The organism is Archangium lipolyticum, from assembly GCF_024623785.1.
Lineage (GTDB): Bacteria > Myxococcota > Myxococcia > Myxococcales > Myxococcaceae > Archangium > Archangium lipolyticum.
This window is the reverse complement of the sequence record NZ_JANKBZ010000054.1, coordinates 1-42,849: the sequence shown is the minus strand read 5'-3', so window position 1 is coordinate 42,849 and position 42,849 is coordinate 1. Positions and strand designations below refer to the sequence as shown.

Here is a 42,849-nt window from a genome sequence, read left to right as displayed (position 1 = left end):
GTCTCGGGGGTCCACCTCGGCCATGCTTCTGCTACACCACGTCTGCCGTCCCCTTGTCCAGCACCACTTCTCCGGTCACCTCCCCTCTGCCTCCTCATCAACCGAGCCTGGGCGGTGAACGGTTACCGCTCAAGAACTCACACGGTGCGAGACACAAGCAGGAAGCCATACGAAAAGAAGAGAAGTTCGCATCCATTGCGAAGGACGAGTACCTCACCCTCAAGGCGCGTCTGGACACGCTCCCCAGCGCGGATGGTTCGTTCCTGGACTACTTGAAGATCTACGACGCCCAGCTCCTGGAGGACGCTCGCGCCATCCAGAGCCTCGCGAAGTACCTGGGGAGGCACAAGCTGCGCCCGCACTACAAGGCGCTGCTCGAGGCGTACGAGGCCGAGAAGCGCGGGCAGGGCTTGCGTGACATGGGTATCATCCAGTTCTTCGATACCTACGTTCACGACTCCCTGGCCGCATTCGTCAAGGACTCGACCCTGCCTTCGGATCCCCGGGTCATCTACATCGGTGGTGACGACAAGCTGCGCTACGCCGTGAACCAGCCTCTGGGTCAGGGGTTCCCCACCTCCGCCGTCGGTTGAGCGCCCCTGTCCCAGTCACCTCAGCCCGCGATGCCGGGCTTGATGACGCGCTGCCAGGTGAGGCTCGTCTGCTTGCGCGCGAGCCGGTCCTGACGCCGCTGCTCGGCCTCGCGGAAGGCCTCCTGCTCCTGCTCCGTCTCCAGCTTCAGCGGCGGCACCGGAACCTTCTTGCCGTCCGCCGTGAGCGCCACGAAGGTGAGCAGGGCGCTCGTGGTGAGGTGCTTGTCCCCGGTCATCGGGTTCTCCGCCGTCACCGTCACGCCCACCTCCATCGACGTGCGGAACGTGGCGATCACTCGCGCGTGCAGCGTCACGTTCCAGCCCACCTTGATGGGGGCGTGGAAGTGCAAATCATCCATGGACGCGGTGACCACTACCTGCCGGCAGTGGCGCTGGGCGGCGATGGCGCCGCACACGTCGATCCACTCCATCACCTTGCCGCCGAACGCCGCGTTCACCGGGTTGGCGTCCGAGGGAAGGATCATCTGCGTCATCACCACTTCGGAGTCGCGGGGGCTCTTGGGGGCGAGCTCGGACACGTGCAACCTCAGGCGAGGAAGGTGGAGACCCGGTCCAGGAACTCCTCGCGTCCCCGGCCGATGCGGATGTCCTGGTTGGTCACGTCCAACACCAGGCAGTCCACTCCGTATTTGTTCTGCAACACCATGGGGAAGGTCGCGTAGTAGCCGTTGAGCCCTCGCAGGAATCCCTTCTCGATTCCCTTCTCCTCCTCGCGGCCCCGCTCCCGGATGCGCCCCAGCAGCACGTCCAGGTTGGGCACGTCGAAGTAGATGACCTTGTCCGGTCTCCCCAGGTTGCGCGTCAGGCGTTGGAAGTACTCGAAGTACAGGTCCAACTCCTTGTTCGTCATGTGCCCCAGGCCGTGCAGGTACTTGGCGAAGATCTCCGGATCCTCGTACAGCGTCCGGTCCTGCACGCAGCTCTTCTTCACCGAGTGGATGAGCTCATGGTGCTCGACGCGCCGGATGAGGAACTCGAGCTGGAGCGTGAAGGACCACCGCCCCATGTTGGCGTAGTAGTCCTTGAGGAAGCGGTTGTCGATGACGGGCTCGTCGAAGAGCTCGAAGCCGAAGGTCTGGCTGATGATCTTCGCTGCTGTCGTCTTGCCCGCGCCGATGTTGCCCGCCAGTGCCACGAAGCGCTTGGAGCGCGGGGCGCGCAGGCGCCGCACCGTGTTGCGCGCGGGAGCCTCGGGGGCAGGCGGCACGGGCGGCTCGGAGGCCAGGGCCGGCTCGGGCACGACGAGGTTCTGCGCGGCTTCGGGAGTCGCCGGGGCCTTCGGAGCACGCTTGCGCGGAGGAGTGCGGGGCATACGGGCCATGGGCTTAGCGCGGGTTTTGCCGCTCGTCCAAGACCTGGCGCAGCAGATCCGGTCTGTCGGTCATGATGCCACCGACCCCCTCGGCCACCAGCTGCCGCATCTCGTCGGGCTCGTCCACCGTCCACACGTTGAGCCACTTGCCGTGGGCGTCCACCGCGCGCAGGAGCGCCTCGTCCACCAGTCGCATGTCGCCAAAGTACAGGGGCATGTCCAGGACGGTGTAGCGCCGGTCGTCCGGCGGTTGCTCGCCCGCCCGCACCGCCAGCACGAAGGCCGCCAGCGCGTCGCGCGGGTAGAAATGGCACGCGTCCGGCATCACCCGGGCCATCCGCTCGCCCACCTCGTCCAGCTCGCTGCCCACGCACACCCGCTCCAGGGCGCCCTCCTCGCGCAGCACCTGGAAGAAGGCATCCTCGATGCCCGGCACGTCCGGCTTCACCTCGATGTTGAAGTGCAGGTCCGGGAAGGCCCGCAGCGCCTCGCGCAGGGAGGGCATGCGGATTCCCTGGTCCCGGAAGGGGAAGGTGCGGCCCCCGTCCCGGGTGAAGCAGTAGCCGGCGTCCAGGCTCTGGAGCTCGGCCAGCGTGTGGTCCGCGATGGCTCCCTGTCCGTTCGTGCATCGCTCCAGGGTGGCGTCGTGGGCCACCACCAGCTCTCCGTCCCGGGTGAGGTGCACGTCCGTCTCCAGCATCCGGGTGAGGTAGCGCTCCACCGCCATGCGGAAGGCGGCCAGGGTGTTCTCGGGCGCGAGCAGCGAGCCTCCCCGGTGGGAGATGTGCAGGGTGGGGGAGAGGCCGCGGAAGAAGGGATGCGCTGGCAGGGGCATGGCGGTGGGGCTCCCAGGGCTGCGAGATGACGTCGGAGTGACTACCCAACACGTGAGGCGTCATCCGGTCGAATGTGTCACGGAGGTGTCTGGCCCCTTGCTTGCGGGGGTCCGCGACCCACCGGTATAAGACCCGACATCCGAGGCCGGAGGCGCGCGACTTCTCTAGGAGGACGGCGCCGGAAAATCCACAGGAGACGTCACCGTGATTCCTCTGCGCAAGCTCCCCGGCGCGGCGGCCCTGGTTGCCACCCCCCTGGCCCTGGCCGTTGGATGTAGTGGCGGGTACATGGCGGATGACGAGGACCCCTCCGGCACGCCGGGCTGTGCCGGGGTGTGCAGCGTGGATGGCGGTGCCGGAATGGATGGTGGCGCCTCCCCGCGCGATGCCGGCATGCAGGCCGACGCCGGCGCCCCGCCCACCGTGGTGATGACCATCGCCGAGGCCCGCAGGACGCCTTTCGATGGACGCGTCCGGGTCAAGCTCGAGGGCGTGGTCATCCACACCGTGGAGTCCCCGGACCATGGCCCGCGGAGCGACGCGGGCACCCCCGTGAGGTTCTGGGTGGTGGATCCCGCCCGGCCCACGCAGGGCCTCTGGGTGGAGAAGTCCCCTACGGATCTCCCCACGGACTTCGTGCCCCAGGTGGGGCAGTACGTGGACATCACCGGGTGGATGCAGGCCGGGGCCGGCGACGAGCAGCTTGAGGGCTACCGCGCGCGCATCGCCAATCCGCGCGTCTTCGACAACTCCCTGGGCCGGTTGGAGATCCGCCTCATCGACACCCTGCCGGTGCCCGCCGACAACCGCGCTCCTCCGGGCTTCGGCGCGGCGGATGGGGGTTGGCTCCGTCCCAACCCGGAGCTCCTCGGCACGCGCGTGTACGTCCCCGGCCCCCTGGTGATGACCGACCCCTCGCCCAGCGCCTTCCCCCACGTCCCGGCCCTCTCGAATGGTTCCGCCTTCAACGGCTTCGAGGTCTCGGGTGGCATCCTGGTGAGCAGCCGGAACACCTCCGGCCCCAGCCCCACGGACGGCGGCCCGGCGCGCTGCGACTGGCAGGACCTCGTGCGCGGCGACGGGGGCGTCGTCGTCTTCCCCAACGGCATCCGCGGCGTGTGGGATACCTACACCTATGTTCCCTGCCAGGACGGGGGGACCGAGGACCTCGCCACGTGCCCCAAGGATCCGGCGGGGGGCCGGGTGCCCGGGACGGAACTGCCAGACGGTGGTTTCGGTAACGCCTTCACCCACGTCCTCCTGCCTCAGGATTGTGACAGAGACCTCGCCGGTGTGTGGGACGCGGGGGGTTAGCCAGTCGTCTCCCACATTCTTCCACCCCACCATTCAAGTGGTAAATGCGGGTAGGCTCTGGAAGAAGCTCCAGGCCTTGTCATCGCCCGATTCCCAGGGGGATCCCATTCCCGAGAACTCTCCCCAGATCGCCACCCCTTTCGGCAAGTACGTCCTCATCAAGCGGCTCGCGATGGGGGGAATGGCGGAGCTCTTCCTCGCGCAGGCGCCCCCCAGGTCCGAGCTGGTGGTCATCAAGCGCATCCTCCCGTACCTCACGGAGGAGCCCGAGTTCGTCCAGATGTTCCTGGACGAGGCCCGCATCGCGGCGCAGCTGCACCACCCGAACATCGTCCAGGTGTTCGAGCTCGGGAAGATCGGTGACAGCATCTTCATCGCCATGGAGTACGTCGAGGGCGCGGACCTGCGGCGCATCCTCGCGGAGGAGACGAAGTTCACCGCCGCGGTGCCCTACGCGGTGGCCTCGCGCATCTGCGCCCAGGTGGCCGCGGGTCTCGACTACGCGCACAACTCCAAGGGCGTGGATGGCCGTCCCCTCGGCCTCATCCACCGCGACGTCAGCCCGCAGAACGTCATGGTGGCCTATGACGGCTCGGTGAAGCTGGTGGACTTCGGCATCGCCAAGGCCGAGGCCCTCGCCGAGCGCAGCAAGCCGGGCGTCATCAAGGGCAAGTTCCTCTACCTGTCGCCCGAGGCGGTGATGCAGGAGCGGTTGGACCACCGCGCGGACATCTTCGCGCTGGGGACGATGCTCTACGAAATCACCACCGGGCGCTCGCCCTTCAGCCGTCCGACGACGGAGGCCATCCTCTACGGCATCCGCTTCGAGACGCCCTCGCCGCCCCACCTCATCCGCGACGACTACCCGCAGGAGCTGTCGCGCATCGTGATGAAGTGCCTGGCGAAGGACCGCGCCCAGCGCTACCAGCGCGCCTCGCAGGTGCAGGCGGACCTGGAGGCCCTGCTGGCCTCGGGCTCGATGCGGGGGAGCGACGACGTGGCGGCCTACATCGCGCGGCTGCTCGGCGAGGAGGAGGAGCGCACCGTCCTCCACGTCCCCATCGCGAAGAACGTCCCCGCCGCCGCGCCGCTGGCCGCTGGCGGTGGCGCTGGCCTCACCGCGCGCCCCACGCGCCGCAGCAGCGCCGAGAACCTGCCCTCCGCGGGCTCCGCCGAGGTGCCCGAGGCGCCCACGGAGATGGCCCGTCCGCGCGACATGCTCGCCGCCGGGGCCCTGGGCGACGACGACGATGAGGAGCCCACCGCCATCCGCACCGTGCCCGGACGCGCGCAGCCGTCCAGCGTGGTGACCGCGGCGGAGCGCCCGCTTCCTCGTGCTCCCACGGGCGAGTCCACCTTGCAGGATCGGCCGGCGCGCGCTTCCGGCTCCACTCCGGTCCGGCGCTCCACGCCCGTGCGCAAGCCGGCCACGTCCGGCCCCGTCTCCGCGGTGGAGCGCCGCCGGCCTCCGCCTCCCGTGGACGATGAGATTTCGGAGTCCGTCTCCGTCACCCCGGCCACGACGAACGGGCGGCAGCCCGGGCGAGCCGCGCCCCTGTTCCAGGACGAGGACTCCGGGGTCGAATTCACGTCCGAGATGTCCGCCACCGCGGACCTGGTTCGCCCCCAGAGGGCGAGGAAGCCGGACGACGAAGAGTCCGGATACGGCGACACCCATACGGAGACGAAACCCGCTTCGTCCCGGGGCGCGCGCCGCCCGAACCTGGTGCTGTTCGCCATCATGGCGCTGCTGCTCGTCGCCGCCGGGGTGGCCGCGTGGCTCCTGCTCGCGCCGGCCCCCAAGCCCGGCCTGCGCAAGCCCCCCGAGCTGATGGAGGGCAGGGCCCCCACATCTCCTCCTTCCGCCCCCGAGTCTGGGACGGGGACCGCCGCCGCCATGGGTGCGACCAAGACCGACATCCAGGCAGGTGCGACTACAGTGGCCACCGTGCAGCAGGCGGTGGGTGCTCCTCCGGAGGTTGAGCCGCCAAAGGCCCAGGCGCTGGCGGCGGGTGATGCGGCCCCCGAGCAGGAGGCCAAGGAGACGCCTCCTCCCACACCTCCGGCCGAGGTTCGCGTGGAATTCAAGGTGCTTGCTCGCACGCTCCTCAAGGTGGACGGCCAGGGCGTGAAGCCGGGTGTGCTGAACCTGGCGCCTGGCTCCCACACCGTCGAATACCGCTGCCCCGGCGCACGGACCTTCAAGTCCCGAGAATTGGAGGTGCCCGAGCAGGCCACCCGGCCCGTGGTCTTCCGGGTGGACAAGCAGGACTGCCGCAAGGCCCGCCGGTAGGGGTCCCGAGGGGGACATATGCGGTGGGCTCCCCCTCCAGCGGACAAGTGGGCGAGGGTACGCGGGAGTGGATATAAGCCGTTGGATTTCCTAGGGATTCGCCATCCTCATCGCGTTTACACGTGTCAGACGGGTCCTTAGAATCGCCCCCCGTCTATGGCCCGTGTGAAGAAGAAGAACCTGGCGAAGAAGCGGAGCTCGCCTGCGGGGCGTATCGCCCGCGAGCAGTCCATCGCACCCGAGCCCAATCGGTTGCTGAAGGTGTGGCGGCGCGTGCTCGAGCGCCGCTTGCGCACCCGGCTGCGCGCTCCGGTGGCGGTGGAGGTCCACGACAACACGCACACGATGCTCACGTTCCAACGCCACCGGGCGCTGTGGCGGCTGCGGCTGCACCACATGTTCCTGGCGGCGCCGGACGAGATCATCCAGGCGCTGGCGGACTTCGTGCGCAACGGCGACGCGGAGGCCAGCGTGCTGCTGGACAAGTTCATCGAGCGCAACAAGGCGTACATCCGCCGGGTGTCTCCGGCGCAGATGCGCAAGCGCATGCGGCTGGAGCCGGTGGGGCAGCATCACGACCTGGGCCGCATCTTCGAGCGGCTCAACGGGCGCTACTTCCGGGGCCGCATCGACGCCGCCATCACCTACGGGCCGGCGCCGCGCGTCGTGCGGCCGCGCAAGAGCATCAAGATGGGCTCCTACTCGGCGGACTCGCGCGTCATCCGCATCCACCCGGCGTTGGATCAGCCCGTGGTGCCGCGCTACTTCGTGGAGTGGATCGTCTTCCACGAGATGCTGCACCACGTGTACCGCACGCGCCGGGGCGAGGACGGGCGGCGGTGCATCCACCCGCCCGAGTTCCTGGAGCACGAGCGGCGCTTCCACGACTACTCGCGCGCCCAGGCCTGGGAGATGGAGAACCTGGACCTGCTGCTGCGCGCGCGCGTGTCGGCGTGAGCCGGGCCTCCCTCAGGGGAGGATGATGCCGCCGGGGCTGCGGCGCTCGGCCTCCGGCGCCGCGGCCTGGGCCTGCTGCTCGGCCCGGGCCCGCGCCCGGGCCTCCACCTTGTCCCGTGTCGAAGGAGCGACGCGCTCCGCCATGGTGACGAGCAGCGCCTTCTCGTAGAGGCGCTCGGCGAAGCGGGAGGGGGGCTCCGTGGGGCCCTGCGCGAGCTGGCGGGCCTCGGCGCGAGCCACCCGGGCCGGGAGCTCCTTGCCGATCCGCTCGAAGTGCAGGGCCATCTCCCACAGGCGGCTGGCGTAGAGCCGGCGCGGCTCCGGCGGCGTGAAGAAGGCACGGGCCTGGGCATGGGCCGCCTGGATGATCTCCTCGTTGCGCTGTGCCGGGGTGAGCGCCAGGGGGCTGGCTTCCAGCTCATCCACCTTGAAGGCCAGCTTCTCCAGCTCGGCCGCGGGGGGCAGCCAGCCGCGTATCTCCGGTTCGTCGTGGAGCTTGTGGCCCTCGGCCATCGCGAGCCGCTCGTCCTCCGGCTCCGGTGGGGGAATCTCCAGCGGCACGTCCCGGGGCTGCACGCCCAGGTGCCGCAGCACCGTGTCGAGGCCCTCGGGGAAGGCGGTGCGCGTGCGCAGGTTCAACCCCGCGGCGGCGGCCAGCCGCTCGAGCGCCTCGGCGTGGGGGAGCTCCACGGCGGCATCGGGGCCGGGGCTCGTGGCCTGCTTCACCACGCGGCGGTACTCACCGCGGCTGAGCTCCACCACCTGGATGCGCTCCACGCCGCGCTCGTCCGAGTACAGCACCTGGATGGCCTCCAGCCCGCCGCCTCGCAGGGCGCGGGGAATCTCCAGGACGCGCTCGCCGGTGCCGTCGATGCTGGTGAGGAGGGCGGGCAGGGCCTCCGGTCCCGACACCACGGGACGCGCGGGCGCCGCGGCCACGGGACGGGCTGGCTCGGAGACCTCCACGCCCCGGGAGCGCAGCCGGTAGAGCGCCTTCTTCGCCACCTTGGCGAGCGCCTTGTGACTGGAGCCCGCGAGCGCCTCGGCGAGGGTGGGGCTGCCGGCGAGCACCGCGCCCTCGAGGAGGGCGGCCGCGAGCGGTTCAGGGAGGGCCTCGACGTCCGCGGGTGGCGCGGAGGCGGGCTCGGTGGCGAGTCCACGGGCGCGCTCCACCACCTCGGGGGCGAAGTCGGGGAGGGGCGTGCCGGAGCGGAGCGCTTCCAGCAGGGGGCGCGGATCGTGGGGGCTCTTGGTGGGCATGGACCGACATGTAATGCACTCCGCGCGGCACGGTGAGGCCGGAGGAGGCGTGACGCGCCGGAGGGCGACCACTGGCCCACACTTGCCGGGTCCGAGCGTTCAGCGGCGGCGCACCAGCCAGCTGTCGCCGGCCTGGGCGGCGATGGCGAGCTCCTGCTGGAGCCGGGCGCCGAAGATGCGCGAGGGGTGGGTGCCCCGGACGAGGAAGTGGTCGTACGCGGGCCCCTGCGCGGCGTAGTCGAAGGCATCGGGCCGCCACTCGGAGGGGAAGGTGGGGGGAGGCGTGCCGCTGTAGCGCAGGGGCGAGTGGGGCGTGAGGGCGAAGCTGAAGTTGGTGCTGCCGCCGCGTGCACGGGCCAGCTCCGCGGCGCCGTGGAGGAAGACGGGGTGGCGCACCACGCGCGAGGTGGAGTCGAAGATGAGCCCCATGACGCGGGGCCGGGGCGCGGTGGCCTCCACGAGGGCATCCCATTCGGAGGCCTCGCGGGAGAAGTCGCGGAAGCCCCGGCCCAGCACGAGCGCCAGCAGCAGGGCGCAGGCGGCGCTGGCCCACAGCAGCGGACGACGCACCGCGACGTGGGTCAGCGGGAGGCTCGCCACGGCGAGCACCGCGGCGAGCTGCGCATACCGGGTGTTGAGGTAGTAGATGTAGCCGCGGATGTCGAAGGGCAGCAGGAAGAAGAGGCCCAGGGCGATGACGACGAGCCCCGGCAGACGCAGGCGCGCCACCAGGCCCTCCCCGCTGGACTCCCCGCGCACCACGCCCAGCACGAGCGCGCACGCGGCCACGGCGCCCACGGCGTAGAGGGGCCAGCGGTCCGAGCCATCCCGGAGCAGGTTGGCGAGCACCTCGAGCAGCTCGGCGCGGTTCTGCGCGAAGCTCTTCCAGGCCAGGTTCTGGGGGGAGAGCATGGGGCCCCAGGCCCTCCAGGGCGCGCCGGCCTCCACCTGGGAGGGCTGGCCCAGACGCAGCACCACCCACGCGAGGAAGAGGCCCACGCCGGGCACCACGCCCGCGAGCGCTGCGAGCCGGGGCCGCAGGAGGGCGGAGAATCCCTTCGCGCCACCGTCCTCGGGGACGCGCGTGGTGAGGAGCAGCCAGGGCAGGGCGAGCCCGAGAAAGGCGAAGGCCTGCACGTGGAAGAGGAGGACGGCGGTGAGGCACACGGCCAGCCCGGCGGCCCAGGCGCGTCGCCGCGTGGTGTCGGTGAGGGCGCGGACGAAGAGGCCGCAGCACAGGAGGGCGAGGGGCAGCGCGGCGAGGAAGTTGACGAAGCCCCACCCGAAGCTGTCGCCGTAGGCCAGCGGAAGGGCCAGCAGCGAGGGCCACGTCGGCCGTCCGAGGCTCCGCAGCAGGAAGGCGAGCGACAGGGGCAGGCCCACCACGTACGCGGAGAGGAAGAGCCGGTTGGCGAGCTCCAACGGGAGCAGCCACTGGAGCAGACTGACGAGGTAGTAGTAGCCGAGGTAGGGCGTCAGCTCGTGCCGCGCGGCGAAGAGGCGGGGGTAGAGGGTGGTGGGGTCATCCAGCCGGTGGAGGACGGAGATGAGGTGGAGGTGCTGCGGCAGGTCCACCATGGGCAGGTGCGAGGACACCCACAGGGGCAGGGCCCCCAGCACGAGGGCGGCGGCGTAGACGAGGCGATCGGTTCGCGCGGACACGGGTGGGGCGGACTGTACGCGGCGCCTCCCGCCGTCGCGAGCACCACGCTTGCCTGCTCACGGGGAGGCCTTGCTGGGCGGGGGTGGACAGCGGGGTCCGGCCGGTTTGGACAGGGGGGAGGGGCTGGGCTATAGCCCGAGGGGATATCTGGTCTCCGGGTAGTGACCCGGGAGGTATGTCGAGCATGAAGCACATCGGGATGACGCTGGCGGCGGTGATGATGGGCGGCGTGCTGTTCGTGGCGGGCGAGGCGGGGGCCTGTGAGGGCCACCACGCGAAGGCCGACGCGCCGCCCGCGGCGGTGGAGCCGGGCAAGCAGGAGAAGGCGGCCTCGAAGGAGGCGGCTGCGGCGAAGACGGACAAGGCGGGCGAGCTGCACGCCGCGAAGTGCCAGTGCAGCAGCGCGGCGGACTGCACCTGCAAGAAGGGCACGTGCGAGTGCCCCAAGTGCAAGAAGCGGCACGACCTGGTTCAGCCCCTGGAGGCCGAGCGCCGCGCGCCCGAGGTCCAGAAGGCCCGCCTGGACGCCTCGGCCGGCGTCTTCATCTGACGGCCTTCACCACGAGCAGGGGAGGCAGCCGCAGCCGGGCGAAGCCGGTGAGGCCGGCGGCGGACAGGGCGTGCTTGAGGTCCTCCTCCTCGCGGGGGTGGAGGCCGGCCCGGCGCTGGACGAAGGAGGAGGCGCGGCCCGGAGGCATCCAGGTGCTGGCCACGAAGCGTCCGCCCGGGCGCAGCACGCGGTGCACCTCCAGCAGCAGCTTGCCGAGGTCCGAGATGAAGTGCAGCGAGTGGGCGAGCAGCACCGCCCCCAGCGAACCATCCTGGAAGGGCAGGTAGGGCGCCTCGGCGCGCAGATAGTCCACGCGCACGCCGGCCTCGTGGCCCTGGTCCACGGCCTCCTCGAGCATGGCCCGGGACACGTCCATTCCCACCACGGGTGGCATGTCCGGCTCGCGCACCAGTCGCCGGGCGAAGACTCCGGTGCCGGTGCCGAGGTCCAGCACCGGGGCCTCGGGTTGACCCAGCAGCGAGCGGTACAGCAGGTACTCACTGTCACGGTCGAGCGGTGGGGCCGCGAGGGCGCGCTGGAGGGCGGGGCGCACGTAGCGCTCGTAGGAGCGGGCGATGAGCCGCTGCTCCATGCCGCGCTGCGCCAGGGCGGGAGCGGCCGCCTCCAGCACGAGATCCGCCACACCCTCGGTCACCGGGTAGCTGGCATGACACTCGGAGCAGAGCAGTGGCCCGAAGACGACCTCGGGGGTGTCCCGCTCCGGCGCCAGCCCGCCACGACGGCATCTGGGGCAGCGCAGCAGCTGGAGGATGACGCGTTGCATACGCGTCCCACGGTAGCGCCGCGCCCTGACATCCACCACCACCAACACCAAGCAAACACCCTCTCCCTTCGGGAGAGGGCTGGGGTGAGGGTACGCGTCACCGGGCCAGGCGCCCGTGCCTCAGGTGTTGGTGTCCTCGGTGGCGACGAGCACGGGCCAACCGCGGGCCATGGCCTCGCGGAAGAAGCTGGCCAGCTCATGGCGGGCGCTGTTCACGGCGCCGAGGAAGGGGTCGATGAGGGACTCCTCACCCAGGCTGCGGTTGGGGTTGAGCTCCACGGCATGGCCGCAGCGCTCGCAGCGGATGGACACGGGCCGCACCAGGGCGACGGGCACGGCGTAACGCGCGTTGCACTCGCCGCACTTCCAGACGAGGGCACGCTCGCCGGCCTCGCGCCTGGCCATCGAGTCCAGCTCGTCGGCCAGCCGCAGCAGCGCGGGCAGGTCCTGGGGAGGCTGGGCGAAGACGGCGCAGGGGCCGAAGCCGGAACCGGGGCTGCCCAGGTTGGGCGGACGATCGCCCTGGAGCAGGGAGCGAAGCCGGTCCTTGGCCTTCACGTCCCGGAACTCGGCGCTCGCCAGGGCGCGCTCCACCGCTTCCTGCATTGGAGGCAGTTCCGGTTCGAGCCGCTCGTCCGAGGGCTGTGCTTGGGGATGGGCCACCACGCGGTGGCCAGGGATTGCGACAAATCGGAAACCCACGATGGCTCCAAATCGCACCGCGCCGTCTCCGGTGCAAGACACGAATACGGCGCGGCGGCGGAATTGCCGCTCTCGCGACAGACGGCGCGCTGCGTCAATGACTCACTGTGACCATTCGAGCATCCGCTGCAACGGCGCGAGCGCGGCGGACTGCAAGTCCTCCGGCAGCGTCAGCTCGGGCGTCCGGTCCTTCATACACCGGTAGAGCTTCTCCATCGTGTTGAGCCGCATGTACGGGCACTCGTTGCACGAGCAACCGTTGTCCGGCGGTGCGGGGATGAAGTGCTTGTCCGGGGCGCCCTTCTGCATCTGGTGGAGGATGCCGGCCTCCGTCACCACGATGAACTCGCGCTTGGGGCTCTTGAGCACGTAGTCCAGCAGCCCCTTGGTGGAGCCGATGTAGTCGGCGTGCCGCAGCACGGCCTCCTCGCACTCGGGGTGGGCGACGACCTCGGCCTCCGGGTGCTGCACCTTGAGCTGGACCAGGCGCTTCTCGCTGAAGATCTCATGGACGATGCAGCTGCCCGGCCACAGCACCATGTCGCGGCCCGTCTGCTTCATCACGTAGCGGCCCAGGTGCTGGTCGGGGGCGAAGAGGATCTGCCTGTCCCTGGGCACCTGGTTGACGATCTTCACGGCGTTGGAGGAGGTGCAGATGACGTCGCTCATCGCCTTCACGGCGGCCGAGCTGTTGACGTAGCTCACCACGAAGTGGTCGGGGTGCTTCTCCTTGAAGGCCCGGAAGGCCACCGGCGGGCAGCGGTCCGACAGGGAACAGCCCGCCTTGAGGTCCGGCAGGAGCACCTGGCGGGTAGGGTTGAGGATCTTCGCCGTCTCCGCCATGAAGTGGACACCGCAGAAGACGATGACGTCCGCCTTCGTCTTCGCCGCGGCCTGGGCGAGCGCCAGGCTGTCGCCGACGAAGTCCGCCACGTCCTGGATCTCACTCTCCTGGTAGTAGTGCGCGAGGATGACGGCGTTGAGTTTCCGCTTCAGTTCCTGGATTTCCCGCTCGTAGTCCACTTCGGCGCCCATCACGTCTCCTTCCCGGTTCATTTAACCGGCGTGTCGGAGGCGGGCCAAGGACGAATCCCAGGTTCCCTCCGGGGCGAGGGCTCCAGGAGCACCCAGGCGGGGGAGCGGTACCCCGGTCCATCGGGTGTACGTCGGTGTGCCAACGGTCACTTGACGCCACCCATGCCAGGAACCGCTAAGATATTCCCAGGACCGTACTGCCGCGGTTGAAGCCCCCTCCCCCCTGGTGTCCTGGATGCTGGACGTTGGCAAACGCTGTCTCGCGTCACGAGTGAAGGGGCGAGGGTCGGTACGGGCGTACGGGCCGTACCCGGAAGAGCGAGCGCCGGATGCCGATTTCGGGTGAGCGGCCTGCCTGCTGAGGAGGGGTCCATGAGTGTCCCAATGCGAGACGTCCTGGTGGTGCACCCCAACGCGGGCAGGAGGGCCGCGCTCGCCTCCGCGCTCCCCTCGCATCGTGTGGTGGCGGTGGAGTCCAAGGTGGAGGCGGCGCTCCGGATGGTGAACGTCGCCCCGGCGTTGATCATCGCTCCGCCGGATGATGCCCGGCACTTCCTGCGGGAGGTGGACCGGTCCGCGCCTGACGCGGTGCGCGTCTTCATCTGCTCCCAAACGGATCCGGCGGGGTTGGAGGAGCTCATGCAGAGCGCCGCCGAGGGCCACGTCTTCAGCATCCTCGACGACACGCTGGCGGGGCCGGAGCTGGGTCGGACCATCTCCCACCTCCTGCAGTACCGCGGCTGCGCCAGCGTCACGCTGTCCACCCCATATTGCGTCCGCTTCGGGCTGCACGGGCAGACGTACCAGGCCCGGTGCCTGGAGATGGGCAACTTCGGGGCCACGCTGCAGCTGCCCATCGAGGTCCCCATCACGGCGGTGCCCCCGGGCACGGCGTTGCAGGACGTGTACATCGAGCGCGAGGGGCAGCTCATCTTCCGCGCGGCGTGGGCGCACGTGCAGCGGGCCCAGCCCATGCGGGAGGGGGACGTGCTGCCCCATCTGCGGCTGGGCATCTCCTGGAGCACGGCGATGTACCAGCCGCCCCAGGCTCCCTCGATGACGACGGCCGAGCCCTCCGAGGTCATCTCCACCCTGCGCAAGGCCCTGCGGCGGGAGATCGGCCTCTGGCTGCAGATGGCGGACCACCACTCCATGCAGATCCGCCTCGAGTCGCCCTCCATCGACGTGGTGGACGACATCGCCATCCTGCGGGGCCAGGGCTCCGCGCTGCTGCCGGGCACGGTGGGCGACGTGGTGCACCTGTCTTTCGAGATGGGCGGGCAGAGCTACTCCGGCGTGGGGAGCCTGCTGGACATCTCCCCGGACGGCAAGACGATGGTGCGCATCCCGCGCAGCCTCACGCTGCGCAACTGGCGCACCCTGCCGCGCTTCAAGCCCGGGCCGGACCACCGCTTCCTGCTCTCCTTCAAGGCTCCGGTGACGGGGCAGCTCACCACCCGGGCGGTGCTCGATCTGAGCGCTGGCGGCCTGTCCTTTCCCTTCGATGCCTCGTGCGAGATCCTCCCGGCGGGCCTCCAGTTCGATGCCTCGCTGCTGCTGCCGGACGGCTCCGAGGCCGAGTGCCAGCTGGAGATCCGCTCCATCCAGATGCTGCGCACGCCCAGCCCGGATGGGCAGCTGCGGCCCTTCCGCGCCGGGGTCCGCTTCTCCCGGATCCCGGAGCACGCGCGCCGCAGCATCCTCGATGCCTTCGTCACGGCGCGCTGCCCCTCGGCCATCAACGGTGGCCACGTGCCCTTCCAGGAGCTGTGGGAGCTGATGGAGGCGGCGCGCTACCGCTTCCACCCGGACTACCCCTTCAACTCGCGCAAGGACGTGGAGCTGCTGGAGGATGCCCATCGCAAGTTGTACATCCCCGGGGAGCTCGGCCGTTCCATCGTCTTCCGCGAGGGGCAGCGGGCCATCGGCCACCTGGCGGGTCTGCGCAGCCACTCGCGCACCTGGCTGCTCCAGCAGCTGTGCGTGCTCCCCGGCTTCCACCGCAACCAGTGGGTCTCCTACGAGCTGAGCACCACGCTCGTCGAGTTCGGCGAGGCCCTCGAGGACATCGAGTTCATCCGCTACACGTGGCGCCGCGACAACCGCTGGCCCAACCGCTTCGGCAGCTGGTTGGCCCGTGTCATGGACAGCCCGGGGCTCAGCCTGCTGCGGCACTACAACTACATGCGCCTGCCCCTGCCCACCGAGCGCCAGCGGCCCGCGGGGCTGTTGCCGGTGCGCGAGTCCACGCACGCCGATCGCGTCTGGCTGGAGAACCACCTGCGCGCCCGCGGCGAGTGGGTGCGGGTGCTGGGGGAGGATCTGGAGGCGGACCGCCTGGAGCTGGACGTGCTCGGAGAGCGTTTCCGCCAGCACGGGCTGTATCGCCACCGGCGCATGTTCGTCGTCGACGGAGAGGCCGGCCCGCTGGCCCTGGCGCTCGTGGAGGAGGGCACTCCCGGGCTCAGCCTCATCGAGGCCACCAACGCCTTCTGGCTGGTGGTCCCCGAGCGCTCCCATCCCCAGTCCCGTCTGGCCGTCCGGTCCCTCACCGAGCGTTGTGTGGAGCATGCGCGGGAGCGCGGCCGTCCGTCCGCGCTCGGCTTCGTCGACACGGAGGATGTCGAGGTGCTCCAGGAAGCCGGGTTCCTGGACCAGGGCCGCTTCTCCGAGTGGATCTTCCACCGGTCGTTGATCCGCAGGTGGTGTGAGCTGTGGAAGTCCGTTTTCGAGCGGTTCGTGCGAGAATCGGACGTGGATGTGATGGCTGGAGTGGAGGACCCCTGATGTACATCATGGAGTCGGAGGACGAGACGCGGCGGCTGATCGTCCAGGAGCAGTCGGACGAGGCCCTCCAGAAGCTGCTGCGAGCGGGGCTCCGGCCCGGGGATCGCGTCCTCGACGCGGGGTGTGGCCCGGGCTTCATCTCGGGGATGATCGCCGACCTGGTGGGGCCCACGGGCCACGTGACGGGGATCGACATCAACCCCGACCGGCTGGCGGAGGCCTCCCGGCTCAACGCCCAGCGCGCTCAGACGCGCTTCCTCAAGGGCGACGTGCGCTCCATGGATCTGCCCGATGGGGCCTTCGACTTCACCTGGTGCCAGTTCGTGCTGGAGTACCTGCCGGATCGCCGCCCGGCGCTGGCCGAGCTGATCCGCGTGACGCGGCCGGGCGGACGCCTGGTGCTCTCGGAGATCGACGGCTTCGGCCTGGGCAACTGGCCCTTCTCGCCTGCCCTCCAGGAGAGCTGCAAGACGTTCATCGACGCGCTGAGTCAAACGGGCTTCGACTTCTACGTCGGGCGCAAGCTCTTCACGGAGCTGCGTCAGGCCGGTTTGGTGGACCTGCGGGTGCATCTGCTGCCACAGTATGTGGTCGCGGGTGTGGCGGACGCTCGCATGATTCAGGACTGGGAAATCCGCTTCGCGGCACTCGAGCCGGTGGTGGCACCGGCCTTCGCCAACCGTGAGGCCTACCAGCGGCATTGCCGTGACTACCTGCGGATGCTGATGGAGCCGGACACGCTGAAGTTCGCGGTCCGGCTGGTGACCGAGGGACGAAGACCTTGATGGCAGCCAACGTGGGGCAGGAGCACAACTCACTCGCGGACAACGCGCCAGATGTGAGCGTACGGACGACGTGCGCCTCGCTGCTGCTCTACTTCGAACATACGTACGGCGTGGCGCGGCTGGAGGACGTCTGGGCCCGGCACCGGCCCAGCCTCTCGCTGGAGTACTTGCGCACGACCACCAACTTCATCTCCCTGCGCTTCCTCGAGTCGCTGGCCGAGCTGCTGGTGAAGGAGTCCGGGGACGTGCACTTCATGCGCAAGGCGGGGCTCTTCCTGGCCTCGCCGGAGGCGCTGGGGTTCGCCTATTACATGCTCCGGGCCTTCGGCTCGGTGCCGGTGTGCTACCGCAAGACGATCGATCTCTCGCCCAGCTTCAACCGGGTGGGCCACTTCGAGATCCTCCGTCTGGAGCGGGGCCGGATGGAGTTGCAGTACCGGAGCCGCGTGCCGGAGATCAACCGCAACATCTGCGAGCTGCGGATGGGGCAGTTCTCCTCGTTCCCCACCATCTGGGGACTGCCGCCGGCCGAGGTGCACGAGAGCCAGTGCCAGGTGCAGGGGGCGGAAGGGTGCCGCTACCACCTGCGGTGGATGGATCCGCTGCCGACGTGGGGCCGGTACACGGGCCTGTTGGCGGGAGTGGTGGGTGGGGTGGGGGCCAGCATGCTGGGGCTGGGGCCCGCGGGCTTCACGGTGGCGGCGCTGGGGCTGGCCGGCGTGTCGCTGGGCAACTGGTGGGATTTGCGGCGCGAGATGCGGCGCAAGGACGAGGCGCTCAACGAGCAGGCCAAGGGCATGATGGGGTCGCTCGAGGAGCTGCAGCAGCGCTACGACGAGATGTTCCGCATCAACGTGGCCCTGGAGGACCGGGTCGCGTCGCGCACGCGCGAGCTCACCGAGGCCAACGCCCGCCTGGAGACGGCGCTCGCCAAGCAGAAGGAGCTGGACCGGCTCAAGAGCGAGTTCTTCGACAACGTGAGCCACGAGCTGCGCACGCCCCTCACGCTCATCCTCCTCACGCTGGACTCGCTGATGCAGCGGGGCCCGGGGGAGCTGTCGCCCGTCATCCTGCAGCACCTGGAGACGATGAACCGCAGCGCCTCGCGGCTGTTGCGGCTCATCAACAACCTGCTGGACCTGGCGCAGATGGAGGCGGGCAAGGCGCGGCTGCGCTACGAGCCGCTGGAGATGCACGGCTTCCTGTCCTCGCTTTTGGTGCCCTTCCACGTGGCGGCGGAGAAGAAGGGCGTGCGGCTCAAGCTGGAGGGCGCTCCGGTGTCGGCCGTGCTGGTGGACGTGCCGCGCGTGGAGAGCGTCTTCCAGAACCTCGTCTCCAACGCCCTCAAGTTCACCAACCAGGGCGCGGTGACGGTGCGCCTGTACGAGGACGACACCTGGGTGCACGTGGAGGTGGGGGACACCGGCGTGGGCATCTCCGCGCAGGACATGCCGGTCATCTTCGACCGCTTCGCCCAGGCGGACTCCAATGGCACGCGGCGCTTCGGCGGCACGGGCATCGGCCTGGCGCTGGTGAAGGAGACGCTGGAACTGCACGCGGGCGGCATCGAGGTGACGAGCGAGCTGGGCAAGGGCTCCACCTTCCACGCCCGGCTGCCCAAGGGCGCCGCGCACGTGCGCGAGGATCTGCGCGAGGGCAAGGAGGGCGAGCAGGTGGCCCGGCCCACGCGCCGCTCGGATCTGACGGCGCTGCTGGCCCCGGCGGCTCCGGTGTCCGCGAGCGTGATGGATGCCCTGCCGGACGCCCCGGACGCCGAGGCCAGCCCGGACGCGCCCCGCGTCCTGGTGGTGGAGGACGAGCCGGAGATCCGCGCCTTCCTGCGCAGCGTGCTGCGGCCCTACTACCGTCTGCTGGAGGCCACCAACGGCGACGAGGGCCTGCAGATGGCCCTGAAGGAGCGGCCGGATCTGATCGTCTCGGACGTGATGATGCCCGTGATGTCCGGCATGCAGATGCTGGCGGCGCTGCGCGACGCGCCGGAGACGGTGGACACGCCCATCATCCTGCTCACCGCGCGCCAGGAGGTGGACGCCAAGGTGGAGGGCCTCACCATGGGGGCCAACGACTACCTGGGCAAGCCCTTCTCGCCGAGGGAGATGCTGGCGCGCATCGAGGCGCAGCTGCGCCTGCGCGACGCGGCGGTGCGCGCGGCGGAGAACGAGCGGCTGGCGGCCACGGGCCTGCTCACCTCGGGCTTCGCCCACGAGGTGCGCAACCCCCTCAACGGCCTGATGAACGCGCTGCTGCCGCTGCGCGAGAGCCTCACCAGCGGCAACCTGGACGCGGGCATGGCCCTGGCCATGTTGGACCTCATCGAGGAGTGCGGGCAGCGCATCCGCGGCCTGGCCGAGGGCCTGCTGTCCTTCGTGCGCACCGGCAGCAAGGCGGTGGCGGTGGACCTGGGCGCCTCGCTGGACGCCAGCGTCCAGGCGCTCTCGTGGCGGCTGCCGCCGGACATGAAGGTGGATCGCGACTACCAGTGCCCCGAGCCGGTGTGGGGAGATCCGGGCTCGCTCAACCAGGTCTGGGTGAACCTGCTGGACAACGCGGTGCGCGCCATCAAGCCGGACGGCGTCGTCAAGGTGTCCACGCGGCGGGAGGGCAATGAAGCGGTGGTGTCCATCGTGGACAACGGCGTGGGCATCAAGCCCGAGCACATGGACCGGCTCTTCCAGCCCTTCTTCTCCACCCGGGACGCGGGCGAGGGGACGGGCCTCGGGCTGGCGCTCTGCCAGCGCATCATCATGCGCCAGGGAGGCCGCATCCGGATCTTCAGCGACTACGGCAAGGGCACGCGTGTGGAGGTCCGGATGCCGCTGGAGGCGAACCCGGATCGCATCCTTCCGCCCCTGCTCTCCAACGCCAGGCCCACCCAGCCGCACTGGAACACCTAGGTGGCCCGGGTGAAGAAGACAGCCGAGGGGGAGACGCCGATCGTCTCCTTCGCGAAGCAGGGCGAGTGGTCGGCCTGGCTCGCGTCGAACCACGCGTCGTCGCGCGGCGTGTGGCTGAAGATCGCCAAGAAGGCCTCCGGCGTGGTGTCGGTCAACTACCAGCAGGCGCTCGAGGTGGCGCTCGCATGGGGGTGGATCGACGGCCAGCGGAGGAGCCATGACGACACGGCGTATCTCCAGAAGTTCACGCCGCGGGGTCGCAGGAGCATCTGGTCCAAGATCAACCGCGAGAAGGCGCTGGCGCTCATCGCGGCGGGCGAGATGAAGCCGCCGGGACTCGCCGAGGTCGAGCGCGCGAAGCAGGACGGACGCTGGGAGGCGGCCTACGACTCGCCGAGCCGTGCCAGCGTGCCCGAGGACCTGGCGGCCGCCTTCGCCGCGAATCCTCGCGCGGCCGCGTTCTTCGCCACGCTCGACTCGACGAACCGCTACGCCGTGCTGTTCCGGCTCCAGACCGTGAAGAAGGCCGAGACCCGGGCCAGGCGCATCGCGCTCTACGTCGAGATGCTCGCGCGGCACGAGAAGCTGCACCCCTGATGCACGGGGGCGTGGGCCTGTCCTGTCGGACCGGCGCACGGAGGGTCGGTTGCCTCTCGTGACCTTTCTGACAGGTGGGGTGGGACTCTGCTACAACCGGGAGCCTTTTTCTCTCTCTCCCCCCACTCGCGAGGAAACCCGCGCATGGCCCAGAGCACTGCCTCTGCCCCGACCGAGACCCGAGGACACCCGAAGGGTCTCTACCTGCTATTCACCACCGAGATGTGGGAGCGCATGAGCTATTACGGCATGCGCGCCCTGCTCGTGCTGTACATGGTGAGCGCCGCCGAGAAGCACGGCTTTGGCTGGACCCAGGCCAAGGCGCTGGAGGTCTACGGCCTCTACACGGGCCTCGTGTACCTGACGCCGGTGGCGGGCGGTTTCCTCGCGGACCGCTACCTGGGACAGCGGCTGTCGGTGATCATCGGCGGCATCCTGATGATGCTGGGCCAGTTCGTGCTGGCGATGCCCGGGACGGTGGAGGCGCTCTTCTACACGGGCCTGGGCCTGCTGGTGATCGGCAACGGCTTCTTCAAGCCGAACATCTCCACGATGGTGGGCGGGCTGTACGCGCCCGGTGACGCGCGCCGCGACGGTGCCTTCACCATCTTCTACATGGGCATCAACATGGGCGCGCTGCTGGCCTCGGCGGTGTGCGGCACGCTGGGCGAGAAGTTCGGCTGGACGTGGGGCTTCGCCTCCGCGGGCGTGGGCATGGCGCTCGGCGTGGTCATCTTCCTCGCCTTCTCCAACCGCCTGCTGGGCGACGTGGGCAAGGCGCCCAAGAGGGTGGAGCGCAAGGCGGGTGCGCCCGCGGCGCCCACGGTGGCCCTGACCCGCGAGGAGAAGGACCGCATCGTGGTCATCTTCGTGCTGGCGCTCTTCGTGGTCTTCTTTTGGGCGGCCTTCGAGCAGGCCGGTGGTCTGATGAACCTCTACACGGACGCGAAGGTGGACCGGAGCGTGTTCGGCTGGGAGGTGCCCACCACCTGGTTCCAGGCCGTGAATCCCATCTTCATCCTCCTGCTGGGCCCCATCTTCGCGGAGCTGTGGACGGGGCTGGGCCGGCGGAGCAAGGACCCCTCCATCCCGGCGAAGATGGCGATGGGCCTGCTGCTGGTGTCGTTCGGCTTCGTGTTCATGCTGGGAGCGTCCAAGCAGAGCGATGCGTCGGGCAAGGCGGCGCTGCTGTGGGTGGTGGCGGCCTACTTCTTCCACACGGCGGGCGAGCTGTGCCTGTCGCCGGTGGGCCTCTCGATGGTGACGAAGCTGGCGCCGGCGAAGTACGTATCGGCGCTGATGGGTGTGTGGTTCATCGCGAACGCGGTGGCCAACTACCTGGCGGGCCTCATCGGCGGCTACGCGGAGAAGATGGGCGAGTTCGATCTGTTCCTCGCCATCACCATTGCCACGGCGGCGGCGGGCGGAGTGCTGTTGGCGATCGCGCCGATGCTGAAGCGGATGATGCACGGAGCGGACGAGTCGAAGCCGGCGGCGCAGTTGGCGGCGGACGGTCAGTCGAAGCCGGGCATCCAGGCGGCCTGAAACGCCCACTGAGTCACCACCCCCACACCACTCCCTCTCCCTCTGGGAGAGGGTCGGGGTGAGGGGAGTGGGCTCCAACGAGAAGGGCCCCGGGAGGAAACACCCGGGGCCCTCTTCTTTTTCGAATACGAGCTCGAGTCTTCGAGCCCGACAGGGAGGACCGTGACTACAGCGCCTTGCGCTCGCCGCCGACGGGGTTGGAGGAGGGCACGGTGCGGTCGGGGACGGGGGCGGCGGTGCCGGGCATGAAGTAATCACGCACCTGGTAGCGCGAGGCGATGAAGGCGAAGACGATGGCGGCGGCGAAGACGAGGCCCGAGTAGAAGAAGAGCGTGGCGGCCATGCCCGAGAAGACGTTGAGCCGGGCGACCAGGGAGACGAGCTGGTTGCCGATGGTCACGGTGATGTTCCACAGGCTCATGAGGGTGCCCTTCATCTCGCGAGGGGCCTGGCTGTAGGCGAACTCGAGGCCGGTGGCGGACACGAGCACCTCGCCGAGGGTGAGCACGAGGTAGGGGGCGGCCTGCCAGAGGACGGAGATCTTGTTCCCGCCATCGAGGGTGAGCTGGATGAGGGCGACGAGCACGTAGGCGCCGGAGGTGATGAACATGCCGGCGCCCATGCGGCGCAGGGGGGTGATCTGGATGCCGCGCCGCTCGAGGAAGGGGAAGAGGACGAAGGAGTTGAGCGGGATGAGCAGCATGACCATGAGCGGGTTGAGCGCCTGGAGCTGCGAGGGGGCGATCTCGATGCTGCCCACCGTCAGGTCCATGGTCCGGGCCTGGAGGACCCAGGTGGAGGCCTTCTGGTCGAAGAGGGCCCAGAAGACGGGGATCATCGCGAAGATGCCCATGACGCGGAACACGGCCTTGGCGCCCTCGATGGCCTCGGGGGGGTGGCCGGCGGAGGAGGCATGCTCCAGCCAGGACTTCGCGCCGGGCACCTTCTGCTGGGGGAAGAGGGCATCGCGCACCACCCGGACGAAGGAGTGGGGATTGTGGCCCGTGGGGGGCACGTTCGTGTAGTAGCCCCGGCCCAACCAGAAGATGACGGTGGCGATGAACATCAGCACACCGGGGATGCCAAAGGCCACGGCGGGCCCGAGCTTGTTCAAGGTGAGGGGGATGAACAGCGAGGCGAAGAACGAGCCGAAGTTGATGATCCAGTAGAAGAGCGCGAACACGCCCTTGACCAGGCCCTTGTTCTGCTCGGTGAACTGGTCGCCGACGAAGGCGGAGACGCACGGCTTGATGCCGCCGGAGCCCAGGGCGATGAGGAAGAGGCCGGCGTAGAAGCCCTGGCGGTGATCGTCGAAGAGGGCGAGCAGCAGGTGGCCCACGCAGTAGAGCAACGACAGCCAGAGGACGGTGCGGTACTTGCCGAAGAAGCGGTCCGCCAGCCATCCGCCGAGCAGGGGGAACAGGTAGACGAGCGAGACGAAGTCGTGGAAGACGGCCTTGGCCTCGACCTGCCGCGCGGCCTCGTCCGGCACGTGCTGTACCAGCAGGTACTGGACGAGGAAGATCGTGAGGATGTTCCTCATCCCGTAGAAGCTGAAGCGCTCACAGGCCTCGTTGCCGATGATGTACTTGATCTGCGGCGGGTACCGTTCGCGCGAAGCCGGGGTGGGTGTGCTTTCCATACCTGGTTGGTATCCCAAGGGTGACCCTGGGCACAACCCACGAGCGGCCAGACGTCAGAGGCCCAGCGAGAGACCGGCGTAGGGGCCCGCGAAGAACTCGCGGTTGACGTTCCCATCCACCCGGCCCTGGTCGTTCAGGTAGGTGGCGCGGTAGCCCCCGCGCAGCCGTACCACGCCGAGCTGCACGGCCACGCCGGCGTCACCGGTGAGCTGGGTGAAGGGGAGGGGCGTCCAGCTGGCACTGGCCTCCAGCTTGAGCGGTCCCACCACGCGCAGCATCGCGCTCGTGCCCAGGCCGGGTCCCACGAAGATGGCGTCCGGGGCGAAGGCCATGTCCATGCCGGCCAACAGGCGCACGCTCAGGGCCTCTCGCGATACCAGCAGCACGCTCGGCTTGAGCGACAGCAGGGAGATGTAGTCCCTGCCCCGCGAGCCATCGTCCGGGGTCAGGCTGAACACGTTCAGCCGGGCGCCGAAGCCGAGCTGCTGGCCATCCACCTGAAGCCCCAGCCCCAGGGACGTGCCCTGCGTGACGAGGCCCGCGTCGGCGGTGAAGTCCACCTTGGCGGGCGTCTCGGGCTCGTTCTCCGCCCGCACGCTCGGGCTCGGCATCGGCGGACGCCGCCACATCAGGCCGTAGTAGGGGTCGTAGTACCGGTAGGAGGGACCCAGGTAGGGCCAGGCCCAGGAGGGGTCGTAGTAGGAGTGTCCCCAGGGGTAGGCGTAGAAGCCGTAATACCCGGGGTAGCCGCCGTAATACCTGTACCGGGGGCGGTAGTAATCGGGGCGGGGGCCAGGGGAGGGGTGGGGGCGAGGCTCTCCCACGCCACTGCTCGTGTGGGGGCGGCTCGTCGATGGGCTTGGAGGCGAGGATGACTCCGAGTCCGGGCGCCGCTTTCCGAAGCGCGCCTCGGCCCGCTCGGCCGCGAGGCCCATCCACGACACGGCCAGTACGACTCCCACTTGTTTCCACATGGCTCGACTCCCTGGGAACTGGAGGCAAGACGCTCGTCCGGTTGCCTTTGCGCCCATGACAACACACGCCGGGACAACATAGTCCCTGGGGGAGCGGGCTGCTCGCCGGTCCGGGCGGGAGTGCCTTTCGGTTGACGCACCCGGACGTGCGCGCATGTGCCGCCACGAGAGGGAGCCCCCTTTCCCTGTCACATCACATCCGCCGTAGACTCTCCCTCAGGAGAGGTCATGGCCATGATGTCCGGGCTGAAGACGGGTCTTGTGTTGGGGGGAGGCGCCGCACGAGGTGCGTATGAGGCCGGGGTTCTGTCCTATCTCCGCGAGGAGTTGGAGCCGGAACTCGGCCGGGAGCTGAAGCTGGACATCCTCGCGGGCACGTCGGTGGGTGCCATCCACGCCTGCTACCTCGCGGCGACGAGCGATCGGCCCCGCCTGCAGGGGCAGGGGATGCGGGCCCACTGGACGGGGATGAAGGTGGAGGAAGTGCTCCGGGTGGGAGTGGGGGACATCTTCCGCGTCCTGCGCGAGGCGCTCGGCAAGCCGGCGCCCCATCCGCGCGACCTCCAGTATGGCGGGCTGGTGGATCCGCGCGGGCTGCGGGCGATCGTGAGCCGGGGCATTCCCTGGCTGGGCATTGGCCGCAACCTGCGCAAGGGCCACCTGGATGCGCTCGCGGTGAGCACCACGCACGTGGGCAGCGGGCGGGCCACGGTGTTCGTGCAGCGGCACGGCGGCGGAATCCCCTCCTGGGGGAATGATCCCTCCTATCAGGCGCAAGCCGCGCGCATCTGCCCCAGCCATGCGCTGGCCTCGGCGGCCATTCCGGTGGTCTTCCCGGCGGTGCGCATCCAGAACGAGCTGCACGTGGACGGAGGGCTCCGGCTCAACGTCCCGCTCAGTCCCGCGCTGAGGTTGGGAGCGCAGCGCGTGGTGGTCGTCTCGCTGCGGCACGAGGCGCTCCGCGCCCGGAAGCCGGAGGGCGTGGAGGGCATCACGGAGCAGGAGCGCGAGCAGGCGTTCGCGACCGCGCCCTTCCTGATGGGCAAGATGCTCAACACGCTGATGATGGACCGCACGGATCAGGACCTCGGGAGGATGCGGCGGCTCAACGCCATCCTCGAGGCGGGGACGGTGGCGTACGGGCCGGGCTTCGCGCAGACGCTCGGCGCGGTGTTGGAGCCCCACCGCAGCCAGCCCCTGCGCTACGTGCGGGAGCTGCTGGTGAGGCCCTCGAAGGACATTGGCGCGCTGGCGGCCGAGTACGTCCGCACGCCCGAGTTCCGCCGCCGCAGCTCGGGCCTGGCGCACAAGGCCATCCTGCGGCTGGTGGACCGGGAGGCCTCGCACGAGGCGGACCTGGCGTCGTACCTGCTCTTCGATGGAGGCTTCGCGGACATCCTCATCGAGCTGGGCCGGCAGGACGCCCGCGCGCTGCGCGCCGAGTGGCTGCGCTTTTGGTCGGACGAGCCGCAGTGCGTGTCGGAGATGGCCACCGTGAAGCCTCCCGCGGCGAGCGCCGCCTGAGCCGGGCGCTCGCGCGGGAGGTCCCCACCCGGGTTACTGGAGGGCCCAGGTCTGGTTGCCGCCGCCGTTGCAGGTGTACTGCAGCACCTTCGTGCCGTCGCTGAGCGAGGAGTTCGGCACGTCGACGCACTTGCCGCTGTTGACGTTCACCACGGTGTAGCCGCCGCCATTGGCCTTCAGGGTGAAGGCCTGGGCGTTCGTCCCATTGCAGCCCCACTGCTGGATGGTGGCGCCATCCGCGGTGTTGGAGTTGGAGACGTCGACGCACTTGCCGCTGTTGACGTTCACCAGGTTGAAGGCGCCACCGCTCGCCGCCTGGAGGCGGAAGGCCTGGGCGTTCGTTCCATTGCAGCCCCACTGCTGGAGGGGCGTGCCGTCCGAGGTGCTCGAGCTGGGCACGTCCAGGCACTTGCCGCTGTGCTGCGCGACGAGGCGCACCACGGAGCCCGGCTGGGGCCCGGGAGCCGTGCCGCCACCCGGGAGCGTGCCATCACTGCACGTGTTGGTGCCCGTGCCGCCACCGGGGAACGTGACGCGGACGGTGGCCTTGTCGCTCGCCTGCGAGAGCACGGAGATGCTCACGCGGCCGTTGGGATCCTGGAAGGTGCGGCCCGCGGTGAGACGCGGATCGCGGTGGGTGTTGGGGTAGTTGGGGGCCAGGTCCAACAGGAGCGGGTTGCGGTTGCCGCTGCTCGAGCGGAAGTCCTGCGCGACGTCGATGTGCACGCCCGGGTTGACCTCGGGGGCGCCATCCGGACCCGCGTTGAACGAGGCGAGCGCGGGGTTGCGGTACTCCACCCAGAAGTAGAGCGGCCGGCCGTCCACCGTGTCCCCCGTGGGGATCTGCAGGGACTGGATGCCGTTGGACGCGCTCTGGATGGGCACCAGGTCATACGTCGCATCGCGCGAGACGCGCACGTTGTTGCACTTGTCCAGCCACAGCATGGCGGACTTCTGGAAGGCGTTCATGTGGCCCAGCCCGCCGCCCATGGTGTTGAAGCGGTTGCCGTACTCGTCCGGACTGCAGCTCGTGTAGGGACTGGAGCGGTACGCGACCCCGGAGCCACAGCGGGCCGTGGACGCGTGCCCCAGACCGAAGCCGTGGCCCATCTCATGCGCGAAGGCGTTCGGGTCCGTGCAGGTGTAGAGGCTCGCGTCGCCGAACGAGTTGCCCGCCGCTGGCGGCCGGCCCACCCACGCCAGGCCGCAGGCACAGTCGGTGAAGCCCGGGTTGTTGGGGATGACGAAGCCCACGTGCGTGTAGACGCTCAGGTTGCGCCCCTGGGCGCTCGCCGCCGCACGCGCGGCGTTGCTGATGGTGTCCAGGTTGCAGTTGGCTGGCTTTGCCATGCTCAGCGGCGCTAGCGCATCACCCTGCACCGTCCAGGCGCCGTAGGAGAGCTCCTTGTAGTACGCGCTGACGGTGTCCAGCCGCTGGCGGGCCGTGGCCGTATCGATGCGCGCCGTGGTGCCCGGGAAGACCAGGGGGAGGATGGCCACGCGCACGGTCCGCGGCGTGCCGCTGACCAGGGCGTCCCGTGACGTCGTGAGGTCCGGCGCGGGAGCGACCACCTCGATGGACTCGACCACGAGCCGCTCACCCACCTGTCCCGGATGCTCGCTGGTGCTCATGTCCGGGGCGGGCTCTCCCCGGACGATCACATGGTCTCCCGGGTTGAGCGCGTGCTCGCCGTCGAACGACAACTCGAAGCTCCGGCCGTCCGCGGTCCGCAGGCCGTAGCCCATGCGGTGCGTGCCATCCGCGTGGTCCACGGAGAACATGCGCAGCTCTCCCTCGTAGACCGGAAGCTCCCCGGTGCCGGAGCACCCCAGGGCCAGGCTCAACGTCAGCGCCAACCCCATCCTTCGACTCGAAATCCCTTTCACTCCGCCAGGTGATTGCATGTCTGTCCTCCCGATGTCCAAACCGCGCGGAAGGTACAGCACGCATAGGCATATCAGGAAGAGGAAAACGAGTTTAAAATGAAAGACAAATGATTGACCCGAAAAATTGTCTCGCGCCCTCATCGGACTCTCCCCATGAGGAGGAGGCTCGATGCGCATTGAATCCGTTTCTGACAGGCCGAGAAAAGGAGCTGGCCCCCGCGGCGAGCGCCACCTGGGCGGGGCGCTCGCGCGGACCGTGTGTGGCTACGGCTTCCAGTCGTACTCGCCACCCGGGTAGACGAAGGAGTCGCGAGGCGCGTACCAGCACCAGCCCTCCACCCGCTGCAGGGGGCTGGCGGGCCGCAGGGCGTAGGTCGGGTGGTCCTTCGCGAGGAACTCCAGGGAGACCAGCTCGAAGGGCGAGGCGAGCTCACCGACGTAGGGGTAGTTGCCGGCCACGAACCTGCCATGGACGCGCGTCACGTAGGTGAGGTGCCCGCGGGCCACGGAGGAGATGGTCGAGCCGACCCGGGCGACGGTGCGGATGATGGGAACGCCGTCCACGCGGGTGGTGGCCACGAGCTCCCCATTGTTGAGCTCCAGGGTGGTGGTGCCGGGGGAGGCGGGAACACCGCGCTCGCGCACGTAGCTGCGCACGACCTCCGAGGAGTTGAAGTAGTGGGTGAAGAAGCGCGCGGGCGTGACGCCATCCGGAGCCTTGCGGCCGGCGAGGTCCAGGCCCATGTACGTCAGCGAGTAGGCGCCGAAGCTCGACGTCTGCGCCTCGGAGTCGACGACGTACTGGTTCATGTAGAGGGCGTGATTGTCGGCGGGCCGCAGACCCGGGGGCAGCAGGGCGGCGGCGGCCTTCGGGTCAGCGGGAATCCAGCTCGAGTACAGCATTCGGCTATTGATGACGAGTTGGGGTGCGGCGAGCGAGGTATTGGACATGGGGTTCTCCTACGAGCTGTGGCCTGCGCGCGAGACGGCATGCTCCCGTTGCGTCGTGAGGCCCGGGGAGTCTACATCGCGCGGGTGACACGTTGGATACCAGTCATGATGGAGGGCGGACACGTGAGTTACACACAGGAACCCGAGGTGCACGTTGCTTCCGAGGTCGCGCGCTACGCGGGGGAAGTCGCGAGCCGCCTTCGCGCGCTGCTCGGGGACGAGCTGCTGGGCGCATACCTCATCGGCTCGGGAAGCCTGGGGGGTTATGAGCCGGGGCGGAGCGACATCGACATCATCGCCATCTGCGCCCACCGGCAGGAGGTCCGCGTCAAACAGGCGATCGCGGAGGCCCTCGATCACCGGGTGCTCGCCTGTCCGGCGAGGGGATTGGAGTTCGTCCTCTATCCACGGGACGCGGTGAGCACGCCCTCCCGTTCCCCGAGGTTCGAGATGAACTTCAACACGGGGGCGGGGATGAGCTACCGGCTCAGCTTCGATCCTGGGGAGGATGCGGCCCATTGGTTTGTCATTGATCTCGACATCGCGCGTGGGCATGCGGTGCCGCTGGTGGGGCCGCCCGCGAGCGAGCTGCTGGCCGCTGCTCCACGGGCCTGGGTGTTGGAAGCCGTGAGGGACTCACTCACGTGGCACGCGAGGGAGGAGCCGGTGAGCCCGAACAACGTGCTCAACGCGTGCCGGGCCTGGCGCTACGCGGAGGAGGGGAGATGGGGCACCAAGGCGGCCGGCGCCACGTGGGCTCGCGCGCGGCTCGAGGACCCCTCGCTCATCGATGCCGCGATTGCGAAGCGGAACGGCCAACCGGGCCCCGGCTTGGAGCCGGAAGCGGTGCGTGCCCTGGTCCAGCGGGTGCTGGACGCCGTCGAGCGTGCTTCCCGGTAGAGGCATGATTTTTTACTTCGCCGGCTCCTGTTGACGAGTACCTCAACGGAGACAACACTCGGAGCTCACCGAGGGGGCGAGGCATGCAACAGGTCGAGCTGAGAGGCGATGACGAGCACTCCTCCATGCATCCGTTGGAGCTGGAGGAGGAAATCCGGCGAGGACGGGTGCTCGGCTCGGCCGAGATCCGCTACGCGCCCTGGACGGGGACGGAGTTCGCCCGTATCGAGACGATCCCGGCGTTGGCCGGCGCCTTGGATGCGCCAGCGGCCCGGGCGGCGGCGCGCCTGGCGAAGGCGCCCTTTCCGTGGGCCACCGTGCTGCTGTGCGTGCTGCTGCTCGTGGCCTTCGGCATGCAGCTCCGGCTCAGCCTGCAGGGGGTGGATCCCGCGCGGGTGGGGGCTATCGGATTCGAGCCGACCCTCCTCGAGGCGGCCTGGTGGAGCGCATGGACGGCGCCCTGGCTCCACGGCAATGTCTTGCACCTGATATCCAACCTGCCAATCCTGGCCTACAGCTGCTTCCGGGTGGAGCGTGTGCTGGGAATGACGGGCCTTCCGTTGGTTCTGCTCGGGGCCAGCCTGGGGGCCGCGCTGCTCATCGTACCGTTCTCGGATCTGCCGGTCGTGGGCTCGTCGGTGCTGGCCTATGGAGCCTGGGGCGCGCAGCTGGGCCTGGGGATTCGCCTGGGGGATGCCATTCCGCGCGGGCAGCGCAGCGCCTACGGGTGGCGTTCGTACATCCTGTTCGCTCTCTTCCTGCTGACCGGCTTCTCGGTACCGAACGTCTCGGTGCTGGGCCACGTGGGTGGCTACCTCGGGGGCCTGGCCGTGTCGCTGTGGACCCCCGCGGAGACGATGGCGCCTCGCACGGGACGGGCCCTCACGCGGCTGCGCATGCTGGGCGCCTGTCTGGTCCTGCTGGCGCTCCCGGCGGGACTGGCGCGGTGGCTGGCCTCCTCGCCGACGCTGCTCTGCTCGCTCGACCGGAGCGCCGGAGACCCCAAGGAGGGCCTGGAGCTGTCGATCTGCTGGCGCATGGCCAACCACCGGGGCACGTTCGTGGGGCTCGATGCGTGGCAGCCGGGACCGAGCTCCGGCAGCGGCGTCTTCACGGCCTCCCACCTGCTCCGGCAGCCGGATCAACTGGACCCCGAGCTGCTGCAGTACGACTGGGAGCGGCGCCTGCGAGGCTCCGTCACCCGGACCGAGGTCCCGGCCCTTCAGGAGGGCTGGCGGGCCTGGACGTTCACCGGGCAGGGCCGCAGGGTCTTCGAGCAGGCCCGCGTGGAGGGAACGCGTATCTACCGGATTGGCTGGTACGCGGAGAACACCGTGGCGCCGCCCCGTCAGGCGTTCTACGAGGCCGTGCTGAAGACGGTGCGGCTGTCGGAGCCGGCGGAGCTGAAGATCCGGCGGGAAGCCTGGTCGAAGCTCCAGGACTCTCCCCAGCGCACCTTCGAGTATGGCGAGGCCTTGCAGGAGTCCGGGCACTACGAGGAAGCCCTGGCGCTCTTCGCGCGGTTGGAGACCCGCGAGGACGGCTGGGAGTGGGAGTCCACCCGGGCCCGCTTCCGGATTTGCTCCACGCATCCTCGGCTGGCGGCCTGCGGAGGCCCCTGGCGCGAGGACTGGCTGAAGAAGGCGATGCAGGAGGATACCGGGATCCGCGTGCCGGCCATCCAGTGGCTGGTGGCCGAGGGCCGCTGTCCCGAGGCCCAGAAGCAGGCCCAACGGCTGGAACGCGTACCCGAGGTGGATCCCGATGAGCTCAAGCAAGCGCTGAGCGCCTGTGACGTGCCGTGACGGGCACGGCCTACCGATCGCCCGTCCACATGTTCCCGCCGCCGTCCTTGAACAAGAACGTCTCGGTTGAGACCTCGTCTTTCGAGAACAGGTTTCCGGAGTTTGCCCGGGGGCCGGTGATGCTCGAGTTCTTGATTGTGATCGAACCCGTGGTGGCGATCTTCCCGCTGAAGGGGCTGGGCGGTGCCTTGTGCGAGTCGTTGGCCACCATGCCAATATCGCCTGATTGGTTCATGACGATATGGATGCCGTCGAACTCGGTGTCCTCGATCCGCTGTCCCTGCGTGGTCTGAACCAGTACCCCGTAATGAACGGGGTCGATGATATCGATGTCTTTGAAACGAATGCCCTGAAAGCGGATGGGGGAGTACGGCTCGGCCGGAGAGTACGGGTTGGCGGCAAACAACCAGACCGCGCCCCACTTCCGCCGCGCGGTTTCGTCTCCCTGCACTCCGTCGTCATCCCACCACATGCTGCCTCCGCAGCGCTCAACCGTCATGTTCTGAAGGGTGGTGCGCCCGGAGAACTCGTGCTGGGGCGCGAACTCGTTATCCACGGTAATGCCCGGATAGCGCAGGGTGTCGTAGACAACCGAGTCCTTGATCACGTTGTCGTGGCCGCCGTAGACCGCGAAACCGGCTGCCCGCCAGATCAGGCCCGCGGTGCAGCGCTCAATGACGTTGCCCTGGTTGGGGCCCTCGGGCTGGTGAACCCAGGGCGTGTCTTTGATGGGGGACTTGTCCCAGGTAATGGCGGACCACATGGCGAAGGCATCGTCGCCGTTGTTTCGCGCCGTGCAGTTCACGATCCGCGAGTGGGTGGTTCCGTTGCAGAAGTTGATGCCGTCCGCCAGGGTGTTGCGGAACCGGCAGTCCTGCCACAGCAGGTTGTTGCCGCCCTCTACCCAACCACCCACGATCATCCGCTCGATCCAGAGCCGCTTGAAGACCGCGTTGTTGTGCATGTAGCGATCGAAGGCGCGCCCGATCCCGTCATGGCTGTCCCACGGCCAGTTGCCGAGAGCGGCCGCGTCCTTGTTGTAGCGGGCCGCCCGGTTGCGCCAGGTTCCAAAGATCGCGAAGTCCTGGAAGGTGATGTTGTCGCCGTTCAGACGGAACCCGAACTCGTAGTTGTAGCCAACCTGCTGCGGGGGAGGGGGTACGAATCGCGTGTACCACATGCCGGCGCCCTGGACGGTCAGGCCGGCGGGAACGTAGACCTTGGGGATCGCCGGGTTCACGTGCGACATCACGTAATCGCCAGGCGGGAGGAAGATGCCAGGTTTGCCGCCGTCCACGGCGTCCTGAAGGGCTCGCACCACCGCTGCCTCGGTGAATTCGCTCACGACGACGTAGTCCGCCGGGGCGGAGAGGGGCTCCGGCACGAGCTCGAGGTCCATGAAGTCGATGGTGACGGGGAGTTCCGCGGAGGCATCCGGCGAGACGATCTTCACCACATCGCCTTTGTCGATGGTTTCCCTGCCGTCGGTCGCCAGCAGCACGTGCGCCTCGTCGTAGATGTGGTGCGCGGTGCTCCAAGGCAGCCGCAGGCCAAAATTCTCGTCGTTGGTGCTCGGGTTCTGGGGGAGCTCGTCCACCTGCTGGCGCGGCAAGGCGTTGTGCGTCCCGGTGTTGTTCGGGCCGGTGTAGAGCCAGGCGAAATCCGAGTTCACTGTGAGCGTGGCGACCTTCGCGTCATTCACGTATACATCCAAATGGGCCTCTTTCTCGTCCGGCACGCTGTAGCGCACCAAGACAGAGTTGGCCTTCACGCGGCTCGTCCACTCGACCGCGTCGGTGGGGCCATGCAGTGTCACCGCCTTGCGGCCCGAGGCCTCGCCGGAGAGCGTGCCTTCCAGCCACGGGCCACTGGTGGTCTGCTCGAGCGTGGCGCCACCGGAGGAAATGCCCGCCTCGGCCTCGTACTCGTCCCAGGGAACGGTGGCGCCGCGGGGGACGGGGGGGACGGGGGGGACGGGGGATTCGTCAGGCTTGTCGCTGCAAGCAGCGAGCAGAAGGCACGCGCAGATAGGCACGAGGATCGGACGAAGCATCGTTTGTTGGCTCCTCTTCGAGACGTGAAGTTTCGAAGTATAGGAGGGATGGGGGCCGCGCTTCGTCCCTTTTATCCGGCCAGAGAACGTGTCGCCGCGCGAGAACACCCGCGTTGATGAATAAATAGCGGGCCGGTGAGCGTTCGCTCCCTCTTTCGGGTGAGCCGTTTCATGCGCTTTCGGGGGTTTTGCATCAAGTCCCGGCGCTCTAGTCTGCCTGACATAACCCCAACACGAAGAGGAACAATCCCATGACGCCCAAAGCCACCCCCGTGCCTGGAAAGGGCCTTCTGTCGCCCACCGACCATGCCCTGATCCTGATCGATCACCAATCGCAGATGACCTTCGCGACGCATTCGATCGACATCTCGCAGCTGCGCAACAACACCGCGTTGATCTCCAAGGCCGCCGCCGGCTTCCGCGTGCCGACCCTGCTGACCACGGTCGCGGAGAAGAGCTTCTCGGGACCGTTGTTCCCGGAGATCACCGAGGCGTTTCCTGGCGCGAAGGTCTACGACCGCACCTCCATGAATGCCTGGGAAGATCGGCAGGTGATCGCCCAGATCAACGCGTTCGAGAAGGAGCGGCTGGTGTTCGCGGGGCTGTGGACGGGCGTGTGCATCGTCGGCCCCGTTCTGTCGGCGCTCGACCAGGGCTTCAAGCCGTACGTCATCACCGATGCCTGCGGCGATGTGTCCGATGAGGCTCACGAGCGCGCGGTGAGCCGGATGATCCAGGCCGGTGCGGTTCCGATGACCAGCCTGCAGTACCTGCTCGAGCTGCAGCGCGACTGGGCTCGCGAGGCCACGTATGGCCTGACCACCGGCATCGCCAAGACCCACGGCGGCGGCTACGGAATCGGCATTCAGTACGCCAAGGCGATGTTCGGCGCATCCGAAGGCGGTCACTGATGGCCATGCGGCCATCGGAATGTCGTAGGCGATAACGATTGTCTCCGGCGCGAGCCGCCGGAATGGGAAGGATTGTACCGATGGCCGACATGATCGTCAGAAACGCCCGGATCTCCACCCTGGACCGGGACAACCCATCGGCGACGGCGTTGGCCGTCGCCGGTGGCAACCTGCTGGCAATCGCCGACGATGCCACGGTGATGGCACATGCCACCGCCGGGACCCGGATCATCGATGCCGGAGGCCGGCGCCTGATCCCCGGCCTCAATGACAGCCACCTCCATCTGATTCGCGGTGGCCTGAACTACAACCTGGAGCTGCGCTGGGACGGCGTGCGCACGCTGGCTGACGCGATGGCGATGCTCGAGGCGCAGGTGGCACGGACACCGGCGCCGCAGTGGGTGCGTGTGGTGGGTGGCTTCAGCGAACACCAGTTCGCCGAGAAGCGGCTGCCGACGCTGCGGGAGCTCAACGAGGCCGCGCCGGAGACCCCGGTCTTCATCCTGCATCTGTACGACCGAGCACTCCTCAACCGCGCCGCATTGCGCGCTGTCGGCTACACCAAGGACAGTCCTGATCCGCCCGGTGGACGGCTCGAGCGAGACCAGGCCGGCAATCCCACCGGCCTGCTGCTGGCCAAACCCAATGCGCTGATCCTGTACGCGACGTTGGCGATGGGACCGAAGCTGCCGCCGGAGTTCCAGCTCAACTCCACCCGCCATTTCATGCGCGAGCTGAACCGGCTGGGCATCACCTCGGTGATCGATGCCGGCGGAGGCTTCCAGAACTACCCGGAAGACTACGAGATCATCCAGAAGCTGCATGCCGACGGCGAGCTGACGGTGCGCATCGCCTACAACCTGTTTACCCAGAAGAAGGGTGGGGAGCTCGCGGATTTCGACAAGTGGTCGCGGATGCTGAAGCCGCTCCAGGGCGACGGCATGCTGCGCCACAACGGCGCTGGCGAGATGCTGGTCTTCTCGGCGGCGGACTTCGAGGATTTTCGTGAACCGCGCCCGGAGCTGCCACAGGGCATGGAGGGCGAGCTGGAAGACGTGGTCCGCCTGCTGGCGCAACGCCGCTGGCCCTTCCGCATCCATGCCACCTACGACGAGAGCATCAGCCGCGTGCTCGATGTCTACGAGAAGGTGAACCGCGAGGTGCCGTTCGACGGGCTGCACTGGTTCATCGATCACGCCGAGACCATCTCCGAGCGCAATATCGAACGCGTGCGCGCCCTGCGGGGCGGTATCGCCATCCAGCATCGCATGGCGTACCAGGGCGAGTACTTCGCGGAGCTCTACGGCAGTGTGGCGACCCGGAACACGCCGCCGGTGCGCAAGATGCTGGATGCGGGTGTGCCGGTCGGCGCCGGCACCGATGCCACGCGCGTGGCCAGCTACAACCCGTGGGTGGCGTTGTACTGGCTGGTTACCGGCCGCACGGTGGGGGGTCTGTCGATGTATGGCGACGACAACCGGCTGGAACGAGAAGACGCGCTGCGCCTGTATACGCACGGCAGCGCGTGGTTCTCCCATGAGCAGGATCGCAAGGGCCTCCTCAAGGTTGGCCAATATGCCGATTTCGCACTGCTGTCCTCGGACTTCCTCCGCGTGCCGGAAGAAGCCATCAAGGACATCACCAGCGTGTTGACCGTGGTGGGCGGTAAGGTGGTGCACGGCAGTGATGACTTCGGCCCGCTCGCCCCCGCGTTGCCCAGGCCCATGCCGGACTGGTCGCCGGTGAACCGGTTCGGTGGCTACCAGGGTGGCACCCAGGCGCAGGCCCGTGCCGTGTTCGCTCAGGCGCAACGGCATTCGCACTCACACGGAACGTCGTGTGCCGTGCATGGTTATGGCAAGGATCATGCCGCACACCACCCTACGCCTGGCGGCGGGCTGCGTGACTTCTGGGGTGCATTGGGATGCTTGTGCTATGCCTTCTGAGACTCCGGCGATTGGCGCATGGGCACCGCTTCGCCATCCCGGGTTCCGTGCGCTATGGCTGGCGGTCCTGACCAGCAACATCGGAACCTGGGTCCAGGATGTCGCCGCCTCCTGGTTCATGTCGGAGCGGACAGGCTCACCGCTCATGGTCGCGGCAGTGCAGTCCGCGACGACGCTGCCGGTCGTGGCGTTCGCGCTCGTTGCCGGCACGCTGGCGGACATCGTTGACCGTCGGCGATACCTGCTCGGGGTGCAGCTGTGGATGCTCTTCGTGGCCACGCTGGTCGCCCTGCAGGCACATGCCGGCCGGCTCGATGCATGGTCACTGCTGGGTCTGACGTTCGCGCTCGGCACGGGCGCGGCGATGGCGATGCCCGCACAGGCCGCGATCACCGCCGACCTGGTCCCGCGCCCGGTGCTGGCACCGGCAGTGGCATTGAGCTCCATCGGTATGAATATCGCGCGATCCATCGGCCCCGCCCTGGGCGGGCTGATCGTGGCGCGATTCGGCGCGGCCTGGGCGTTCTCACTGAATGCGTTGTCGTTCCTGGGCGTGGTGTTCGTCCTGTGGCGGTGGAGGCCGGAGAAGTCCGTCTCGACCCTGCCCACCGAGTCTTTCGGCGGCGCACTGCGCGCGGGGTTGCGCTATGCGGTGCAGGCTGGCGAGTTCCGGTCGGTGCTGGTCAAGGCGGCCTGCTTCTTCGTGTTCGCCAGTGCTCTCCCCGCGCAGCTGGCGATCGTGGTTCGACAGCAGCTCTCCGCCGGGGCGGGCACTTATGGAATGTTGCTGGGGTTCATCGGGGCGGGTGCCATCGGTGGTGCCATCGCCTTGCCGAAGCTCCGCAAACGGTTCGATGCCGACAGGCTGGTGCCAGCGGCTACCTTGCTCTACTCCCTCACCATGCTGGCCCTGGCGGGCATCCGCGACCTGCGGCTCCTTTGCGTGGCGATGCTGGCCAACGGCATGTCGTGGATCACCGTGCTGTCATCGCTGCAGACAGCCGCGCATGTCTCGGTACCCGCCTGGGTACGTGCCCGGGCGCTGTCGCTCTACATCGTGGTCTTCTCAGCGGGAATGGCGGGTGGCAGCCTGATCTGGGGTACGCTCGCGCAGCATGCCGGCACCGAGTTCGCGCTGACAGTGGCGGCGGTATCGACGGTGCTCGCGGGGGTCTTCTCGCTGCGTTTCCGTCTGAGCGTGGCCATGGCGCGGGATACCACCCCGTCCGCACATTGGCCGCAGCCGGCCGTGGCCGCGGAGATCGACCATGCCCGTGGTCCGGTGCTCGTGACGGTGGAATACCTCATCGAGCCGGCGGATCGCGAGGAGTTCCTGCATCACATCCACCTGCTCGGAGGCACCCGCCGGCGAGACGGTGCGGTGCAGTGGGGTGTAATGGAAGACGCGGCGCGGCCGGGTCGCTTTCTCGAATATTTCATCGTCGATTCCTGGCTGGAGCACCTCCGCCAGCATGAGCGGGTCACCCACGAGGAGCAACGCTTGCAGGACAGGATTCGAGCCCTGCATCGCGACGCGCAGCCGCCGTCCGTGCGCCACTTCGTCGGTGCCACGCCATCAAACTCTCACTTCGTCGCGCTGGAGAACGTCCCTTGAGCTGGAAACTAGGTGTTGGCCTGCTGCTCGGTCTCGTCATCGGCTTGGGTTGCCGCTGGCTGGGCATTCCGGTACCCGCGCCGCCCATGCTGGTTGGTGCTTCACTCGTCGTCGCCATGACGAGCGGCTACCTGCTGGCCGACAATTTCATCGCGAGGCACCCTGCGAATCACCGCCACGACTGCGGCGGGCCCAGCGGTGATACCAAGGAGACGCGCACATGATGCAGCTCATGGTCGGCCCTGTCCTGGCGTTGGCCATTGGTGCCGGCTGCCGCCTGCTCGACATTCCCTTGCCCGCCCCGCCGAAACTGCAAGGCGCGCTGCTGGTGCTGGCAATGACCGTCGGCTATCTGCTCGGCGATCATCTCCTGGGCTGAGGTGAGCCTGCCCCAAGAGGCCAAGGACCTCTTGACCTGACCGGGTCGGCCCTGCGCACGGCCTCTACTCCGGCCCTGCGCACAGCCCGGGTGGCACCCGTCAGCGGCCCTCCTCGGCCCCTCTGCACCAGCCCACCACCCGCGACACAGTCCAGCGAGAGCGCTCTACTTCGAGCCTCGGCGCGCGGCGTCGACACTCCAGATTCCCGAGCCGTGCGCGGCGATGTAGAGGAACACGAAGCAGTAGAGCGCGGCGAGCTCGCCCTGGTTCACGTTCGGGAGGATGTTGCCCTTGGGAATCGCGTGCCCGATGAAGTAGGCGACCGCCATGGTACCGCTCGAGATGAAGGCCGCGGGAGCGGCGAACAGTCCGAGCGCGACGAGCACGCCGCCCACGAACTCGATCGAGCCCGCGCCGTAGACGATGAACGGCGGAGCCCCGGCGGGCACGCCGCCGAACAGACCGAAGAGCTTCTGCAGTCCGTGTAGCGTGAACATGAATCCGGCCATGATTCGAAGCAGGGCGTAGATGCGTTCAGCGTGGGGCTTCAGGAATCCCATGATGTCCTCGTGTGACGATGAGTGGCCAATGTCCTCTTCGAGCCTACTTCGGTTCCGACGTGTGGTGTAGGAGCGCCTTCCACACGCCGTCCCGATGCTCCCAGACGGCGCTGAAGGCCAGGAGCTTCTCGAGGCGTCCGGTGTCCTGGAAGTCGACGCGCGCGAAGTAGATGCCTGTGATGAGCGCGACGGTGCCGGCCACGAGCCGGACGTCGAAGTGCCGGAACTCTTCAGTGTATCTGTTCACTTGCTGGATGAGCTTCAGATACTCACGTATCCCTCGCTGCGCTCCGGTGTAGTCGGTGTACCGCCAGCCCTCATCTGCGTGGCGCTCGAACCAGGTGTGGTCCTTGGCTCCCACGGCCGCGGTCCACGCGTGCATGAGTGACAGGAGCTCCTCTTTCGCCTGCTCGGCGGAGAGCTGCGACATGGTCTTCCTCCTCTTCGTTCGGGACAACCCATGCTCGCACGAGCTTCGGCTCCCTTGCTCCTGGCCCATCATGGATGTGGCGCCACGCCCACGGTCTGACACAGTGAGGGCATGCACGCCCGGACGCAGCATGGCCGAGCGTGTCGAAGTCCCACCCGTGGAACCCAGGAGCGTGTCCCCCATGCGAATTCCTCTCCCCCTCGTTGCTGCCTTCGTGGGTCTCGTCGTCTCGGTGTCGGGTTGCGGCGGTTCGTACGAGCCCGAGCAGGCGCCGGTGCCCGAGTCCGCCCCCGCCGATGAGCAGCTCCCCGAGGGCAGCGTCACGCAGCAGGCCATCTGCTCGATGCTGTGGACGTGCAACTACAGCCAGTGGTACGGCAGCGAGGCGAATTGCACGGCGGCCTGCGGCAGGCCCTGCACTCGCGACTACCGCTGTAATGGTACCTGCGTCTGTCCGTGAGCCAGCGCTGAAGGCGAGGCCGGGGGGGGACCGGTAGTCTCCCTCGGCCCCCACGATGGGAAATGGCTCCCCCGGTTCTTGCGTGAATGGAGCCGTGCGCTCCCTCCGCAATCCGGCGGCTGCCCGTGGGTCCAACTCCCGACTCGCACACGGGAGGTTGCACATGAAGAAGTCTTCGCCACGGGGGTGTCCCTGCCCACGATGATGGGCACAAGTCGGGCGGATCCCGCCGGGTTCAGAAATACCGGATAATTCTTTTATGCCTCACTTGCCGGTATTGCACGTATTACGGCCCTCTTCGTGGCTTCCTGCTAGGGTTCTTTCACGCTCGACCCGAACCGAGCCGCCACGAAAAGGTACAACCCACATGAGCCGTCATCATCGATTCGCCCGTCTGTCCATGAGTGCTTCCGCGCTGAGCGCCCTGCTGCTGGGCGGCTGCGGTCTCTCCCATGAGAATGAGCAGGCCTTCCCCGGAAAGGCAGGTGAAGTGGTGACCGCCCGGGTGGCGTTGCCGGGACTCGGGTTCCAGACGGTCACCTACGAGAAGATCGACGGAAGGGCCGTACTGGATGGAGACATCCTGCTCGACCTGCGGGAGAAGCCGTCCCGAAGCGGCCAGTCCGTGGGCCGGACGGACACGTACTCGCGTTGGCCGGGGGGCACCATCCCCTACGTCATCGATGCGGGCCTGCCCGACAGCGGCCGGGTGACGTCCGCCATCCGCCACTGGGAATCCAAGACCTCCTTGCGCTTCAAGCCGCGCACGACGGAAGCGGACTACGTGCGGTTCCGGCCGGGTTCTGGCTGTAGCTCGTTCGTCGGCAGGATTGGGGGCGAGCAGACGGTGGACCTGGCCAGTGGATGCGGCCTGACCGCCGCGATCCATGAGATCGGGCATGCCGTGGGCCTCTGGCATGAGCAGAGCCGTGCCGACCGGGACAACCACATCATCATCAATTGGGGCAACGTCCAGTCCGGAACGGAGCACAACTTCCAGACCTACGCGCAGCAGGGAGCGGATGGCATGGACCTGGGCCCCTACGATTATGGCTCCATCATGCACTACGGCGCCTACGCCTTCTCCTCCAATGGCCAGCCGACCATCGTCCGCAGGGATGGGGGAGGGAGCCTCGGGAACGATGTGCTGTCCGATGGGGACACCCGTGGCGCGGAGTCGCTCTATAGTCCGCGCGCCCGCTTCCGCAGCGGGGTGGCCGTGAATCGCTGCCTGGACGTCTCCGACGGCAACCCGGCGCAGGGGACTCTCATGCAGATCTGGGAGTGCAACGGTACGGCCGCGCAGGAATGGTTCCTGACCGTCCGTGGGGAGCTGCGCAGCACCCTCGCTCCCAACCGCTGCCTGGATGTGTCCGACGCGAAAACGACGTGGGGCACTCGGGTCCGGATCTGGGAGTGCAACGGTACGGCCGCGCAGAAATGGACGATCAGCGGCGAAGAGGTGCGCAGCGCGCTGGGGAGCAATCTCTGCCTGGACGTGTCCGACGCGGGCACGGCCATGGGAACCGCGGTGCAGATCTGGGACTGCAACCGCTCGGCCGCCCAGAAGTGGACCCGGTTCTGAGGAGCCGCGACGCTTCCCTTTTCCTCTCGGGTCAGTGACTTCTCCGCGTGCATGGACTTCAATCCGCGTCCATGCACGCGGGGCATGGCCGCGTCACTGGAGCTGGCCCGCTGGTTCCATCAGGTACAGGAAGAAGCGGGCCATGGGCGGACTCCCGGTCAGGTGGGCAGTCCCTTCAGGAAGGCGAGCAGCGCGGCATTGACCTCGGCGGGGCGCTCCTGCTGGACCCAGTGAAGCGCGCCCGGGACGATGACCGGCTCGCGGAGGTGGGGCACCAGGGCCTTCATCGGCTCGATCGGGGCGAAGGCGCGGCCCGGGTCCTGCTCGCCGATGACGAAGAGCGCGGGCTGATGGATCTTCGTCGTGGCGAGCTCGGGCAGTTCATGCCAGTCCCGGTCCATGTTGCGATAGCGATTGAGGCCGCTCCGAAAACCACTGCCGGAGAACTCCTTCACGAAGTATGCGAGATCCTCTTCCGTGAGCCAGGCGGGCAGGGTGGCGGGAGCGTCGAGGCCGGTGAGGTAGCCGTCGCTCCTCTTCTTCGCGCGCACAATGGGAGACATGGGATCATAGCCAGGGGGTCCGGCGAAGATCGTGCGCAGCGCCTTGGGGATGTCCGCCTCGAACTCCGCCTCGGCGACGCCGGGCTGCTGGAAGTAGAGGATGTATAACCAGGTGTCCTGGAACATCTGCTGGAAGAGCTGCGTGGGTGGCATGGGCGCGCGGCCGAGGTGCGGCACACTCATGCCGACGACCGCGCGGTAGCGCTCGGGATGGAGCGCGGCGCTGGTCCATGCCATCGCCGCGCCCCAGTCATGGCCGACGATGACGGCGGTCTTCTCCCCGAGGGCGTCGAGCAGACCGGTGCAGTCGGCGAGCAACTGCTTCATGCTGTAGGCCTCGATCTCCCAGGGCTTGTCACTCTGGCCATAGCCGCGCACGTCGGGGGCCACGACGTGGTAGCCGGCGGCGGCGAGCGCGGGGAGTTGGTGACGCCACGAGTACCAGGACTCCGGCCAGCCATGGAGCAGCAGCACCAGGGGGCCCTGGCCGGCCTCGGCGATGTGCAGGTGGATGCCGTTGGTCTTGACGGTGCGGTGGGTAATGACAGACATGGGGTACCTTGTTTTGAAAGCGAGAGGAATCAATGCCTTGCTCAGGTCCCGCCCGGCTCCCGCACCAACTCGTCGGCGAACTTGCGCATGAGGCGCACCAGTTCGTCGAAGTCGTGGGCACTCCACTTCTCGAAGATGGCGATCCCCATCCGCTCACGCGC

At 68.5% G+C, this 42,849-nt stretch carries 36 protein-coding genes; 20 read left to right on the top strand and 16 right to left on the bottom strand.

Features of this window, described 5'->3' with window-relative positions; genetic code table 11:
- The coding region (locus NR810_RS50260; protein ID WP_257463295.1) for a hypothetical protein at positions 1 to 593 on the top strand (593 nt) is incomplete at its 5' end.
- A 20-nt stretch (positions 594 to 613) separates the two neighbouring features.
- Here NR810_RS50260 and NR810_RS50255 read toward each other — a convergent pair.
- From NR810_RS50255 to NR810_RS50245, 3 genes are read right to left on the bottom strand one after another with little or no spacing between them, the layout of a single operon-like run.
- Entirely contained in the window at positions 614 to 1,132 is a 519-nt protein-coding gene (locus tag NR810_RS50255; protein WP_257463294.1) for an acyl-CoA thioesterase, read from the bottom strand.
- A gap of 8 nt (positions 1,133 to 1,140) precedes the next feature.
- Positions 1,141 to 1,926: a deoxynucleoside kinase gene (locus NR810_RS50250; protein WP_257463296.1), complete on the bottom strand. Its 786-nt coding sequence runs from the start codon at positions 1,924 to 1,926 to the stop codon at positions 1,141 to 1,143.
- Between the two features lie 13 nt (positions 1,927 to 1,939).
- The gene (locus tag NR810_RS50245) at positions 1,940 to 2,761 is read right to left on the bottom strand and encodes a glycerophosphodiester phosphodiesterase (protein ID WP_257463293.1); all 822 of its coding nucleotides are present in this window, start codon (positions 2,759 to 2,761) and stop codon (positions 1,940 to 1,942) included.
- A 205-nt stretch (positions 2,762 to 2,966) separates the two neighbouring features.
- On the opposite strand from NR810_RS50245, the gene NR810_RS50240 reads away from it, so the two are divergent.
- The 3 genes from NR810_RS50240 (at position 2,967) to NR810_RS50230 (ending at position 7,326) form a co-directional block, all read left to right on the top strand.
- Positions 2,967 to 4,076, top strand: coding sequence for a hypothetical protein (locus NR810_RS50240; protein ID WP_257463292.1), 1,110 nt, complete (start codon positions 2,967 to 2,969; stop codon positions 4,074 to 4,076).
- A 76-nt stretch (positions 4,077 to 4,152) separates the two neighbouring features.
- The gene (locus NR810_RS50235; RefSeq protein ID WP_257463291.1) at positions 4,153 to 6,369 is read left to right on the top strand and encodes a serine/threonine-protein kinase; all 2,217 of its coding nucleotides are present in this window, start codon (positions 4,153 to 4,155) and stop codon (positions 6,367 to 6,369) included.
- Between the two features lie 156 nt (positions 6,370 to 6,525).
- On the top strand, positions 6,526 to 7,326 hold the full coding sequence (locus NR810_RS50230) for a hypothetical protein (RefSeq protein ID WP_257463290.1): 801 nt from the start codon (positions 6,526 to 6,528) through the stop codon (positions 7,324 to 7,326).
- 12 nt (positions 7,327 to 7,338) lie between these two features.
- On the opposite strand, the gene NR810_RS50225 is transcribed toward NR810_RS50230, so the two are convergent.
- Together NR810_RS50225 and NR810_RS50220 are read right to left on the bottom strand one after the other, a co-directional pair.
- Complete coding sequence (locus tag NR810_RS50225) at positions 7,339 to 8,586, bottom strand: hypothetical protein (RefSeq protein WP_257463289.1); 1,248 nt, start codon at positions 8,584 to 8,586, stop codon at positions 7,339 to 7,341.
- 99 nt (positions 8,587 to 8,685) lie between these two features.
- Entirely contained in the window at positions 8,686 to 10,248 is a 1,563-nt protein-coding gene (locus NR810_RS50220; protein WP_257463288.1) for a hypothetical protein, read from the bottom strand.
- A gap of 185 nt (positions 10,249 to 10,433) precedes the next feature.
- Between NR810_RS50220 and NR810_RS50215 the strand changes: the two genes are divergently transcribed.
- The gene (locus NR810_RS50215) at positions 10,434 to 10,799 is read left to right on the top strand and encodes a metallothionein (protein WP_257463287.1); all 366 of its coding nucleotides are present in this window, start codon (positions 10,434 to 10,436) and stop codon (positions 10,797 to 10,799) included.
- Here NR810_RS50215 and NR810_RS50210 read toward each other — a convergent pair.
- The 3 genes from NR810_RS50210 to nadA form a co-directional block, all read right to left on the bottom strand.
- Positions 10,792 to 11,583, bottom strand: coding sequence for a class I SAM-dependent methyltransferase (locus tag NR810_RS50210; protein WP_257463286.1), 792 nt, complete (start codon positions 11,581 to 11,583; stop codon positions 10,792 to 10,794). The two genes, NR810_RS50215 and NR810_RS50210, sit on opposite strands and share 8 nt — an antisense overlap.
- Positions 11,584 to 11,703: 120 nt before the next feature.
- The gene (locus tag NR810_RS50205) at positions 11,704 to 12,285 is read right to left on the bottom strand and encodes a zinc-ribbon domain-containing protein (protein WP_257463285.1); all 582 of its coding nucleotides are present in this window, start codon (positions 12,283 to 12,285) and stop codon (positions 11,704 to 11,706) included.
- Positions 12,286 to 12,387: 102 nt separating this feature from the next.
- Positions 12,388 to 13,320, bottom strand: coding sequence for a quinolinate synthase NadA (gene nadA, locus NR810_RS50200; protein WP_257463284.1), 933 nt, complete (start codon positions 13,318 to 13,320; stop codon positions 12,388 to 12,390).
- A gap of 372 nt (positions 13,321 to 13,692) precedes the next feature.
- Here nadA and NR810_RS50195 point away from each other — a divergent pair, with 372 nt between their 5' ends.
- From NR810_RS50195 to NR810_RS50175, 5 genes are all read left to right on the top strand, one after another.
- Positions 13,693 to 16,107, top strand: a complete 2,415-nt coding sequence (locus NR810_RS50195) for a PilZ domain-containing protein (protein ID WP_257463283.1) — start codon at positions 13,693 to 13,695, stop codon at positions 16,105 to 16,107.
- Positions 16,107 to 16,892: a methyltransferase domain-containing protein gene (locus tag NR810_RS50190; protein WP_257463282.1), complete on the top strand. Its 786-nt coding sequence runs from the start codon at positions 16,107 to 16,109 to the stop codon at positions 16,890 to 16,892. Before NR810_RS50195 ends, NR810_RS50190 begins: the two co-directional genes overlap by 1 nt.
- A complete protein-coding gene (locus NR810_RS50185) occupies positions 16,892 to 19,807 on the top strand; it encodes an ATP-binding response regulator (RefSeq protein WP_257463281.1) in 2,916 nt (971 codons plus the stop codon). The genes NR810_RS50190 and NR810_RS50185 overlap by 1 nt, the downstream gene beginning before the upstream one ends.
- Entirely contained in the window at positions 19,808 to 20,404 is a 597-nt protein-coding gene (locus NR810_RS52745) for a YdeI/OmpD-associated family protein (RefSeq protein WP_257463280.1), read from the top strand.
- Between the two features lie 144 nt (positions 20,405 to 20,548).
- Entirely contained in the window at positions 20,549 to 21,949 is a 1,401-nt protein-coding gene (locus tag NR810_RS50175) for a peptide MFS transporter (RefSeq protein WP_257463279.1), read from the top strand.
- A 166-nt stretch (positions 21,950 to 22,115) separates the two neighbouring features.
- On the opposite strand, the gene NR810_RS50170 is transcribed toward NR810_RS50175, so the two are convergent.
- Both NR810_RS50170 and NR810_RS50165 read right to left on the bottom strand, forming a co-directional pair.
- A complete protein-coding gene (locus tag NR810_RS50170; RefSeq protein ID WP_257463278.1) occupies positions 22,116 to 23,591 on the bottom strand; it encodes a POT family MFS transporter in 1,476 nt (491 codons plus the stop codon).
- Positions 23,592 to 23,645: 54 nt separating this feature from the next.
- Positions 23,646 to 24,566: a hypothetical protein gene (locus NR810_RS50165; RefSeq protein WP_257463277.1), complete on the bottom strand. Its 921-nt coding sequence runs from the start codon at positions 24,564 to 24,566 to the stop codon at positions 23,646 to 23,648.
- A gap of 228 nt (positions 24,567 to 24,794) precedes the next feature.
- Between NR810_RS50165 and NR810_RS50160 the strand changes: the two genes are divergently transcribed.
- The gene (locus NR810_RS50160) at positions 24,795 to 26,090 is read left to right on the top strand and encodes a patatin-like phospholipase family protein (protein WP_257463276.1); all 1,296 of its coding nucleotides are present in this window, start codon (positions 24,795 to 24,797) and stop codon (positions 26,088 to 26,090) included.
- A gap of 33 nt (positions 26,091 to 26,123) precedes the next feature.
- On the opposite strand, the gene NR810_RS50155 is transcribed toward NR810_RS50160, so the two are convergent.
- Both NR810_RS50155 and NR810_RS50150 read right to left on the bottom strand, forming a co-directional pair.
- The gene (locus tag NR810_RS50155) at positions 26,124 to 27,953 is read right to left on the bottom strand and encodes an RICIN domain-containing protein (RefSeq protein ID WP_257463275.1); all 1,830 of its coding nucleotides are present in this window, start codon (positions 27,951 to 27,953) and stop codon (positions 26,124 to 26,126) included.
- Positions 27,954 to 28,241: 288 nt separating this feature from the next.
- The gene (locus NR810_RS50150; protein ID WP_257463274.1) at positions 28,242 to 28,928 is read right to left on the bottom strand and encodes a hypothetical protein; all 687 of its coding nucleotides are present in this window, start codon (positions 28,926 to 28,928) and stop codon (positions 28,242 to 28,244) included.
- A gap of 123 nt (positions 28,929 to 29,051) precedes the next feature.
- Here NR810_RS50150 and NR810_RS50145 point away from each other — a divergent pair, with 123 nt between their 5' ends.
- Together NR810_RS50145 and NR810_RS50140 are read left to right on the top strand one after the other, a co-directional pair.
- Complete coding sequence (locus NR810_RS50145; RefSeq protein ID WP_257463273.1) at positions 29,052 to 29,828, top strand: aminoglycoside adenylyltransferase domain-containing protein; 777 nt, start codon at positions 29,052 to 29,054, stop codon at positions 29,826 to 29,828.
- Positions 29,829 to 29,911: 83 nt separating this feature from the next.
- On the top strand, positions 29,912 to 31,633 hold the full coding sequence (locus NR810_RS50140) for a rhomboid family intramembrane serine protease (RefSeq protein ID WP_257463272.1): 1,722 nt from the start codon (positions 29,912 to 29,914) through the stop codon (positions 31,631 to 31,633).
- A gap of 10 nt (positions 31,634 to 31,643) precedes the next feature.
- On the opposite strand, the gene NR810_RS50135 is transcribed toward NR810_RS50140, so the two are convergent.
- The gene (locus NR810_RS50135; protein ID WP_257463271.1) at positions 31,644 to 33,686 is read right to left on the bottom strand and encodes a secreted glycosyl hydrolase; all 2,043 of its coding nucleotides are present in this window, start codon (positions 33,684 to 33,686) and stop codon (positions 31,644 to 31,646) included.
- 251 nt (positions 33,687 to 33,937) lie between these two features.
- Here NR810_RS50135 and NR810_RS50130 point away from each other — a divergent pair, with 251 nt between their 5' ends.
- The 5 genes from NR810_RS50130 to NR810_RS50110 all read left to right on the top strand — a co-directional run bounded on the left by NR810_RS50130 (position 33,938) and on the right by NR810_RS50110 (position 38,537).
- The gene (locus NR810_RS50130) at positions 33,938 to 34,597 is read left to right on the top strand and encodes a hydrolase (protein ID WP_257463270.1); all 660 of its coding nucleotides are present in this window, start codon (positions 33,938 to 33,940) and stop codon (positions 34,595 to 34,597) included.
- Between the two features lie 80 nt (positions 34,598 to 34,677).
- Positions 34,678 to 36,543, top strand: a complete 1,866-nt coding sequence (locus NR810_RS50125; RefSeq protein ID WP_257463269.1) for an amidohydrolase — start codon at positions 34,678 to 34,680, stop codon at positions 36,541 to 36,543.
- Positions 36,452 to 38,158 carry an MFS transporter gene (locus tag NR810_RS50120; RefSeq protein WP_306819194.1) on the top strand — a complete coding sequence of 569 codons (1,707 nt, stop codon included), beginning with the start codon at positions 36,452 to 36,454 and terminating at the stop codon, positions 38,156 to 38,158. The genes NR810_RS50125 and NR810_RS50120 overlap by 92 nt, the downstream gene beginning before the upstream one ends.
- Positions 38,155 to 38,382 (top strand): DUF1427 family protein, encoded by a 228-nt coding sequence (locus NR810_RS50115; RefSeq protein WP_257463267.1) that lies wholly within the window; start codon positions 38,155 to 38,157, stop codon positions 38,380 to 38,382. Before NR810_RS50120 ends, NR810_RS50115 begins: the two co-directional genes overlap by 4 nt.
- Entirely contained in the window at positions 38,379 to 38,537 is a 159-nt protein-coding gene (locus tag NR810_RS50110; RefSeq protein ID WP_257463266.1) for a DUF1427 family protein, read from the top strand. Before NR810_RS50115 ends, NR810_RS50110 begins: the two co-directional genes overlap by 4 nt.
- Before the next feature lie 165 nt (positions 38,538 to 38,702).
- On the opposite strand, the gene NR810_RS50105 is transcribed toward NR810_RS50110, so the two are convergent.
- Positions 38,703 to 39,098: a DoxX family protein gene (locus NR810_RS50105; protein WP_257463265.1), complete on the bottom strand. Its 396-nt coding sequence runs from the start codon at positions 39,096 to 39,098 to the stop codon at positions 38,703 to 38,705.
- A 43-nt stretch (positions 39,099 to 39,141) separates the two neighbouring features.
- Positions 39,142 to 39,528 carry a nuclear transport factor 2 family protein gene (locus tag NR810_RS50100; RefSeq protein ID WP_257463264.1) on the bottom strand — a complete coding sequence of 129 codons (387 nt, stop codon included), beginning with the start codon at positions 39,526 to 39,528 and terminating at the stop codon, positions 39,142 to 39,144.
- A 181-nt stretch (positions 39,529 to 39,709) separates the two neighbouring features.
- Between NR810_RS50100 and NR810_RS50095 the strand changes: the two genes are divergently transcribed.
- Together NR810_RS50095 and NR810_RS50090 are read left to right on the top strand one after the other, a co-directional pair.
- Positions 39,710 to 39,988: a hypothetical protein gene (locus tag NR810_RS50095; protein WP_257463263.1), complete on the top strand. Its 279-nt coding sequence runs from the start codon at positions 39,710 to 39,712 to the stop codon at positions 39,986 to 39,988.
- 367 nt (positions 39,989 to 40,355) lie between these two features.
- Complete coding sequence (locus NR810_RS50090) at positions 40,356 to 41,573, top strand: M12 family metallopeptidase (RefSeq protein WP_257463262.1); 1,218 nt, start codon at positions 40,356 to 40,358, stop codon at positions 41,571 to 41,573.
- Between the two features lie 158 nt (positions 41,574 to 41,731).
- Here NR810_RS50090 and NR810_RS50085 read toward each other — a convergent pair whose 3' ends face one another.
- Positions 41,732 to 42,688: an alpha/beta fold hydrolase gene (locus NR810_RS50085; protein WP_257463261.1), complete on the bottom strand. Its 957-nt coding sequence runs from the start codon at positions 42,686 to 42,688 to the stop codon at positions 41,732 to 41,734.
- Positions 42,689 to 42,849 lie beyond the last annotated feature (161 nt).

What these genes read in the sequence shown, in the direction of transcription:
- NR810_RS50225 (WP_257463289.1), bottom strand. Translation starts at nt 8,586, where the DNA reads ATGCCCACCAAGAGCCCCCACGATCCGCGCCCCCTGCTGGAAGCGCTC.
- NR810_RS50190 (WP_257463282.1), top strand. Translation starts at nt 16,107, where the DNA reads ATGTACATCATGGAGTCGGAGGACGAGACGCGGCGGCTGATCGTCCAG.
- NR810_RS50090 (WP_257463262.1), top strand. Translation starts at nt 40,356, where the DNA reads ATGAGCCGTCATCATCGATTCGCCCGTCTGTCCATGAGTGCTTCCGCG.
- NR810_RS50105 (WP_257463265.1), bottom strand. Translation starts at nt 39,098, where the DNA reads ATGGGATTCCTGAAGCCCCACGCTGAACGCATCTACGCCCTGCTTCGA.
- NR810_RS50135 (WP_257463271.1), bottom strand. Translation starts at nt 33,686, where the DNA reads ATGCTTCGTCCGATCCTCGTGCCTATCTGCGCGTGCCTTCTGCTCGCT.
- NR810_RS50150 (WP_257463274.1), bottom strand. Translation starts at nt 28,928, where the DNA reads ATGTCCAATACCTCGCTCGCCGCACCCCAACTCGTCATCAATAGCCGA.
- NR810_RS50125 (WP_257463269.1), top strand. Translation starts at nt 34,678, where the DNA reads ATGGCCGACATGATCGTCAGAAACGCCCGGATCTCCACCCTGGACCGG.
- NR810_RS50170 (WP_257463278.1), bottom strand. Translation starts at nt 23,591, where the DNA reads ATGGAAAGCACACCCACCCCGGCTTCGCGCGAACGGTACCCGCCGCAG.
- NR810_RS50195 (WP_257463283.1), top strand. Translation starts at nt 13,693, where the DNA reads ATGAGTGTCCCAATGCGAGACGTCCTGGTGGTGCACCCCAACGCGGGC.
- NR810_RS50120 (WP_306819194.1), top strand. Translation starts at nt 36,452, where the DNA reads ATGGCAAGGATCATGCCGCACACCACCCTACGCCTGGCGGCGGGCTGC.
- NR810_RS50245 (WP_257463293.1), bottom strand. Translation starts at nt 2,761, where the DNA reads ATGCCCCTGCCAGCGCATCCCTTCTTCCGCGGCCTCTCCCCCACCCTG.
- NR810_RS50155 (WP_257463275.1), bottom strand. Translation starts at nt 27,953, where the DNA reads ATGGGGTTGGCGCTGACGTTGAGCCTGGCCCTGGGGTGCTCCGGCACC.
- NR810_RS50095 (WP_257463263.1), top strand. Translation starts at nt 39,710, where the DNA reads ATGCGAATTCCTCTCCCCCTCGTTGCTGCCTTCGTGGGTCTCGTCGTC.
- NR810_RS50210 (WP_257463286.1), bottom strand. Translation starts at nt 11,583, where the DNA reads ATGCAACGCGTCATCCTCCAGCTGCTGCGCTGCCCCAGATGCCGTCGT.
- NR810_RS50185 (WP_257463281.1), top strand. Translation starts at nt 16,892, where the DNA reads ATGGCAGCCAACGTGGGGCAGGAGCACAACTCACTCGCGGACAACGCG.
- NR810_RS50085 (WP_257463261.1), bottom strand. Translation starts at nt 42,688, where the DNA reads ATGTCTGTCATTACCCACCGCACCGTCAAGACCAACGGCATCCACCTG.
- NR810_RS50165 (WP_257463277.1), bottom strand. Translation starts at nt 24,566, where the DNA reads ATGTGGAAACAAGTGGGAGTCGTACTGGCCGTGTCGTGGATGGGCCTC.
- NR810_RS50160 (WP_257463276.1), top strand. Translation starts at nt 24,795, where the DNA reads ATGGCCATGATGTCCGGGCTGAAGACGGGTCTTGTGTTGGGGGGAGGC.
- NR810_RS50130 (WP_257463270.1), top strand. Translation starts at nt 33,938, where the DNA reads ATGACGCCCAAAGCCACCCCCGTGCCTGGAAAGGGCCTTCTGTCGCCC.
- NR810_RS50230 (WP_257463290.1), top strand. Translation starts at nt 6,526, where the DNA reads ATGGCCCGTGTGAAGAAGAAGAACCTGGCGAAGAAGCGGAGCTCGCCT.
- NR810_RS50100 (WP_257463264.1), bottom strand. Translation starts at nt 39,528, where the DNA reads ATGTCGCAGCTCTCCGCCGAGCAGGCGAAAGAGGAGCTCCTGTCACTC.
- NR810_RS50250 (WP_257463296.1), bottom strand. Translation starts at nt 1,926, where the DNA reads ATGCCCCGCACTCCTCCGCGCAAGCGTGCTCCGAAGGCCCCGGCGACT.
- NR810_RS50110 (WP_257463266.1), top strand. Translation starts at nt 38,379, where the DNA reads ATGATGCAGCTCATGGTCGGCCCTGTCCTGGCGTTGGCCATTGGTGCC.
- nadA (WP_257463284.1), bottom strand. Translation starts at nt 13,320, where the DNA reads ATGGGCGCCGAAGTGGACTACGAGCGGGAAATCCAGGAACTGAAGCGG.
- NR810_RS50175 (WP_257463279.1), top strand. Translation starts at nt 20,549, where the DNA reads ATGGCCCAGAGCACTGCCTCTGCCCCGACCGAGACCCGAGGACACCCG.
- NR810_RS50140 (WP_257463272.1), top strand. Translation starts at nt 29,912, where the DNA reads ATGCAACAGGTCGAGCTGAGAGGCGATGACGAGCACTCCTCCATGCAT.
- NR810_RS50215 (WP_257463287.1), top strand. Translation starts at nt 10,434, where the DNA reads ATGAAGCACATCGGGATGACGCTGGCGGCGGTGATGATGGGCGGCGTG.